53 protein-coding genes and 2 pseudogenes (1 of these 55 running past the window's edge) are annotated in these 55,631 nt (G+C 64.6%); 33 read left to right on the top strand and 22 right to left on the bottom strand.

Annotated elements, in window-relative coordinates; translation table 11 throughout:
- Nucleotides 1-18: 18 nt before the first annotated feature.
- From DXH78_RS17450 to DXH78_RS17435, 4 genes are read right to left on the bottom strand one after another with little or no spacing between them, the layout of a single operon-like run.
- The gene (locus tag DXH78_RS17450; RefSeq protein ID WP_115518480.1) at nucleotides 19-2,088 is read right to left on the bottom strand and encodes a hypothetical protein; all 2,070 of its coding nucleotides are present in this window, start codon (nucleotides 2,086-2,088) and stop codon (nucleotides 19-21) included.
- A 1-nt stretch (nucleotide 2,089) separates the two neighbouring features.
- Nucleotides 2,090-4,957: a DUF4159 domain-containing protein gene (locus DXH78_RS17445; protein WP_115518479.1), complete on the bottom strand. Its 2,868-nt coding sequence runs from the start codon at nucleotides 4,955-4,957 to the stop codon at nucleotides 2,090-2,092.
- Complete coding sequence (locus tag DXH78_RS17440; protein ID WP_115518478.1) at nucleotides 4,954-5,910, bottom strand: DUF58 domain-containing protein; 957 nt, start codon at nucleotides 5,908-5,910, stop codon at nucleotides 4,954-4,956. The genes DXH78_RS17445 and DXH78_RS17440 overlap by 4 nt, the downstream gene beginning before the upstream one ends.
- Before the next feature lie 2 nt (nucleotides 5,911-5,912).
- Nucleotides 5,913-6,923: an AAA family ATPase gene (locus DXH78_RS17435; protein WP_115518477.1), complete on the bottom strand. Its 1,011-nt coding sequence runs from the start codon at nucleotides 6,921-6,923 to the stop codon at nucleotides 5,913-5,915.
- Nucleotides 6,924-7,141: 218 nt separating this feature from the next.
- Between DXH78_RS17435 and DXH78_RS17430 the strand changes: the two genes are divergently transcribed.
- From DXH78_RS17430 to DXH78_RS17400, 7 genes are all read left to right on the top strand, one after another.
- Nucleotides 7,142-7,780, top strand: coding sequence for a DUF1285 domain-containing protein (locus DXH78_RS17430; protein WP_115518476.1), 639 nt, complete (start codon nucleotides 7,142-7,144; stop codon nucleotides 7,778-7,780).
- Nucleotides 7,780-8,442 carry a CoA pyrophosphatase gene (locus DXH78_RS17425; protein WP_115518475.1) on the top strand — a complete coding sequence of 221 codons (663 nt, stop codon included), beginning with the start codon at nucleotides 7,780-7,782 and terminating at the stop codon, nucleotides 8,440-8,442. The genes DXH78_RS17430 and DXH78_RS17425 overlap by 1 nt, the downstream gene beginning before the upstream one ends.
- Nucleotides 8,439-8,705, top strand: coding sequence for a DUF6111 family protein (locus DXH78_RS17420; protein ID WP_115518474.1), 267 nt, complete (start codon nucleotides 8,439-8,441; stop codon nucleotides 8,703-8,705). Before DXH78_RS17425 ends, DXH78_RS17420 begins: the two co-directional genes overlap by 4 nt.
- Nucleotides 8,702-9,946, top strand: a complete 1,245-nt coding sequence (locus tag DXH78_RS17415) for a CCA tRNA nucleotidyltransferase (protein WP_115518473.1) — start codon at nucleotides 8,702-8,704, stop codon at nucleotides 9,944-9,946. Before DXH78_RS17420 ends, DXH78_RS17415 begins: the two co-directional genes overlap by 4 nt.
- 44 nt (nucleotides 9,947-9,990) lie before the next feature.
- Nucleotides 9,991-10,239, top strand: coding sequence for a hypothetical protein (locus DXH78_RS17410; RefSeq protein WP_115518472.1), 249 nt, complete (start codon nucleotides 9,991-9,993; stop codon nucleotides 10,237-10,239).
- A 75-nt stretch (nucleotides 10,240-10,314) separates the two neighbouring features.
- Entirely contained in the window at nucleotides 10,315-10,809 is a 495-nt protein-coding gene (locus tag DXH78_RS17405; RefSeq protein WP_115518471.1) for a DM13 domain-containing protein, read from the top strand.
- Nucleotides 10,810-10,869: 60 nt separating this feature from the next.
- Entirely contained in the window at nucleotides 10,870-11,640 is a 771-nt protein-coding gene (locus tag DXH78_RS17400; RefSeq protein ID WP_245416919.1) for a sulfite exporter TauE/SafE family protein, read from the top strand.
- Between the two features lie 8 nt (nucleotides 11,641-11,648).
- On the opposite strand, the gene DXH78_RS17395 is transcribed toward DXH78_RS17400, so the two are convergent.
- The 3 genes from DXH78_RS17395 to DXH78_RS17385 form a co-directional block, all read right to left on the bottom strand.
- Nucleotides 11,649-11,849 carry a DUF2158 domain-containing protein gene (locus DXH78_RS17395; RefSeq protein WP_115518470.1) on the bottom strand — a complete coding sequence of 67 codons (201 nt, stop codon included), beginning with the start codon at nucleotides 11,847-11,849 and terminating at the stop codon, nucleotides 11,649-11,651.
- Between the two features lie 65 nt (nucleotides 11,850-11,914).
- The gene (hemF, locus tag DXH78_RS17390; RefSeq protein WP_115518469.1) at nucleotides 11,915-12,802 is read right to left on the bottom strand and encodes an oxygen-dependent coproporphyrinogen oxidase; all 888 of its coding nucleotides are present in this window, start codon (nucleotides 12,800-12,802) and stop codon (nucleotides 11,915-11,917) included.
- Entirely contained in the window at nucleotides 12,799-13,254 is a 456-nt protein-coding gene (locus DXH78_RS17385; protein WP_115518468.1) for a tRNA (cytidine(34)-2'-O)-methyltransferase, read from the bottom strand. The genes hemF and DXH78_RS17385 overlap by 4 nt, the downstream gene beginning before the upstream one ends.
- A gap of 248 nt (nucleotides 13,255-13,502) precedes the next feature.
- Here DXH78_RS17385 and petA point away from each other — a divergent pair, with 248 nt between their 5' ends.
- The 4 genes and pseudogenes from petA (at nucleotide 13,503) to DXH78_RS17360 (ending at nucleotide 17,684) form a co-directional block, all read left to right on the top strand.
- Entirely contained in the window at nucleotides 13,503-14,030 is a 528-nt protein-coding gene (gene petA / locus DXH78_RS17380; protein ID WP_115518467.1) for a ubiquinol-cytochrome c reductase iron-sulfur subunit, read from the top strand.
- Between the two features lie 35 nt (nucleotides 14,031-14,065).
- Nucleotides 14,066-16,137: pseudogene (locus DXH78_RS20295) on the top strand (cytochrome c1).
- A gap of 101 nt (nucleotides 16,138-16,238) precedes the next feature.
- A complete protein-coding gene (locus DXH78_RS17365; RefSeq protein ID WP_115518464.1) occupies nucleotides 16,239-17,117 on the top strand; it encodes an S-methyl-5'-thioadenosine phosphorylase in 879 nt (292 codons plus the stop codon).
- An 18-nt stretch (nucleotides 17,118-17,135) separates the two neighbouring features.
- Nucleotides 17,136-17,684 carry an adenine phosphoribosyltransferase gene (locus DXH78_RS17360; RefSeq protein ID WP_115518463.1) on the top strand — a complete coding sequence of 183 codons (549 nt, stop codon included), beginning with the start codon at nucleotides 17,136-17,138 and terminating at the stop codon, nucleotides 17,682-17,684.
- A 25-nt stretch (nucleotides 17,685-17,709) separates the two neighbouring features.
- Here DXH78_RS17360 and DXH78_RS17355 read toward each other — a convergent pair whose 3' ends face one another.
- From DXH78_RS17355 to DXH78_RS17325, 7 genes are all read right to left on the bottom strand, one after another.
- Entirely contained in the window at nucleotides 17,710-18,303 is a 594-nt protein-coding gene (locus tag DXH78_RS17355; RefSeq protein ID WP_115518553.1) for a GNAT family N-acetyltransferase, read from the bottom strand.
- Between the two features lie 38 nt (nucleotides 18,304-18,341).
- Nucleotides 18,342-19,523 carry a M48 family metallopeptidase gene (locus DXH78_RS17350; RefSeq protein WP_115518462.1) on the bottom strand — a complete coding sequence of 394 codons (1,182 nt, stop codon included), beginning with the start codon at nucleotides 19,521-19,523 and terminating at the stop codon, nucleotides 18,342-18,344.
- 137 nt (nucleotides 19,524-19,660) lie between these two features.
- Entirely contained in the window at nucleotides 19,661-20,224 is a 564-nt protein-coding gene (locus DXH78_RS17345) for a LemA family protein (protein ID WP_115518461.1), read from the bottom strand.
- Between the two features lie 315 nt (nucleotides 20,225-20,539).
- A complete protein-coding gene (locus DXH78_RS17340; RefSeq protein WP_115518460.1) occupies nucleotides 20,540-20,740 on the bottom strand; it encodes a hypothetical protein in 201 nt (66 codons plus the stop codon).
- A gap of 212 nt (nucleotides 20,741-20,952) precedes the next feature.
- Nucleotides 20,953-24,405: a chromosome segregation protein SMC gene (smc, locus tag DXH78_RS17335; protein WP_115518459.1), complete on the bottom strand. Its 3,453-nt coding sequence runs from the start codon at nucleotides 24,403-24,405 to the stop codon at nucleotides 20,953-20,955.
- A 261-nt stretch (nucleotides 24,406-24,666) separates the two neighbouring features.
- The gene (locus DXH78_RS17330) at nucleotides 24,667-25,335 is read right to left on the bottom strand and encodes a DsbA family protein (RefSeq protein ID WP_115518458.1); all 669 of its coding nucleotides are present in this window, start codon (nucleotides 25,333-25,335) and stop codon (nucleotides 24,667-24,669) included.
- Between the two features lie 112 nt (nucleotides 25,336-25,447).
- Nucleotides 25,448-25,939, bottom strand: a complete 492-nt coding sequence (locus DXH78_RS17325; protein WP_115518457.1) for a DUF721 domain-containing protein — start codon at nucleotides 25,937-25,939, stop codon at nucleotides 25,448-25,450.
- A gap of 67 nt (nucleotides 25,940-26,006) precedes the next feature.
- Between DXH78_RS17325 and mutY the strand changes: the two genes are divergently transcribed.
- Nucleotides 26,007-27,053 carry an A/G-specific adenine glycosylase gene (mutY, locus tag DXH78_RS17320; protein WP_245416918.1) on the top strand — a complete coding sequence of 349 codons (1,047 nt, stop codon included), beginning with the start codon at nucleotides 26,007-26,009 and terminating at the stop codon, nucleotides 27,051-27,053.
- Between the two features lie 35 nt (nucleotides 27,054-27,088).
- Nucleotides 27,089-28,060, top strand: coding sequence for an SMP-30/gluconolactonase/LRE family protein (locus DXH78_RS17315; RefSeq protein ID WP_115518455.1), 972 nt, complete (start codon nucleotides 27,089-27,091; stop codon nucleotides 28,058-28,060).
- 131 nt (nucleotides 28,061-28,191) lie between these two features.
- Here the strand turns inward: DXH78_RS17315 and DXH78_RS17310 are convergent.
- A pseudogene (locus DXH78_RS17310) lies at nucleotides 28,192-28,692 on the bottom strand (YciE/YciF ferroxidase family protein); the annotation flags it as partial.
- Between the two features lie 142 nt (nucleotides 28,693-28,834).
- Between DXH78_RS17310 and DXH78_RS17305 the strand changes: the two are divergent.
- The 3 genes from DXH78_RS17305 (at nucleotide 28,835) to DXH78_RS17295 (ending at nucleotide 30,959) form a co-directional block, all read left to right on the top strand.
- Nucleotides 28,835-29,185: a RidA family protein gene (locus tag DXH78_RS17305; protein WP_115518453.1), complete on the top strand. Its 351-nt coding sequence runs from the start codon at nucleotides 28,835-28,837 to the stop codon at nucleotides 29,183-29,185.
- 66 nt (nucleotides 29,186-29,251) lie between these two features.
- Entirely contained in the window at nucleotides 29,252-30,475 is a 1,224-nt protein-coding gene (locus DXH78_RS17300) for an aminotransferase-like domain-containing protein (protein WP_115518452.1), read from the top strand.
- Nucleotides 30,476-30,479: 4 nt separating this feature from the next.
- Nucleotides 30,480-30,959 carry a CinA family protein gene (locus tag DXH78_RS17295; RefSeq protein ID WP_115518552.1) on the top strand — a complete coding sequence of 160 codons (480 nt, stop codon included), beginning with the start codon at nucleotides 30,480-30,482 and terminating at the stop codon, nucleotides 30,957-30,959.
- Nucleotides 30,960-31,021: 62 nt separating this feature from the next.
- On the opposite strand, the gene DXH78_RS17290 is transcribed toward DXH78_RS17295, so the two are convergent.
- Complete coding sequence (locus DXH78_RS17290; RefSeq protein ID WP_115518451.1) at nucleotides 31,022-32,164, bottom strand: site-specific DNA-methyltransferase; 1,143 nt, start codon at nucleotides 32,162-32,164, stop codon at nucleotides 31,022-31,024.
- Nucleotides 32,165-32,393: 229 nt separating this feature from the next.
- On the opposite strand from DXH78_RS17290, the gene ypfJ reads away from it, so the two are divergent.
- A complete protein-coding gene (gene ypfJ / locus DXH78_RS17285) occupies nucleotides 32,394-33,323 on the top strand; it encodes a KPN_02809 family neutral zinc metallopeptidase (protein WP_115518450.1) in 930 nt (309 codons plus the stop codon).
- A 159-nt stretch (nucleotides 33,324-33,482) separates the two neighbouring features.
- Nucleotides 33,483-34,046 (top strand): molybdenum cofactor biosynthesis protein B, encoded by a 564-nt coding sequence (moaB, locus tag DXH78_RS17280; protein ID WP_115518551.1) that lies wholly within the window; start codon nucleotides 33,483-33,485, stop codon nucleotides 34,044-34,046.
- 118 nt (nucleotides 34,047-34,164) lie between these two features.
- On the opposite strand, the gene DXH78_RS17275 is transcribed toward moaB, so the two are convergent.
- Both DXH78_RS17275 and DXH78_RS17270 read right to left on the bottom strand, forming a co-directional pair.
- A complete protein-coding gene (locus DXH78_RS17275) occupies nucleotides 34,165-35,145 on the bottom strand; it encodes a bifunctional helix-turn-helix transcriptional regulator/GNAT family N-acetyltransferase (RefSeq protein WP_115518550.1) in 981 nt (326 codons plus the stop codon).
- A 38-nt stretch (nucleotides 35,146-35,183) separates the two neighbouring features.
- Complete coding sequence (locus DXH78_RS17270; RefSeq protein ID WP_115518449.1) at nucleotides 35,184-35,759, bottom strand: glycosyltransferase family protein; 576 nt, start codon at nucleotides 35,757-35,759, stop codon at nucleotides 35,184-35,186.
- Between the two features lie 154 nt (nucleotides 35,760-35,913).
- Between DXH78_RS17270 and DXH78_RS17265 the strand changes: the two genes are divergently transcribed.
- The 3 genes from DXH78_RS17265 to DXH78_RS17255 all read left to right on the top strand — a co-directional run bounded on the left by DXH78_RS17265 (nucleotide 35,914) and on the right by DXH78_RS17255 (nucleotide 39,584).
- Nucleotides 35,914-37,125 carry a PA0069 family radical SAM protein gene (locus DXH78_RS17265; RefSeq protein ID WP_115518448.1) on the top strand — a complete coding sequence of 404 codons (1,212 nt, stop codon included), beginning with the start codon at nucleotides 35,914-35,916 and terminating at the stop codon, nucleotides 37,123-37,125.
- A gap of 92 nt (nucleotides 37,126-37,217) precedes the next feature.
- Nucleotides 37,218-37,970, top strand: coding sequence for a ribonuclease HII (gene rnhB / locus DXH78_RS17260; RefSeq protein ID WP_115518447.1), 753 nt, complete (start codon nucleotides 37,218-37,220; stop codon nucleotides 37,968-37,970).
- Nucleotides 37,971-38,045: 75 nt separating this feature from the next.
- On the top strand, nucleotides 38,046-39,584 hold the full coding sequence (locus DXH78_RS17255; RefSeq protein WP_115518446.1) for a glycosyltransferase family 39 protein: 1,539 nt from the start codon (nucleotides 38,046-38,048) through the stop codon (nucleotides 39,582-39,584).
- 111 nt (nucleotides 39,585-39,695) lie between these two features.
- Here DXH78_RS17255 and cydB read toward each other — a convergent pair whose 3' ends face one another.
- Nucleotides 39,696-40,706, bottom strand: a complete 1,011-nt coding sequence (gene cydB, locus DXH78_RS17250; protein WP_430727501.1) for a cytochrome d ubiquinol oxidase subunit II — start codon at nucleotides 40,704-40,706, stop codon at nucleotides 39,696-39,698.
- A 15-nt stretch (nucleotides 40,707-40,721) separates the two neighbouring features.
- Nucleotides 40,722-42,104, bottom strand: coding sequence for a cytochrome ubiquinol oxidase subunit I (locus DXH78_RS17245; protein WP_115518445.1), 1,383 nt, complete (start codon nucleotides 42,102-42,104; stop codon nucleotides 40,722-40,724).
- A gap of 202 nt (nucleotides 42,105-42,306) precedes the next feature.
- Between DXH78_RS17245 and DXH78_RS17240 the strand changes: the two genes are divergently transcribed.
- The gene (locus tag DXH78_RS17240) at nucleotides 42,307-42,738 is read left to right on the top strand and encodes an EamA family transporter (RefSeq protein WP_115518444.1); all 432 of its coding nucleotides are present in this window, start codon (nucleotides 42,307-42,309) and stop codon (nucleotides 42,736-42,738) included.
- 3 nt (nucleotides 42,739-42,741) lie between these two features.
- On the opposite strand, the gene DXH78_RS17235 is transcribed toward DXH78_RS17240, so the two are convergent.
- Nucleotides 42,742-43,551: a uracil-DNA glycosylase gene (locus tag DXH78_RS17235; protein WP_115518443.1), complete on the bottom strand. Its 810-nt coding sequence runs from the start codon at nucleotides 43,549-43,551 to the stop codon at nucleotides 42,742-42,744.
- Between the two features lie 141 nt (nucleotides 43,552-43,692).
- On the opposite strand from DXH78_RS17235, the gene DXH78_RS17230 reads away from it, so the two are divergent.
- The 4 genes from DXH78_RS17230 to DXH78_RS17215 all read left to right on the top strand — a co-directional run bounded on the left by DXH78_RS17230 (nucleotide 43,693) and on the right by DXH78_RS17215 (nucleotide 49,112).
- Entirely contained in the window at nucleotides 43,693-45,342 is a 1,650-nt protein-coding gene (locus DXH78_RS17230) for an electron transfer flavoprotein-ubiquinone oxidoreductase (protein ID WP_115518442.1), read from the top strand.
- Nucleotides 45,343-45,654: 312 nt separating this feature from the next.
- Nucleotides 45,655-47,715 carry a tetratricopeptide repeat protein gene (locus DXH78_RS20165; protein ID WP_245416916.1) on the top strand — a complete coding sequence of 687 codons (2,061 nt, stop codon included), beginning with the start codon at nucleotides 45,655-45,657 and terminating at the stop codon, nucleotides 47,713-47,715.
- A gap of 148 nt (nucleotides 47,716-47,863) precedes the next feature.
- Nucleotides 47,864-48,736 carry a 4-(cytidine 5'-diphospho)-2-C-methyl-D-erythritol kinase gene (locus tag DXH78_RS17220; RefSeq protein ID WP_115518441.1) on the top strand — a complete coding sequence of 291 codons (873 nt, stop codon included), beginning with the start codon at nucleotides 47,864-47,866 and terminating at the stop codon, nucleotides 48,734-48,736.
- A gap of 79 nt (nucleotides 48,737-48,815) precedes the next feature.
- Nucleotides 48,816-49,112 (top strand): hypothetical protein, encoded by a 297-nt coding sequence (locus DXH78_RS17215; protein ID WP_115518440.1) that lies wholly within the window; start codon nucleotides 48,816-48,818, stop codon nucleotides 49,110-49,112.
- A gap of 112 nt (nucleotides 49,113-49,224) precedes the next feature.
- On the opposite strand, the gene DXH78_RS17210 is transcribed toward DXH78_RS17215, so the two are convergent.
- The gene (locus tag DXH78_RS17210) at nucleotides 49,225-50,232 is read right to left on the bottom strand and encodes a polyprenyl synthetase family protein (protein WP_115518439.1); all 1,008 of its coding nucleotides are present in this window, start codon (nucleotides 50,230-50,232) and stop codon (nucleotides 49,225-49,227) included.
- A gap of 127 nt (nucleotides 50,233-50,359) precedes the next feature.
- Between DXH78_RS17210 and DXH78_RS17205 the strand changes: the two genes are divergently transcribed.
- The 7 genes from DXH78_RS17205 to glyS form a co-directional block, all read left to right on the top strand.
- Nucleotides 50,360-51,358, top strand: coding sequence for a glycosyltransferase family 2 protein (locus DXH78_RS17205; RefSeq protein WP_115518438.1), 999 nt, complete (start codon nucleotides 50,360-50,362; stop codon nucleotides 51,356-51,358).
- Nucleotides 51,359-51,360: 2 nt separating this feature from the next.
- The gene (locus DXH78_RS17200) at nucleotides 51,361-51,591 is read left to right on the top strand and encodes a putative signal transducing protein (protein WP_115518437.1); all 231 of its coding nucleotides are present in this window, start codon (nucleotides 51,361-51,363) and stop codon (nucleotides 51,589-51,591) included.
- Nucleotides 51,592-51,596: 5 nt separating this feature from the next.
- Nucleotides 51,597-52,370, top strand: a complete 774-nt coding sequence (locus DXH78_RS17195) for a tRNA1(Val) (adenine(37)-N6)-methyltransferase (protein WP_115518436.1) — start codon at nucleotides 51,597-51,599, stop codon at nucleotides 52,368-52,370.
- A 327-nt stretch (nucleotides 52,371-52,697) separates the two neighbouring features.
- Nucleotides 52,698-53,579 carry a S49 family peptidase gene (locus tag DXH78_RS17190; RefSeq protein WP_115518435.1) on the top strand — a complete coding sequence of 294 codons (882 nt, stop codon included), beginning with the start codon at nucleotides 52,698-52,700 and terminating at the stop codon, nucleotides 53,577-53,579.
- Nucleotides 53,580-53,656: 77 nt separating this feature from the next.
- Entirely contained in the window at nucleotides 53,657-53,860 is a 204-nt protein-coding gene (locus DXH78_RS17185) for a hypothetical protein (RefSeq protein WP_115518434.1), read from the top strand.
- A 350-nt stretch (nucleotides 53,861-54,210) separates the two neighbouring features.
- Complete coding sequence (locus tag DXH78_RS17180) at nucleotides 54,211-55,143, top strand: glycine--tRNA ligase subunit alpha (RefSeq protein ID WP_115518433.1); 933 nt, start codon at nucleotides 54,211-54,213, stop codon at nucleotides 55,141-55,143.
- A gap of 13 nt (nucleotides 55,144-55,156) precedes the next feature.
- Nucleotides 55,157-55,631: the 5' portion of a glycine--tRNA ligase subunit beta gene (glyS, locus tag DXH78_RS17175; protein WP_115518432.1), read on the top strand. Its footprint extends 1,772 nt past the window's final position; only the first 475 of its 2,247 coding nucleotides appear in the window; it begins with the start codon at nucleotides 55,157-55,159; the stop codon falls past the right edge of the window.

Genomic DNA, 55,631 nt, shown 5'->3' with positions numbered 1-55,631 from the left:
CCGGAATGACAGAGGTTATTATCGGCCTTCTCTGGCCCAGGTCAGCGCTAGCGAGCCGACCAGCAGCAACAGGCCAATCAGGCCGGTGAAGATCGGCAGCACGCCGATGCCGCGGACCACCGACACGTCGCGCATTTTCATGCCGATCCAGTCATCGCCCTTGTAGGTCGAGGCGGTGCGCACCGGCACGACGCGCGGGACCTCGACGCTGCTGTTGCCGGCAACGAGACGGCGGACACTGCCGCCGGTGCTGTCGGTCAGCGACGCGAGCGTCTGCGTCGTCGACGTCACTTCCTGGAATTCGCGTGGGTTAGCCGGACCGACATTGACCAGTGCGGTCAGCTTGCCGTCGGTTGCACGCCAGAGGCCGAGTTCGTTGGCCGGCACCTGCGAGCGCCACAGGCCGGGCTCGGCCGACGCCAGCTTGAGGATCTGGCTCTTGCCGGAGGGTGAGGTGATCGTCACATCGGCCACCGCGTCAGCCATGGTCTGGCGCTGCACCGTCATGTCGCGGCCGCGCACAATGAGACGCAGCGCTTCCTCTTCGAGGTCGGGCTGCTTCATCAGCCAGTGCGACAGCCGCCGCAGCAGATCGAGATGCGGGCCGCCGCCCTCATAGCCGCGCGCCCACAGCCAGATGTGATCGGACAGCATCAGCGCGACGCGGCCTTCGCCTTCGCGTGCCAGAACCAGAAGCGGCTTGCCGTCGGGCCCTTGCATGACCGTCGTGCCGGTGGTGCGCTTGGTGTTGACCAGCCGGAACCAGGGGCTCCAGTGCGGCGGATCGGTTTCCGAGCCCTCAAGCGCGCGCGTGACGGGATGGCGCTTGCCGGCGTCCGACAGCCGGGCATGGAAACCCTGTTCGGTAACATCGCCAGACGGTTCGGCCGGCAGGATGACGTCGAGCGGCGTGCGCCAGATCGAGGTTGGCGAGGCGTAGTCGGGGCCGGCGGCGATCATCACGGCGCCGCCATTGCGGACATAGCGCGCGATGTTGTCGAAATAGATTATCGGCAGCACGCCCTGTCGGGCATAGCGGTCGAAGATGATGAGCTGGAATTCGCCAATCTTCTGCTGGAACAGTTCGCGCGTCGGAAAGGCGATCAGCGACAGCTCGTTGATCGGCGTGCCGTCCTGCTTTTCCGGCGGCCGCAGAATGGTGAAGTGAACAAGATCGACCGAGGCATCTGATTTCAGGAGATTGCGCCATGTGCGCTCGCCGGCATGCGGCTCGCCCGAGACCAGCAGCACGCGCAGCTTGTCGCGCACCCCGTCGATGGAAATGACAGCGCGGTTGTTGACCAAGGTCAGTTCGTTGGCGAGCGGCGCCGCCTCGACCTCGACGATGTTCGGACCGGCATGCGGGATTTGCACCTGCATGGTGACTTCGGCGCCACCATTGACGGTACGCTGCTCGAGCAATTCGCCGTCACGCCGCACGGTCACCTGCACCGGACCGGCGGGCATACCCTGATCCTCGACCTTGAAGCCGATGGTCTGCATCTGGCCGACGATGCCGAAGCGCGGCGTCTGCGTGAGGACGACACGCCGGTCGAGTTCGTTGGCGCGGCCGGTGATCAAGGCATGCAATGGGGCGGCAAAGCCGAGGGCCGCAGCATTCGCCGGAATATCGTGAACGCGGCCATCGGTGATCATGACCGCACCGGCGACGCGATCGGGCGGCACATCGGCGAGCGCCGAGGATAAAGCGCTGAACAGTCGCGTACCGTCGGTCTCGCCGTCGGCGGCGCCGGCTTCAGCAACGCGCACTTCAAGGCCCGGCACGCGCTTCAGGCGGTCGATTAGTGTCTCGCGGGCTTGCTCGGTTTGCGCTTCGCGGTCGCCGAATTCCTGGCTCGGGCTCTTGTCGATGATGACGGCGGCGACCGACGGGATCGGGTCGCGGTCCTCGCGCGTCATTGACGGATTGGCGAGCGCGAGCACCAGCAGCGCCATGGCGACCGAGCGCACGACGGCGCCGCGGCTGCGCGCGATCAGCAACAGCGCCGACAAGAAAACGGCAACCCCGAATGCCGTCCAGACGACGTATTGCGGAACCAGCGGTGCGAAGGCGACGCCGAGATTCATGTCACTGTCCCAACCGTTCGAGCAGGGCGGGGATGTGAACCTGGTCGGCCTTGTAGTTGCCGGTCAGCGCATACATCACGATGTTGACGCCGGCACGGAAGGCGAATTCGCGCTGGCGCGGTTCGCCCGGCACCAGCGGCAGCATGGCCTGGCCGTCGGGCCGCAGCGCCCAGGCGCCGGCCAGATCGTTCGACGTGATCATGATGGAGGAGACGCCGTCGCCGGCGCGTGCCGGGCGACTGGGGTCTTCCTCGACATCGGCCGGCAAGGCCTCGACCCAGAGTCGGCCGGTGGTGAAGCGGCCGGGGAAGTCCTTCATCAGGAAGAACGTCTTGTTGAGGACGTGATCGGCGCGGATCGGCTCCAGCTCCGGCACGTCGAGCGACGACAGGATGGCGCGCAACGCGACCATGCCGGGCGAGCGCGTCTCGCCGTCGGCGCCCGGCGGCGCGTCGATCGCGTCGCGCGTATCGAACAGCACGGTGCCACCCTGCTTCATGTAAGTGTCGATGCGGTCGAGTGTGGCACGTGAAGGCTTGGCGGCGCGTTCGGAGATCGGCCAGTAGATCACCGGAAAGAACGAGAGCTCGTCGCGCGAGGGATCGAGTCCGACCGGCTCGCCCGGCTCGAGCGCTGTGCGTTGCGCCAGGAACAGTGTCAGGCCGTTGAGGCCGGCGCGGCTGATTTCGTCGACCTCGGCATCGCCGGTGATGATGTAGGCGAGATGCGTCTGTTGCGTCGCCTTGATGGCGTAATCCTGCTGTTGCGGCGACAGCGGGGTCCGTTGCGGCAGGCTTTGCGCCGGCACCAGCGTCGACTGCGCGCGAGCGTGCTGCGGCATTGCCAGTGCACCGGCGAGCGAGAGCATGACCAGAGCCGCGGTGGCGGCGCCGCGGCGGCGAGAGAATGCCGCCATGCCACCGGCAAGCACGAACACCACCAGCGCGTCGAGTGCGATCAAGCCAAACGCCGCCATGAACACAGGGCCGCGCAGATCGACGGGCTCGCCGAAGCGATAGACGTCCTGCCGCGCATTCAGGGCCGAGACGTTAAGCGGGGCAGGGCGATCGTCGGGCGCGAGTGTATTGACGGCGACCAGGCCCTCCGGCGGGCCGTAGAATCCGGGCGGATGATCGGCGCTGGCGCGGCCGGCAAAGCCCGTCGGAACGGGCCGCGCATTGGCGGGCGGCGTCGTGAAGGCGCCGAAACCGTCAAGCACGCGCGTCGGCGGCACCGCCTGCGCATTGGTGCGGCCGGCGGTGTCGGCGGCGTCGCCATCGGCGGCCGGAGTCGCGCCGGACAGCGACACGATCTGGCGCAACATGTCGACGAAGGCGCCGGACAGCGGCAGGTCGGACCAGCGCGTATCGGCGGTGACATGAAACAACACAACGAGCCCCTTGCCGCGCTTCTGCGCGGTGACGAGCGGCGTGCCATCGGCCAGCGTTGCCCAGGTGCGATCGGCGAGCGTCGCATCGGGTTCGGCCAGCACTTGACGGGTGACGGTGACGTCCGTCGGCACCGGCATCGCAACGAAGGGGCCTTCGCGTGAGAACGCAGCGAGTTGTTGCGGCTTCTCCCAGCTCAGCGAGCCGCCAAGAATACGGCCGCCGCGGCGCAGCCGGACCGGCACGAGGTCGTCGCTGCCGGCGGCGAGATGCGGACCGGCAAAGCGCACCAGCACACCGCCATTTTCGATCCAGGTGTCGAGCCGTGAGCGCGCTTCGGCAACATTGCCGACATCCGCGAGCACCAGCATCGGCAGGCGCTGGTCGAGGAAGCGGCCAATCGCCTCGGCCGGCGCCACGCTTTCGGCGAGCCGCACATCGGCAAAGGGATTGAGCGCGCGCGACAGATAATAGCTGGCGCCGAGCAGCGGCTGGGAGCGGTCGGCAGCCGAACCGGAGACGATGCCAACGGTCCGGCGGCGCCAGCGCTTGTCGAGCAGTTGCACCGCGCCCGCCGAATGTTCGCCGGCGATCTCGAGGCGCGCGACGTCATTGCGGATTTCGACCGGCAACGTGATCTTCGCTTCCCCTTCGCGGTCGCCTGCACCGAAGGCGAAGGGCGCGTCGCCAAGGGGCAGGCCCTTGAGGTCGATGGCGTGAACAAGACCGTTCTCGCTGATGCCGGTCTGCGCGCGCAGCACCTTCACGGTGAGGGCGCCGGCGGCGTTGTCCGCGGCGGCCAGCGCATGCGGAATGGTGGTGCCGCCCGATACGACCGTCATCGGCCGTGTGCCGGCGATCTGCTTGAGGCCGTCGACGAAGCCGGCGCCCTTGCCCATGTCGACGCCATCGGACAGCCACACGATCTCGGCCTCGGGCGTGACCTTGAGGAAACGGTCGATCAGCGGCAACGCTTCGATGCGGTCGATCGAATGCGGCTTCGGCTTGAGCTGCTTCACTTGCACGCGCAGGGCGCCAGCGACCTGCAGCGAAATATCGCGGGCGGTTTCCGACAGCGGCAGCAGGGCGACGCCGCGATTGTCGGCTTCGGCGCGGGCCATCAATTCGTCGGCGGTGCGCAGCCGCACGTCCCAGGCCGATGCGGCACTCCAGCCGTCGTCGACGAGGATCAATAGCGGCGCGTTCTTCGCACCGGTCGCGACCGGCGGATTCCACAACGGGCCTGCGGCGGCGAGGATCACCAATGCGGCGAGCAGCATGCGCAGCAGGATCAGCCACCATGGCGTGCGCGACGGCGTCTCTTCCTTCGGCGCGATCTCGAACAGCAGCCGGGTCGGCGGAAACGACACAACGCGCGGGCGCGGCGGCACCAGCCGCAAGAGCCACCACAACACCGGCAAACTCAGCAGGCCGAGCAGGATCAGCGGCTGGGCAAAGGCGAGTGGGAGCGAACCGATCATGCCACGCTCCCGGTGTGCCGGCTGTTAAGCGCGGTCTGGAGCGAATGTGCGCCCATGCGGCCATGCAAAGCGAACAGCAGTTCGGTCGGGCCGCGGTCGGTGCGGTGGACGGTGAAGGTCCAGCCGAAGGCTTCGGTTTCGGCGCGCAACGCGGCGCGATGATTGGCGAGCAGCGTCTGATAATCGCTGCGCCAGGTTTCGGCGCGACCGGCGGTCACGCTGCCGAGCCCTTCGGATTCGACGAACTCGACGCGGCCGGAATAGGGGAAGGTTTCTTCCGCCGGATCGCAGACCTGCACGACATGGCCCCGCGCGCCATTGGCGGCAAGCTGGCCGATCATCTTGCGATACTCGGCGATGGGGCTCCAAAGGTCGGAGAAGATCACGACTTCCGAAAAGGGCGCCGGCGCGAAGTTCGGCGGCAGGCTCGGCCGCTCGGTGCGGTCATGGATGATACGCTGTGCCATGGTCTCGATGACATTGCGGCTTGACGACGGGCGCATCAGCATCGGAATGCCGATGCGTTCGCCGCCTTGCACCAGCACCTCCGACAGCGCGAAGGACACGACTAGCGCACGGTCGAGCTTCGACCACTCAGTCAGGTGCGAGGAGAATTCCATCGACGGCGAGCGGTCGGCCCACATCCAGATCGTGTGCGAGGCCTCCCATTCGCGCTCGCGCACATAGAGATGATCGTCGCGCGCCGAGCGCCGCCAGTCGATGCGGCTGGCCGGCTCACCCGACGTAAAATGGCGATACTGCCAGAAGTTCTCGCCGGTGCCGGCGCGGCGACGTCCGTGCAGGCCATGGATCAAGGTCGCGGCGACGCGGCGCGCTTCGAGAATGAGGCGCGGAATGCGGGCGGCCAGCTTGCTGCTCTTGCTGGCGGCGGCATTGACCGGCGTCGCGCTTGTTCCGGTAACGGTCGGCTCGGCCAAATCGTTTCCCGCCATGTTTATCCGATGCGCGCCTTCAGCCGCTTGATGACATTGCCGACGGTTTCGCCTTCGGCGCGCGCGGCGAAGGTCAGAGCCATGCGGTGCTTGAGGACGGGTTCGGCGAGTTCGAGGACGTCGTCGATCGACGGCGCGAAGCGGTTGTCGAGCAGGGCGCGGGCGCGCACCGCCAGCATCAGCGCCTGCGAGGCGCGCGGGCCGGGACCCCAGGAAATGAGACGGCCGAGGTCGCCGGCTTCCTCGCCCGGACGCGCCGAACGCACCAGCTGCAGGATCGCTTCAACGACGGACTCGCCGACCGGCAGGCGGCGTACCAGACGCTGCGCCGAGAGCAGATCTTCCGAGGTCATCGCCGCCTTGGCCTGTGAGTCCTCCGCGCCGGTGGTGTCGAACAGGATTTTACGCTCAGCGACGATGTCGGGATAATCGACGTCGATTTCCATGAGGAAACGGTCGAGCTGGGCTTCGGGCAGGGGATAGGTGCCTTCCTGCTCCAGCGGGTTCTGTGTCGCCAGCACATGGAAGGGCTTGGGCAGATCGTGTCGCGCCCCGGCAACCGTCACATGCTGCTCCTGCATGGCCTGCAGCAGCGCCGACTGCGTGCGCGGCGAGGCGCGGTTGATTTCGTCGGCCATCAGAAGCTGGGCGAAGACCGGCCCCGGAATGAAGCGGAAGCTGCGCTTGCCGGCGCTGTTCTCTTCCAGCACTTCGGAGCCGAGAATGTCGGACGGCATCAGGTCGGGCGTGAATTGCACGCGACGGGCGTCCATGCCGAGCGCGATTCCCATGGTTTCGACCAGCTTGGTCTTGGCGAGACCAGGTACGCCGACCAGCAGCGCGTGGCCGCCGGACAGCACCGTGATCAGCGCTCGCTCCACCACCGTTTCCTGGCCGAAGATGACGGCGCCGATCGCATCCTTGGCGGCGCGCACATGGGCGGCCGTGGTCTCGGCCGCGCGCACGATCATATCTTCCAGCTTCTCAATGCTTTCACCGCCTGCCGACGCCATGCTTCGATCCCTTTTTCAAATCCTGCGCCGCGCGGCTTGCGGACCGGGCGGTTCGGCTTGCCTAGAGGCTATGCAACAAACGCACCAAGCAGTTATGGCGTCTTGCCGAATCTGCCTCATTATTTCGCGTAGCCTACGCTATCTTCTTGTGGCGTCGGGGATTGTCACAAAGTTGCGAACAGCCGGCGTGCGCCATAGGACAGAGTACGAAGGTAACAATGGCGAAGACAGGGCAAGACAAGCGGGCGGAGGCCGGTTCGGACCGCAAAAAGGGCGGGCTGGACGGCATCGCCGCCATGCTGCCCAAAGAGGGCAGTGCGAAGGGCGGTAAGGGCCTGCCGCCCGTGCATCTGTGGAATCCGCCGTTTTGTGGCGATCTCGACATGCGAATCGCCTCGGATGGCACCTGGTTCTATGAAAAGACACCCATTGGCCGCATCGGGCTGGTCAAGCTGTTCTCCTCCGTGCTCAAGCGCGAGGGCGACAATTATTTTCTGGTCACGCCGGTCGAAAAGGTCGGCATCGTGGTCGACGACGCGCCGTTCACGGCGGTGGAACTCAGGCTCGCGGACGGGGCCGAAGGCCACACATTGAATTTTCGGACAAATGTCGATGAATGGATCGCGGCCGGTCCCGGCCACGCGCTGCGTTTCGAGGAGGATGCCGAGAATGGCGGGCTGGCCCCCTATCTTCATGTCCGTCGCGACCTGTGGGCCAAAGTGACACGGGCGCTGTTCTACGATCTGGTCGACCTTGGCGAGGAACGAGACATCGGCGGGACGGCCATGTTCGGCGTTGCCTCGCGCGGCGAATTCTATGCGATGGCTGAAGCCAGCGCCCTGCGGGAGTTTTCCTGATGCTTGACCCGCAATCGCGCGGTGCGTCGCTGTCGGCGGCGGAATTCTTCGCACGCGTGCGCGAGCGGCTGACGCTCGACGCCCCGCACGGCATTACCGATCCCGATTTTATCCCGGCGCGGGGCGATCACGATGCCGAACCGGTCATGCAGAAGATTGCGCAGGTGAGGCCCATCCGTCCTGCCGCGGTGCTGATCGCCGTCGTCGATCATCCGGAACCGACGGTGTTGCTGACGCAACGCGCCCAGCATCTGCCCGATCATCCGGGGCAGATTTCGTTTCCCGGCGGCAAGATTGACAAGACGGATGCCGATCCGGCGGCGACGGCGCTGCGCGAAGCCGAAGAGGAAGTTGGCCTCAAACGCGAGCTCATCGAGCCGCTCGGCTATCTCGATCTCTACATGACGACGCTCGGCTACCGCATCGTGCCGGTGATCGCGCGCGTCGAGCCTGGCTTTACACTCACGCTCAATACCGCGGAGGTCGATGTTGCCTTCGAGGTGCCGCTCTCTTTCCTGATGGCGGACGGCAATATGCAGCGGCATTCGCGCCAGTGGCAGGGCGTGGAGCGACATTATTATGCGCTCACCTTTGGCGAGCGTTACATCTGGGGTGTCACCGCCGGTATCATGCGCAACATGCGCGAGAGGATCTATCGATGATCCGTACGATCGCGACCGAAGTTGCGCTGTTCCTGACGCCGTTCGCGCTCTACGCGGTGTTTCTGTGGTCGACCAAGGCCGGCGTGTTCGATCCGGAGTCCTGGCCGGTGCAGCGCATCGCGTGGCTGGCGATCGCCGCGCTGCTGCTGGTCGTCGCCAGCTTCATCTATTTCGCGCAGTATGGCGGCGCCGATCCGGGATCGCGCTACGTGCCGGCGCATATCGACGAGCAGGGCCGTTTCGTACCGGGGCAGATGCGATGAGCGCGACGCCGCGGAACGTCGATTTTGCCGTCTGGCCGTTCGCCGCGCAGCTGGCGCGGTTGCTCGACGTGCTCGATCGCGACGGTGAGGAGGCGCGTGTGGTCGGCGGCGCGGTGCGTAATGCGTTGATCGGCGTGCCGGTTCATGACGTCGACGTCGCCACCACCGCGGTGCCGGACGAAGTTGTGCGCCGCGCCAAAGCCGCTGGCTTCAAGCCGGTGCCGACCGGCATCGATCACGGCACAGTCACGGTCGTCATCGACAAGCACCCGTTCGAGGTGACGACCTTGCGCACCGATGTCGAGACCTTCGGTCGCCACGCCAAGGTCGAGTTCGGCCGCGATTGGCGCGAGGATGCGCTGCGCCGCGATTTCACCATGAACGCGTTGTCGGCAACGCGCGATGGCACGGTTCACGACTACACCACAGGGCTTGCCGATCTCGAGGCGCGCCGCGTTTGCTTCATTGGCGATGCGCGACGGCGCATCGAGGAAGATTATTTGCGCATCCTGCGCTTCTTCCGCTTCCACGCCGCCTATGGTCTGGGCCATCCCGACGCCGATGGCCTTGCTGCCTGCATTGATGAGCGCGAAGGCCTCGATCAGTTGTCGCGCGAGCGCGTGCGCATGGAGATGCTGAAGCTCGTCGTTGCGCCCCGCGCCGCACCCACGCTTGCGGCGATGGCGCATGCCGGCCTTTTGCTGCGCGTGCTGGGCGGCGTGCCTTATCTCGCGGCCTTCGAGAACATGGTGAAAGTCGAGGCAGCGATCGGCCTGGCGCCCGATGCGGCGCGCCGGCTCGGCGCGCTCGGCGTCGTCATCACCGAAGATGCCGAGCGTCTGTCGCAGAAGCTCCGCCTCGCCAATGCCGAGCACGCACGGCTCAAAGCGATGGCGGAAAACTGGCGACAGTTTTCGCCGCAGGCCGATGAGACCCCGGCGCGCGCGTTGCTTTACCGTCTCAAGGAGGCGGCCTTTACCGACAGCGCGCTCATGGCCTGGGCGCGCTCGCCGGATTCCGATCGTGACCCGTTATGGCGCGCGTTGGTGACATTGCCGCAGCGCTGGACGCCGCCGGTGTTCCCGCTCAAGGCCGATGATTTTATGAAGCGCGGCATTGCCAAGGGACCGGGGCTCGGCATGGCGTTACGCGCAGCAGAAGAAGCGTGGATCGCGGCCGGATTTCCGGCCGATGCGGCGGGGCTTGAGGTTATCGCCGATAAGGCCGCCAAACCGGCTTGAGACGCCATCTGGCCAGTCTCATACGTCAGTATTAAACTACATACATGAGCGACATCCGCCGCCCCGCCGATCTGGCGAAAAGGATGGCCCGACGCCTCAAGGCGCGCGGAAGTTTGAGCGACTCCTTCCGCCGCGAAACATTCGCGCTGCCGCGCGAGGCCGCACGCGCCAAGGCGCGCGAATGGTTCGAGCGCTATCCCAAGGCCGCTTATATGACCGAGATCGAAAGTTGGCGCGTGCTGCCCGGCGACACGATCGAGTTCACCATGCGGCGGTTGCCGACCGCCGATTGATCTGCGGAATAACGAGCATGTGTCTGGCCAGTTGATGGGTGCATTCCTTATGGTCGCTCGACACAGGGGTGACACATGCGCGGATTTTGGCGGGGCCTTGCGATATTTCTGCTCGGCGGCATTCTCGGCACCGGCTTCGGCGTCGCGCTCGGCTTCTTTCTTTTTCCCTTCGTGTTTCCGCCGCCGCCGGCCGTGGAGCAAATCACGGAGGCTGACCGTGCCGCGCTCTACGCGACGGGCACCTTCATTCACGCCAACCCGTCGGACCCGATCCACTACGGCAAGGGCAAGGTCAGCGTCTATCGGCGCGCCGTGTTTCTGGAGCCCGACTTCGAAGTCGGGCCCGGACCGGCTTATCACGTCTATCTGGTGCCGAAAGCGACCGTGCGCGGCGAAGCCGACGTCAAGGATTCGATGTTCGTCGATCTCGGGCGCCTGCGCGCCTTCAAGGGCAGCCAGCGCTATTCCATTCCCGAGGGTGTCGATCTGTCGAAATATCCCAGCGTCGTCATCTGGTGCGAGCGTTTCGGCGTGCTGATTTCGCCGGCCGATCTTGCCGCCGCGAAATGACGATTTGATATGCGGCGCGCGGTCTTGACCTGAAGGCGTTGAGCGGGCACGCGCGGCGTCATGGACATGCTCTCGGGACTTCTCGGCGGCTTCGCCGATATTTCGCTGGCGCAGCTTGTGCTCGTGGCCGCGGTCGCGCTGTTGGCGGGCATCATCGGCGGCGTGTCCGGTTATGGCAGCGGCGCGCTGATGCCGCTGGTTCTGGTGCCGATGGTCGGCGCGGCGCCGGTGGTGCCGATCATTGCCATTGCAGCACTGTTCAATAATTCCGGCCGCGTGTCGGCCTATCTGAAAAATCTCGACCGGCGCCGCGCCGTCATCGCCACGGTGATGGCGCTGCCCGGCTGCGTGCTGGGCGCCTGGGGCTATTCACGGCTGTCAGGGGCCGGCGCGGCCATCGTGATCGGGACCATGCTGATGGCGAGCGTGCCGCTGCGGCGCTTTGCCCGGCGGCGCAACTGGCGCATCGACGACCGCGGCCTGGCATTCGGCTCGGCCGGCTACGGCGTGCTGGTCGGTGGCACGGCGGGATCGGGCGTGATCATGCTGTCGCTTTTGATGGCGGTCGGGCTCGAAGGCGCGGCCGTGATCGCGACCGACGCCATGGTTTCCATTGGCGTCGGAATTGTGAAGGTCTCGGTGTTCGGTCTGTCGGGCGTGCTCACACCGCAGATCATTGCGCTGGCGCTGCTGACCGGGCTGGTGTCGATGCCCGGCGCACATTTGTCACGCTTCATTGTCCAACGCATGCCGATCCACGTCCACACCGCGATCCTTGATGCGGTCGTGCTGGTCGGCGGCGCAACAATGATTGCTTCGGCATTCAGGTAGAAGACGCCTTAGTCCTCGTCGTCGTCTTCTTCGTCCTCGTCGTCGCCGACTTCGACTTGCTCAAGCGCGATGGTCGGAATGACGTCGCGCGACAATTCACCGACATCGCTCATCCACATGCACTCGACGCCTTCTTCAGTGGCCGCGACGACGGTCATGGCCGGGCCACCCGATTTCAGAACGACAATGCTGCCTGCCAGAAAGGTCATAGGTTCCCCAATTCGATGTCTGATTGATATTCGCTCAAGTCTAGCGGGGAAGCGTGACAGCTAAATCACGGCCATTTCACGACGGGCGGCATCGACGACAGGATCGAGTCGACATTGCCGCCGGTCTTGAGGCCAAAGATGGTACCCCGGTCATAAAGCAGGTTGAATTCGACGTAGCGGCCGCGGCGCACGAGTTGCTCGTCGCGGTCGGCCTCGGTCCATGGCGTCCCGAAATTCCGTTCGACGATCTTCGGATAGATGTCGCGGAAGGCGCGGCCGACGGCTTGCGTGAACGCGAAGGTCGCGTCCCAGTCGCTCTCCAGATAGTCGTAGAAGATACCGCCAATGCCGCGCGGCTCGTTGCGGTGCTTGAGGTGGAAATACTCGTCGCACCATGTCTTGAATTTCGCATAGTCGGCGACACCCTTGTGCGCGTCGCAGGGCGCGCGCATCGCGGCGTGGAAAGCGACGGTGTCGGAATCGTCCTGCCTGCGCCGCCGGTCGAGCACCGGCGTCAGGTCGGCGCCGCCGCCGAACCACGCCTTCGATGTGACGACGAAGCGCGTGTTCATGTGTACCGCCGGTACATTCGGGTTCTGCGGATGCGCGATCAGCGAGATGCCCGACGCCCAGAAATTCGGATTGTCAGTGGCGCCGGGAATCTGGGTGCGGAATTCCGGCGCGAATTCGCCGTGGACGGTCGAGCAGTGCACGCCCACCTTCTCGAATACCCGGCCGCGCATCATCGACATCACGCCGCCACCGCCCGGCTGACCGGTGTGGTCGGTGCGCTGCCAGGGGGTGCGCACGAAGCGGCCAGCCGTCGGCGTGCTCGGCGCGGACGCGGCGGGCAGGGCGTCTTCGAGCGCCTCGAAGCTGGCGCAGATCTCGTCGCGCAGAGCCTCGAACCAGGTGCGGGCGCGATTCTTTTGGTCTTCGAGTGTGGCGGTCATGGCGAGGGATTTAGCTGCCGCAGGGCCTCTCCGGCAACCATGGCGGTGGCGACCGCAATATTGAGCGACCGGAAGCCCTCGCGAATCGGGATGCGGAGCCGGACGTCGGCTGCGTTGTGGACGGCTTCGGGTACGCCGGCAGATTCGCGACCGACCATGAGGATCTGGTCCTCGCCATAGCGGTGGTCGAGATAGGAAGTGTCGGCCGCGGTGGTCATCAGCACCAGGGCGAATCCTTCGCGCCGCCGCCAGTCCTGAAAATCGGCAAATGAGGCGTGGCGGACAATCGTAATCCGGTCGAGGTAGTCGAGCCCGGCGCGCCGGAACGCGCGGTCTGTCACTGGAAATCCGGCCGGTTCGATAATGTGGGCCTCGATTCCCAGGCAGGCGCAGGTTCGCAGGATGGTGCCGGTATTCTGGGGAATATCCGGTTCGTAAAGCGCGATCCGCATCGGTATGCCTTGAAGCCGGGGGCCCGGCTAAGCGGTTCTGAACGAAGGATTTGTGCAGGGTGGCCGGGGTAGCCTCTGTGCGCACTTGCGCTCGCACCGCAAGGGTGTCAATAGAACGCTTCGAAATCGCCGTTCTGCCTTGAACAGGGCCGCGCGATGCCGGTCTGCCCCGCAGCCTTTGCAGGAAGAGGTTTCCTCAAAGGCGCCAGCCTGGGGTGGAAAACCAAGCCGGGGGAGAGGGTTCAGACGTGACGACCGTGTCTTCTGCGGAGCACACGCGCCGCGATTTTCTATATGTAGCCACCGGAGCTGTCGCCGCCGTCGGCGGGGCCGCCGTGCTGGTGCCGCTCATCGCCCAGATGAATCCGGACGCCTCGACGATCGCGGCCGGTGCGCCGATCGAAGTCGATCTGGCGCCGGTTGCCGAAGGCCAGGTCATCAAGGTCTTCTGGCGCTCCAAGCCCATCTTCATCTCGCATCGGACGAAGAAGGAAGTCGACGAAGCCAAGAACGTCGACGTCGCCACGCTTCCCGATCCGGAAACCGATGCCCAGCGCACCAAGGCCGGTCATGAGCCGTGGCTGGTGGTGATTGGCATCTGCACCCATCTGGGTTGCATTCCGCTCGCGCACCAGGGCGAATACGGCGGCTTCTTCTGCCCCTGCCACGGTTCGGTCTACGACACCGCGGGCCGCATCCGTAAGGGTCCGGCGCCGAAGAACCTCGTCCTGCCGCCTTACCAATTCGTCTCCGACACCCGAATCCGGATCGGCTGATCCGCAACGCGTGCATTTATTCTGAAGGTTCGATCATGAGCGGACACTCGACCTACCAGCCGCAGAACGCCTTTCTGCAATGGATCGAGAAGCGGCTGCCGATTGGCGGTCTCATTCATTCGTCTTTCGTCGCCTATCCGACCCCGAAGAACCTGAACTACTGGTGGACCTTCGGCGGCATCCTGTCGTTCATGCTCGGCGTGCAGATCATCACCGGCATCGTGCTGGCGATGCACTACACCCCGCATGTCGATCTCGCCTTCAATTCGGTCGAGACGATCATGCGCGACGTCAATTACGGTTGGCTGCTGCGCTACGTGCATTCCAACGGCGCGTCGATGTTCTTCATCGCCGTCTACATCCACATCTTCCGCGGCATGTATTACGGCTCCTACAAGGAGCCCCGCGAAGTGCTGTGGATCCTCGGCGTCATCATCTATCTGCTGATGATGGCCACGGGTTTCCTTGGTTACACGCTGCCGTGGGGCCAGATGAGCTTCTGGGGCGCCACCGTCATCACCAACTTCTTCTCCGCCATTCCGGGCGTCGGCGAGACCGTCGTGACCTGGCTGTGGGGCGGCTACGCCGTCGGCAATCCGACGCTGAACCGCTTCTACTCGCTGCACTATCTGCTGCCGTTCGTGATCGCGGGCGTCGTTATCCTGCACGTCTGGGCGCTGCACGTCGCCGGCCAGAACAACCCGACCGGTATCGAGCCGAAGTCGGACAAGGACACGGTGCCGTTCACGCCCTATGCGACGGTGAAGGACGGCTTCTTCATCGTGGTGTTCTGCATGATGTATGCGTGGTTCGTGTTCTACACGCCGAACTTCCTCGGCCACGCCGACAACTACATCCCGGCCAATCCGGCGGTGACGCCGGCGCACATCGTGCCCGAATGGTACTACCTGCCGTTCTACGCGATCCTGCGCGCCATTCCGGACAAGCTGCTCGGCGTTCTCGCCATGTTCGGCTCGATCGCGATCCTGGCCTTCCTGCCGTGGCTCGACACGTCGCGAGTCAAATCGGCACGCTACCGTCCGCTATACCGCCAGTTCTTCTGGCTGTTCGTGGCGGTGTGCATCGGCCTCGGCTGGCTCGGCTCCAAGCCGGCGGAAGGCATCTACACGCTGATCGCGCGCATTCTGACCTTCTACTACTTCGCGCATTTCATCATCGTGCTGCCGCTGCTCGGCATCTTCGAGAAGACAAAGCCGCTGCCGAATTCGATCTCCGAATCGGTCCTGGCGAAGGCCTGAGCGGGAGAACGGACATGACGATGCATCGTACTTTCATCGCTCTCGCTCTGGCGGTTTCGCTGGGCTCTTCCGCCGCGCAGGCCGCCGAGGATGCGCATGCGCAGCCCAAGCCGCCGGCGCAGAAGTGGTCCTTCTCCGGTCCCTTCGGCAAGTTCGACGAGGGCCAGCTTCAGCGCGGTTTCAAGGTCTTCAAGGAAGTCTGCGCTTCCTGTCACTCGATGAGTCTCGTCTCGTTCCGCAATCTGGCGGAGCCGGGCGGTCCGGGCTTCTCCGAGAAGCAGATCGAGGCACTGGCCGCCGAGTACAAGATCAAGGACCTCGACGACAAAGGCGAGGCGATCGAGCGCAACGGCCGTCCGGCCGACAAGTTCCCGGCGCCGTTCGCCAATGCGCTGGCCGCCGCGGCCGCCAATGGCGGCGTCGCGCCGCCGGACTTCTCGACGCTGGCGAAGGCGCGCACCTACGAGCGCGGCTTCCCGTGGTGGGTCATCGACATCTTCAGCCAGTTCCAGGAGCAGGGCCCGGATTACATCCATGCCATCCTCGTGGGCTACGAAGACGCGCCGAAGGATTTCGTGATGCCGGCGGGCGGCAACTACAACAAGTACTTCCCGGGCCACGTCATCGCCATGCCGAAGCCGCTCACCGAAGGTCAGGTGACCTACGACGACGGCGCGCCGCAGACGCTCGAGCAGTATTCCCATGACGTCGCGGCCTTCATGATGTGGGCGGCGGAGCCGCACCTCGTCGCGCGCAAGCGTCTCGGTTTCCAGGTCATGATCTTCCTGCTCGTGCTTTCGGGCCTGCTGTACTTCACCAAGAAGAAGGTGTGGTCGGCGGTCCACTAGGACGCAGTCAGCGAGTTTGAAATGCGAAGGGCCCCGCAAGGGGCCCTTTGTTTTTGGATTGCCTGCTGTAATCTGGGTATTGCCTCCAGCGAAGGTTTTACATGACCAAAGCCGTTCTCGGCATTATCGGCGGCTCCGGCATTTACGACCTGCCGGGCCTCGAAAACGTCCGCGAGGAGCGGGTTCACAGCCCGTGGGGCGAGCCGTCCGGCGCGCTGCGCATTGGCGACATCGCCGGGCTGCCGGTGGTGTTCCTGGCCCGTCACGACAAGGGCCATCGCCTGTCGCCCTCCGATATCAATTACCGAGCCAATATCGACGCCCTGAAGCGCGCCGGCGTCACCGATCTGGTGTCGCTGTCGGCCTGCGGCTCGTTCCGCGAGGACATGCCGCCCGGCACCTTTGTGCTGGTCGACCAGTTTGTCGACCGCACCCACAGGCGTGAGAGTTCGTTTTTCGGCAAAGGCCTCGTCGCTCATGTCTCGATGGCGCATCCGGTATCGCCGCGGCTGCGCGACCGCATCGCGGCCGCTGCCGTGGCCGAAGGCATCGAGCCCAAGATCGGCGGCACCTATATCTGCATGGAGGGGCCGCAGTTCTCCACTTACGCCGAGAGCATGACCTACAAGCAGCTCGGCTATTCGGTGATCGGCATGACCAACATGCCGGAGGCCAAGCTCGCCCGTGAGGCCGAGATTTGTTACGCGACGGTGGCCATGGTCACCGATTTCGACTGCTGGCATCCCGAGCACGATGCCGTCACGGTGGCCGATATCGTCAAGGTGTTGCTCGGCAATGCCGATCTTGCCAAGCGGCTGGTGGCGCGGCTGGCGCGCGACTTTCCGCGCGAGCACGAGGCTTGCCCAATCGGTTCCGACCGGGCGCTGGACAACGCGCTGATCACGCAGCCCGAGGCACGCGACCCCGAACTGATCAGGAAGCTCGATGCGGTGGCGGGCCGGGTGCTCGGCAAACGTTAGAGCGTGAGACCAATCATCATGAATGAAACGACCGTCCAATCCGAACTCCGCGATGCCGTGCGCTCGATCCCGGACTATCCCAAGCCCGGCATCGTCTTCCGCGACATCACCACGCTGCTCGGCAATGCGCGCGCCTTCCGGCGCGCCGTCGACGAACTGGTGCAGCCCTGGGCCGGCTCCAAGATCGACAAGGTTGCCGGTATCGAAGCGCGCGGCTTCATTCTCGGTGGCGCGGTGGCGCATCAGGTGTCGGCCGGCTTCGTGCCGATCCGCAAGAAGGGCAAGCTGCCGCACAAGACGGTGAGCGTCGCCTATGCGCTGGAATACGGCGAGGACATCATCGAAATGCATGCCGACGCGCTGGTCGAAGGCGAGCGTGTGGTGCTGGTGGATGACCTGATCGCGACCGGCGGTACCGCCGAGGCGGCGGTTAAACTGCTTCGCCAGTTAGGGGCAGAGGTGCTGGCCGCCTGTTTCGTCATCGACCTGCCCGAACTCGGCGGCGCCGAGAGGCTGCGCAAGCTCGGCGTGCCGGTGCGCACGTTGATCGGCTTCGAAGGACACTGACGCGAAGATCAGGGCGGGCGCGTCGCTAGCCCGGCGGCCGCGCCAGCGAAAATGCCAGATGCTGCTTCACCGTCGGCCATTCGCTGGCGATAATGCTGTAGACGACGGTGTCGCGCAGCGCGCCGCCCGCGCCGATCTGATGGCTGCGCAGAATGCCGTCCAGCTTGGCGCCGAGCCGTTCGATGCCGCGCCGGCTGGCCCGATTGAAGAAGTGCGTGCGGAATTCGACGGCGATGCAATCCAGCCGCTCGAAGGCATGCGTCAACAGCATCAATTTGCATTCGGTGTTAAGGGCGGTTCGCTGTACGCGTTTTGCGTACCAGGTCGAGCCGATCTCGACGCGGCGATTGGCGGCGTCGATGTTCATGTACGTGGTCATGCCGGCAATGCGGCCGTCGCCGTCGAACACAGTAAACGGCAACATCGATCCGGCGGCCTGCAGGCCGAGCCGTCGCTCGATCTCTTTCTCCATGCCTTCGGGCGAGGGGATTGCCGTGTACCAGAGCTGCCATAACTCGCCGTCCTTCACCGCGTCGATCAGGCCCTCGCGATGGGCAAGCGTGAGTGGCGCAAGGCGCGCGTGGGTGCCGTTCAGGACAACGGGTTCAGGCCAAGGCAGAGAGGATGGCATGGAGGGGACTTTCGTAAGCGATGGTTCTATCGGGGGGTAGATCCGCTCGGGCCGCTGCTGTCGTCGAGCGGGGATCGATCGGGCAGAAACGGCTTGTCTTGTGTCGGACCTGTTTCCCACGGGCCCTTTGCGCTGCCGTCTTGTTGTGGCTCAGTGCCCCAGGGCCCCTTTGAGGCAGCGTCTTCGATCTGCCCTGCCGGATCGGCTGGCGCTTCCAGCGCCAGAGGTCCTGGGTCGTGGCCACCGGCGAACTTGACCAGCGCTGCCACACGCGCATCGACCGACGGATGGGTGGCGAAGATGTCGCTGAAGCCCTGCCGAGGATTGTCGATGCACATTTCCATCACGGATGAATTGGCGCTCGCCAGTTCGCCGCGATTCTCGATCTTGCGCAATGCCGTGATCATGGCGTCGGGATTCTTGGTGAGTTCGACCGCGCCGGCATCGGCGAGATACTCGCGCTGGCGGGATAGCGCAAAGCGGATCACGATCGACAGAATCCAGGCGACGACGATCAGGACGATGGCGATGACGATCGCAATCGCGGCGCCGCCGCCCTTGCGGTCGTCATTGCTGTCGCGGCGGCGGAAACCGCCGTAATAGGCGTTCTGGAAGAACAGCCGGAACACCATTTCGCCGAAGAAGGAGATGACGCCCGCGATCACCACGGCGATTACCAGCATGCGCACATCGCCATTGCGGATGTGGGTCAGCTCGTGGCCGAGCACCGCTTCCATTTCCTGATCGTTCAGCGCGCCGATAAGTCCGCGCGTCACCGTGATCGAATATTGTTTGTCGTTGAGACCGGTGGCGAAGGCGTTGAGAGCGTCGTCTTCGGCGATGCGCAAGGTCGGCATGGTGATGCCGCGCGAGATGCACAGGTTCTCCAGCAGATTATAAAGCTGCGGCTCTTCGGCGCGGGTGATGGGATGGGCGCCGGTGACGGCGTCGATCATCTTCTGATGAAACTTGTAGGCAATGAATACCCAGATGATGGTGCCTACGGTGGCGAAGGGAGCCGCCACGACGAAGTCGTAGGTTGCTGCCTGGATCAGATAATCCAGCGGGGCGTTGGCGATGCTGAGCGCCTCGGCCAGCAGCGCCCCGGCGAACACCAGTACATAAACGAGGAAGAACAGGCCGATGAGCAGCGCGATCGACCGGCGCCGGTTCGACTGGATGTGTGTGTAAAGACCGTAGGCGGCCATGCTGCTTCCACCTGTCCCGGGCGCGGCGCAGCGCGTGAGCGGTGCGCTGCTGATCCGGGACCGTTACGGACCGGGACCTGGCGATCCCGGGTCAGCAGCGCATCATTCCATGCTGCGCTGCGCCCGGGACAGGCAGGCTAGAACTTCACGCTCGGCGCCTGCTCCAGCTGCGGGCGCGCGTCACCGAGATCAAAGAAGGTGCGGGGGTGGAAGCCGAACATGCCGGCAAACAGGGCAGCCGGGAACTGTTCGATCCCGGTGTTGTATTCCTGCACCGCATTGTTGAAGAAGCGGCGCGCGGCGGCGAGCTTGTTCTCGATGTCGGCGAGTTCGCTCTGGAGCTGCAGGAAGTTGGTGTTGGCCTTCAGGTCCGGATAGCTCTCGGCAAGGGCGAAAAGCTGGCGCAGCGCGCCGCTCAGCATGTTCTCGGCGGCCACCTTTTGTTCGACGCCGGGAGCGGCGATTGCGGCATTGCGAGCCTGGACGACGGCTTCCAGCGTGCCGCGTTCGTGCGCGGCGTAGCCTTTCACGGTCTCGACAAGATTCGGGATGAGGTCGTGTCGCTGCTTGAGCTGGACGTCGACGTCGGCAAAGGCCTGGTTGGCCCGTTGCCGCATAGCGACGAGGCTATTGTATACAGAAATCGCCCACAGAACGATGACGACGACGACGCCAAGGATGACCCAGCCGGTGGTGGACATTGAAGCGCTCCTGATGAACCTGCGCCCACATCTGCCGACGGGGCTTGCGCCGGGGCAGCCGGCTCCGGTCGCGGTCTGGAACTATCTCTAAACCTGTCTGATCACAGAAAAAAGGCCCCGAACTCGCGTTCGGGGCCTTTCGCCAGACGGCTATTCGGGGGGTAAGGGGGGAGCCGCCCGACTTAACAGACGGATCATTAACCCCGACCCCGCCGGTTGGTTCCGCGCAGGGTCAGCGTCGAACGCCAGTTTTCTCATGTGAAGATCTATTCCGGCGAGAATTGCATGGCGGCCATGCAACGACGGTTCGATCGCTTAGCGCTGGTGACCCAGCCCAATGTTGAGCTTGAGCGCCTGCTGGCGCAGTGCGCCCGGGGTCCGCTTGAACTCCTTGGCGATCTTGGCGACCGGCGTACGCGCTTTCGAATGCGCTTTCAGCTTCTTGTATTCTTCATTGGTCCAGGGCCTGCGCCGAATTTTCTTCGTGGCGGCCTTTTTGGAGGACTTTTTAGCCATTCCATTTTCCTTCATCGTATAGGGCATAAGCGTTCGCTAAGCGCGCGCGTGCGTCCTATCTCTCAAATCGACAAATGCCAAATGTTTTTTACTGCAACTGCGGCATCACGCGATTGCAACTAGATGTTTAATATATGGCAATTGTAACAAAAGATCGGCGGATCGTCCGACCTTCCAATTTATCAATGCAGAATAATATCTGCACGCCAGCGTCAGCCGGCCTCGCGGAAGCGCACGGCGGCTTCGAGATCCACTGAAACGAGCTGGGAGACGCCGCGTTCCGCCATCGTGACGCCGAACAACCGGTTCATGCGCGCCATGGTGATCGGATTGTGCGTAATGATGACGAAGCGCGTATCGGTCGACTGCGTCATTTCATCCAGCATGTCACAGAATCGTTCGACGTTGTGATCGTCGAGCGGTGCGTCGACTTCGTCCAGCACGCAGATCGGCGCCGGATTGGTGAGGAACACGGCGAAGATCAGCGCCATCGCGGTCAGCGCCTGTTCACCGCCGGACAGCAGCGACAAAGTCGCCGGCTTCTTGCCGGGGGGCTTCGCCAGGATTTCAAGGCCGGCTTCCAGCGGATCGTCGCTTTCGATGAGCTGCAACTCGGCGGTGCCGCCGTTGAACAGCTTGGTGAAGAGCTGCTGGAAGTGCGTGTTGACCTGCTGGAACGACGCCATCAGGCGTTCGCGCGCTTCGCGGTTGAGGCTCTGGATGCCAAGGCGCAGTTTTTTGATCGCCTCGACGAGATCGTCGCGCTCGGCGGTCAGCGACGTATGCTGGGTCTCGACCTCGACCAGTTCCTCTTCGGCGCGCAGATTGACGGCACCGAGACGCTCGCGCTCGCGGCGCAGCCGCTCCAGCGTGGCCTCGATTTCGGCGAGGTCGGGCAGGGCCTCGCCCTCGGTCAGTTCGGCAAGTTCGGCAACGCCCTGCGGCTCGACCTCGAGCATGTCGTGGATTTCGCGGGCGATATCGGCAAGGCGGCGCTTGGACGCCTCGAAGCGCTCCTCGGCGCGGGCGGCTTCTTCACGCGCGGTCGAGGCGGCTTCCAGCGCCGCGCGGGCGTCGCGATCGGCCTCGCCCAGCGCGTTCTCGGCTTCCTGCAGCCTGTCGGCGCATTCGCGGCGATCGGCCTCGGCCAACTGCACTTCGCTGATCAGCGCTTCACGCTTCTCGGCAAAGACCTGCGGTGCATTTTCGAGTTCGGTACGATCGCGCTGCGCCTCGGCGATGCGCTGTGAGAGTGTCTCGGTCTGGCCGCGCGCGCTTTCCTGCCGCGTGAACCAGCCGTCCTTCTCCTCGCCAACCTGACGCAGGCGGCGGTCGGCGATTTCCGCTTCACGGACGATGGCCTGCTGTTCGGCGCGAACTTCGGCGAGGTGAGCGCGCTTGGCGGCGATATCGTCGCGCACGGTGGCAAGTTCGGCCTCGAGGTCGGCCGCCGGGGCAAGCGCGGCCAGCGCCGTCTCTGCCTGCGCCGTGCCGGTGGTGGCTTCGTCGTGGTTGGCGGTGAGGCGGGCATGGGCTTCGGTCAGCGCCGACAGCCGCGCGGCGTTGCGGTTGACTTCGCGCTCGGCCACTTCGTGGCGGTCGCGCGCCGCATTGACCTCGCGCTGCCGTTCGCGGCCGGCATTACGGTGTTCCTGCTCGGCGGCGGCGGCGGCGGTCAGGGCGGCTTGCGCGGCTTCGCTGTGCCGGCGGGCAGATTCGGCGTCGGCGCGGGCGACTTCGAGTTCGGACTCGATCTCGGCAAGGCGGGCGCGCTCGGCGAGGCGGCGCGCGGCGCCGGTCGGCGCGTGCGCGGCGGCGGCAAAACCGTCCCAGCGCCACAGGTCACCTTCAGGCGAGACGAGACGCTGGCCCGGCCGAAGTTGCGCGGCGAGGCGCGGGCCGGCTTCCTTGTCGACGACGCCGATCTGATTGAGGCGGCGCGTCAGTTCTTCGGGCGCGCGGACATGGGCGGAGAGCGGAGACGCGCCATCCGGCAGTGCCGGATCGTTCGCGTCGACCGTCGAACCGACCCAGCGCATCGGCGCCGTCGCATCGATCGGCGCATCGAGATCGTCGCCGAGGGCGGCGCCGAGAGCCTTCTCGAAGCCCTTGTCGACGGTGATGTTGTCCATCACCGGCGGCCACAAATTCTTGCTTTCGACGGCCAGCACCTTCGACAGCGTTTTGGCTTCGGTCTCCAGCCGCTGTACGCGGCGTTCGGCCTCGGTGAGCGGATTGCGCGAAGCTTCCAGCGCCGCGCGCGCAGCAGCATGGGCAGCCTCGGCGTCGATCGCCGCATTCTCGGCAATGGCCAGCGCCTGCTGCAGATCCTCGACCTGAGCCGTCAGCGCCGCCAGATCGGGGCCGCTATGGCCACTCAGCGTCTCGATCTCGCGCGTGATCTCGGCCATTTCGGCCTCGATCTTGCCGGCGCGGTCGCGGTGCTGTCGCATGGCGCTTTCGAGCTGGTTGCGCTGCGCGGTGAGGTCGGCCAGCCGCGCCGTGAGCTCGGAGAATACCTTTTCGGCGGCGGCGAGCGCGTTGCTCGCCTCATCGACACGGGCATCGACGCCACTGCGGCGACCGGCGCTTTCGGCCGCCTCGGCCTTGATCATCTCTTCTTCCGCGGCGAGGCGGGCGATCGCGGCGTCAGCATCGGCGACCAGCTTCTGCTCGCGCTCGGCGTCGGCGGCGAATTGCACGAGGCGTTTGTCGAGTTCGCTGATGCGATCCTTGGCGCGCTGCTCCTCGCGATCAAGCTCCTGCATGGCGATGTTGAGGCGATGCAGCGCGGCGCCGGCGCGGGCTTCGGCCTCGCGCAGCGGCGGCAAAGTGGCGGCGAGATTGGTCTGGCGGACCGAGGCTTCGGCCTGCGCTTCGGTGCGCGCGGCGACTTCGCGCACGCACAGATCCTTGGCGTGCTCTGCGGCGGCCTGTTCGACATTCGCTGCGGTCCAGCGCAGGTGATAGAGCGTCGCTTCAGTCTTGCGCACCTGCGCCGAGACCGTGCGGTAGCGGATCGCCTGCTTGGCCTGCTTGCGCAGCGCTTCCATCTGGCCGGCGAGCTGGCCGATCACATCTTCGATGCGCAGCAGATTGGCTTCGGCAGCCTTCAGGCGCAGTTCGGCTTCATGACGGCGGGCGTGCAGTCCGGAAACGCCGGCGGCTTCTTCAAGTACGCGGCGCCGCTGTTCGGGCTTGGCCTGGATGATTTCGCCGATGCGGCCTTGATGCACAAGGGCAGGCGAGCGCGCGCCGGTCGAGGCATCGGCGAACACGATCTGCACGTCGCGGGCGCGCACTTCCTTGCCGTTGATGCGATAGGCCGAACCGGACTCGCGCTCAATGCGGCGCGCGATCTCGAGCTGGTCGGTATCGTTGAACTGCGCCGGCGCCGAGCGTTCCTTGTTGTCGATCAGGATCGCGACTTCGGCATTGTTACGGGCCGGACGCGTGTTCGAACCCGAGAAGATGACGTCGTCCATCGAGGACGCGCGCATCGACTTGTACGAGTTCTCACCCATGACCCAGCGCAGCGCTTCGACCAGGTTCGATTTGCCGCAGCCGTTGGGACCGACCACGCCGGTCAGGCCCGGCTCGATAACGAAATCGGTCGGTTCAACGAAGGACTTGAAACCGAGGAGACGCAACCGGGTAAGAATCATACTGGAGAACCTCGACCCGCGACGGCGCATAGGCCGTCTTTCGGGATTGTCGATGACTAACGAGAACGGGGTGCCGGGGCCACCGCCCGGGCGCTATACGTCGTATGCCGCTTCTAGCGGCACAATGAAATCTCAGGCCGGCCCAAGCAACTGAGGCGACCCGGAAAAGCCCGGTTTTCCAGACTTTTCGGCTGTGGATTGGGATAAAAATACCCTTGTACCACCGGACTATATATTGGGTCCGGCGGAACCCGGGTGGCCTCAGCTCTTGATCAGCGGGTCGATGATCTTGGACATGTCCTCGACCGACAGCGAACCCGTATAGAGCTTGCCGTTGATGAAAAAGGACGGGGTCGACTGAACCTTGAACTTGTCTACCGCGCGCTGGCGCATCGCCTCGATGCCATCCAGCACCTTCTGGTTCGACAGGCAGGCATTGAAGGTTTCCTGGGTGAAACCGGCCTGCTTGGAGATTGTCAGCAGCGGTTCCAGCGGCTTTTCGACCGCCCAGGTGCGCTGCTGGCGGAACATGGTGTCGATGAAGGCGAAATACTTGTCCGAATTGGTCTCGGCATTGCAGCGCGCCAGCATGAAGACCGCGGCGGCGAGGTTGTCGAGAGGGAACTCGCGGAAGATGAAACGCACCTTTCCGGTGTCGACGTACTTCTTCTTGATCTCCGGGAAGGTCGTTTCTGAGAAGTGGGCGCAGTGCGGGCAGGTCATCGAGGCATATTCGATGACGGTGACCGACGCCTTCGGGTCGCCGATCGCCATGTCCGGCAGCGCCGTCGGCGCCATCAGCTCGGTTTCGGACACTGCGGCCTGAGCCTGCGCCGGTTCGGTCAGGGCCGGCAGGGTGGACAATCCCAGTGCCGTGGCGAGCGCCACGAAAGCCGTGCTCTGGCAGAATTCACGTCGGGTCAGGCGCAAGGGATGTCTCCGTTACAATATTCGCGGAAAAAGCGTCCGCAGATGGCATTCTGCTAGCTGGACAGGATGATTGTGGCAATGGCGCGAACCCGAGCCCGTGCGCCAGCAAACCTCACTTTGTCTTGATTGCCGACCCCAGGCGGGCCAAGGCGTCGCGCAGGGCGTCGTCCTCGATTTCGGTCATGTCGGCGGCGAGGCGGGCCGTCAGGGCCGGATCGGGCGGGGCCGGCCGGGCCTTCGGCACCTTTCGCCGCAGCGGTGCCTGCCGCAGCGCCAGCCGGCCGATGGCCTGCCAGCCGAAAAACCGGTTCACCCGCTCCAGAATGACCGACGACTGATGCTGGATTTCGAGCGCCATCGGCCCCTCGACGCGCAGCACCAGCGTCGCCGGTTCGGCCTGCTCGACCTCTCCAACATCGGACTTGGGGCGCGGCCAGTTGATCTTCATCGGCTCGCTATGGGCCGCGATCTCCGCGCCGACAATGGCCGGCCAGCGGGTGAGGATTTCGCTCGAGGCAAAGCCTTGCGCTTTCAGCGCGCCGCCGAGGCTCGCCGCGGTGAACTCGGAAAGCGGACGTGGAAAACTGCTCGCGGGCTTGCTCATCAGCCTCTGTCCTAGGCATCGTGCCACCATGAACGTAGCAGTCCGCCCCTCGCGGCGAAAGAAAGCAATGCCCGACCCGGCCGGTCTGCTCGCCTGGTACGACCGGCACCGCCGCGTTCTGCCGTGGCGCGCGCGGGCCGGCCACAAGACCGCCCCTTACGCCGTGTGGCTGTCGGAAATCATGCTGCAGCAAACCACCGTCAAAACGGTGGGGGCCTATTACGTCAAGTTCTTGAGTCAATGGCCGACGGTCGAGGCCTTGGCGCGATCGCCGCTCGACGATGTGCTGCGCGCCTGGGCCGGCCTTGGCTATTACGCCCGCGCGCGCAATCTCCATGCCTGCGCGATTGCGGTGGTCGAGCGCCATGGTGGCGAGTTTCCGGCCGATCTCGAGGCGCTGCGGGCGCTGCCGGGCATTGGCGACTACACCGCGGCCGCGGTCGGCGCCATCGCCTTCGATCTGCCGGCGGTGCCGGTCGACGGCAATGTCGAGCGCGTGGTGAGCCGGCTGTTCGCCGTCGAGGACCAACTGCCGGCGGCCAAGCCCGAGATCAAGCGGCTGGCGGCGTCCCTGATGCCGCCGGCGCGCACCGGCGATTTCGCGCAGGCAATGATGGATCTCGGCGCCACCATCTGCACGCCACGGAAACCGGCCTGTGCGCTATGTCCGTTCGACAGCGTTTGCATCGCCCGGGCGCGCGGCGACCAGGAGAGCTTCCCGCGCAAGGCGCCCAAGCGCGAAGGCAAACTCCGGCGTGGCGCGGCCTTTGTTGTGCTGCGCGAGGATGGCCGTGTGCTGCTACGCCAGCGCCCGGAAAAAGGCCTGTTGGGGGCCATGACCGAAGTGCCGGGCAGCGACTGGTCGCATGATTTCGATGCCGCGACCGCACTCGAGGCCGCGCCGAAGCTCGGCGGCAAGGTGAAGTGGCGCAAGCTGGCCGGCGAGGTGACGCATGTCTTCACGCATTTTCCGCTGGCTCTGACGGTGTTCGTCGCGCAGGTGCCGAAGGCGGCCGCCGCGCCGAAGGGCGCGCGCTGGGTCGAGGTTGCCGATCTGCCGGGCGAGGCGCTGCCGAACGTCATGCGCAAAGTTTTGGCGCATGCGCTAGATTGAGTTCACAGAATAAATCCGCGGGGGAAATTGAAACGATGTCGCTCGATAGCAAAGCCGCCGTGCTCGCTGGCCAGTGGTCGCCCAGCCAGCGTTATCCCGATCCGCTGATCACGGCGCTCGATCCACGCTTCAAGAAATATCATCTGCCGCTGTCGAGCGTGGAGCGGCTCTACACCGGGACGCGCTGGGGCGAAGGGCCGGTCTATTTCGGCGACGCGCGCTGCCTGATCTGGAGCGATGTGCCGGGCAACGTCATGTTGAAATGGGACGAGGAGAGCGGGCAGGTCGCTCCGTTCCGCAAGCCGTCCAACAACGGCAATGGTAATACCCGTGACAGACAAGGCCGGCTCCTCACCTGCGAGCATCTGACGCGCCGCGTCACCCGCACGGAATATGACGGCACCATTACGGTGATCTGCGACAATTTCGGCGGCAAGCGGCTCAACTCACCGAACGACGTCGTGGTGAAATCGGACGGCTCGATCTGGTTTACCGATCCCCAGTTCGGCATCCTCGGGAATTACGAGGGCGACAAGGCGGAATCCGAACTGCCGACCAATGTCTATCGCGTCGATGGCGCGACCGGCCAGGCGAGCGTGGTGGCCGAAGGCATCAATCAGCCGAACGGGCTGGCGTTCTCGCCCGACGAGACAAAGATCTACATCGTCGAGTCGCGCAGCGAGCCGCGCAAGATATTGAGCTTCGATGTCGGCGCCGGCGACAAACTCGCCAACCGCAAGGTGCTCATCGATGCCGGCCCGGACGGCACGCCCGACGGCTTCCGCGTCGATATCGACGGCAATCTGTGGTGCGGCTGGGGCATGACGCCGCAACTCGACGGCGTGCGCGTGTTTACGCCCGAGGGCGAGCCGATCGGCCATATTTCACTGCCGGAACGCTGCGCCAATGTCTGTTTCGGCGGCGTCAAGCGCAACCGCCTGTTCATGGCCGCCGCGCATTCCTTGTACGCGCTCTACGTCAATACGCAGGGCGTGAAGGGGGGATGATTGTCAGTCCGGGTCCGGCGCGAAGCGCCGTCCCGGAATGACAGAGACTATATTGCCGGAATGCCCGCGGCGGCGACGAGCATGGCGTTCTCGGCCTGCTCGGCCTTGGTCGGCTTCTTCAGCTTGGTCGCTGCCGCCTTCTTGTTGATCTTGCGTTTGGCGATGCCGCCCAGCTTCTTGTCGGTCGCCTTCTCTTCCTTGAGGGTCATGTTGAGAATTTTGGCGACGTCCGCTCGGCCGATCAGCCGCGCCCATGCGACCAAAGTTCCGTAGCGCGTGATCTCGTAGTGCTCGACCGCCTGTGCGGCGGCGATCAGCGCGGCGTTGAGGATGGTCTTGTTCTCGATCTCGCCGGCGATTTCGTTGGCTTCCTCGATAATGCCGTCGATGGCCGGGCACTTGGTGCCCTGCGGCACCGACTTCATCAACTTGAACACGCGGTCGAGCCGCTTGATCTGGCCGTCGGTCTGCTTGAGGTGCATCCGGAAGCCCTTCTTGAGCTCGGCATCGGATGCCTTCTCGATCATGTCGGGCATCGCCTTCTTGATCTGGTGCTCGGCGTAATAGATGTCCTGCAGGGTGTGGATGAACAGTTCTTCGAAAGTGTCGATATCGGAGGAAAACCAGCCCATGGTGAACTCTCCCTGTTGGGGCGCGGCGGCGGGTGAAACGCGCGCTTGTCCACTATAAGTAAAACCGCTGTTCCGAGTTCCCTTTGGCGCCGAAGCCCGCTAAGAATTCGGCCGGATTTTCAACCGAGCGGAGGAAGGCCCCATGGCCATCGAGCGTTACGATTCCAACCAGCGCATGAGCAAGTGCGTGGTTCATGGCAACACCGTCTATCTGGCGGGCATTGTCGCCAACGACGCCAAGAGCAAGGACATGACGGCCCAGACCAAGGACATTCTGGCGCAGATCGACGGCTACCTGGCCAAGGCCGGCACCGACAAGTCGAAGCTGCTGTCGGCCAATATCTGGATCACCTCGATGTCGGAATTCGCGGCGATGAACGCGGCGTGGGACGCCTGGGTGTCGCCCGGCAACACGCCGGCCCGCGCCACCGTCGAAGCCCAACTCGCCGGGCCGGAATACAAGGTCGAGATCATGGTGCAGGCGGCCAAGTAAGGCCGCCCTTGCGTCACGAATGTCATGCCCGGCACATAGAAGGCCGGGCATGTTGGGAGAGGAAATATGCCCTTCGACTTCACGCCGCTGTTTCCGGCGAGCCTGCCGCCGCCGGCGGTGCGCTGGGCCGGCGCGCCGAAATACAATTTCGTCGGCGGCAATAACGATCCGGGCGAAGTGCCGCTCGACGGCCTGATGGCGGCTGCGCAATCGGTGCTCCAGCGCGAAGGCCGTACGCTGGCGACTTACGGGCTCAACAGCGGCCCGCAAGGCTACCGGCCTTTGCGCGACTTCCTCAGCACCAAACTCAAGCGCGATGCCGGCATGACCTGCAGCGCCGACGATATCCTCATCGTGTCCGGGTCACTGCAGGCGCTGGATCTGGTCAACAGCGCGCTGCTCGCGCGCGGCGATACGGTGATCGTCGAGAAGGACAACTATCAGGGGTCGCTCAACCGCTTCACCCGGCTCGGCGTAACCGCGGTGGGCATTCCGCTCGACAAAGGCGGCATGCGCATGGATGCGCTCGAGGCCGCGCTGCAGGATCTCAAGGCCCGCGGCGTCACGCCGAAGTTCATCTACACCATTCCGACGGTGCAGAACCCGACTGCCACCATTCTCGACGAGAGCCGGCGCGCGCGTCTGCTCGAACTTGCCGACGCGTATGACGTGCCGATCGTCGAGGACGACTGCTATGCCGACCTCGTCTGGAGCGGCGAGCGCCCGCGCGCCATCCACGCGATGAGCCAATCGGACAATGTCATTCACATCGGGTCGTTCTCGAAATCCATCGCGCCGGCTCTGCGCGTCGGTTTCGTCGTCGCGCCCTGGGCGGTGATGTCGCGCATGCTGGCGCTGAAAACCGACGCCGGCTCCGGCGCGCTGGAGCAGATGGTGCTTGCCGAATATTGCGCGGCGCATTTCGGGACCCATGTGCCGGCGCTGCGCAAGGGGCTGCGCAAGAAGGTCGAGACCTTGATGGAAGCGCTCAACGAGCAGTTCGGCACGGCGGCGGAATTCGACGATCCCAAGGGCGGCATCTTCCTGTGGGTCAAGCTGCCGGACAATGTCGATAGCCTGAAGCTATACCAGGCAGCGCTGAAGGAAGGCGTAGCGATCAATCCTGGGCCGGAATGGTCGGTCGACAAGGACCATAGCAAAAGCCGGATCCGCATCTGTTTCGCCAGCCCGTCGCATCAGGACATCCGCGAGGGCATCGCCGTACTGGCCGATGTCTGCCGCCGCGAATTCGGCGTGCCCACGCGCAGCAGCAATGTCGCCAAGGCTTGAAATCATGAAATCGCTCGCGCCTCTCGCCGAACAGGTCGCCGGACGTCTGATCGCGCGTCAGGAGACGATCGCCATCGCTGAATCCTCGACCGGCGGCCTGATCGCCGCGGCGCTGCTCGCGGTGCCCGGCGCCTCGGCCTATTTCCTCGGCGGCGCGGTGGTCTACACCAAGACATCGCGCGCGGCGCTGCTCGGGATCGGCGATGCCGAGATGAAGGGCCTGCGGCCCTCCACCGAAGCCTATGCGCTCCTTGGCGCGCGGACGATCCGCGACAAGATGAATGCCACCTGGGGCCTCGGCGAAACCGGGGCGACGGGTCCGACCGGCAATCGCTATGGCGATGCCGCCGGCCATACCTGCATCGCGGTTGTCGGACCTATCGAGCGCGCGATCACGCTCGAAACGGGCAGCCCGGATCGTGCCGGTAATATGGAAGCCTTCGCCAAACGGGCGCTGGAGCTGTTGGTGGAGGCGCTCACCTAGCGATTGTCATCACCGGGCCGGTCCCGGTGATCCCGCCCAGGTGACCGCTATCGCGAGTTGGCTTACTCCGCCGCTTCCAGGAGCGCCATTTCCGAGCGCACCTGGGCGCGCAGGTCGTCGATGGACATCAGGCCCTTTGGCGTCTCGACATGCCAGAACGACCAGCCGTTGCAGGCGTCCAGTCCCTGGACCAGCGCGCCGACGCGGTGGATCGAGCCGACCGTTTCTCCCACCGAGATGGCGCCGTCGGCGCGGACGATGGCCTTGTGGCGCTTCTTCGAGTCGGTGAGCTTGGCGCCCGGCGACACCAGCCCGCGCTCGATGAGCGAGGCGAAAGCCACCCGCGGGGCCTCGCGCGCCGTCATGAACGGTGCGATCGACGGCGAGGGAACCACCTCGACATCGGCGATGCGCTTTTCGGCGGCCGAAGCGTACTTTTTCTCGCGCTCCAGCCCGATGTAGCGGCGCCCTAACTTCTTGGCGACGGCACCGGTGGTGCCGGTGCCGTTGAACGGGTCGAGCACGAGGTCGCCCGGCTTGGAACTCGACAGGATGACGCGGGCGAGCAGGGCTTCCGGCTTCTGGGTCGGATGCAGCTTCTTGCCGTCGGCGCCCTTCAGGCGCTCGGAACCGGTGCAGAGCGGGAAGGTCCAGTCGGACCGCACCTGGATGTCGTCATTGCCGGCCTTCAGGGCCTCATAGTTGAAGGTATAGCCCTTGGCGTTCGGATCGCGCGAAGCCCAGATCATGGTCTCATGCGCGTTGGTGAAGCGCCGGCCGCGGAAATTCGGCATCGGATTGGTCTTGCGCCAGATCACGTCGTTGAGGATCCAGAACCCCATGTCCTGCATGATGGCGCCGACGCGGAAGATGTTGTGGTACGAGCCGATCACCCAGATGGTGCCGGCGGGCTTGAGCACGCGGCGGCAGGCGGTGAGCCACTCTTTGGTAAACGCATCGTAAGCGGCGAAGCTGGCGAACTTGTCCCAGTCGTCGGTCACGGCGTCGACATGGGAGTCGTCCGGCCGCTTCAGATCGCTGGCAAGCTGCAGATTATAGGGCGGATCGGCGAAAATGAGATCGACGGAACCGGCCGGAAGCTTCGACATCTCGTTGACGCAGTCGCCAACAAGGATTCGATGATCGGGGGTCTTGGAAAGACCACGGGGCGCCCGACTGGGCGCCCCGCGACGCGACACAACCATGACTCAACTCTACACAAGGACGACAGTGCCGGCTGACGCGGGACCTACAAACCGACAGGCCGCATCATGCGCAGCGCAAGGTGAAAAAAGCCTTTATGGAAAAAGGCGTCGAAGCGGATTCTGCTAATTTAACCGGGAGTTAGCAGAGGTTAACAGGATGCCAAGTATTGCCGCAATCAGGCGTGCTAAAGGATGGCTTCTGGGCAACGCGGGGCGGGAGACGACTTGAATGCGTTGGGATGATTTTCGCCGCAGCGATAACGTCGAAGACGATCGCGGCGGTGGTGGTTTTGGCGGTGGCGGCGGCGGTTTCAATTTGCCGGTGGGCGGTGGCGGACTGGGCATCGGCACCGTCGTTGTGCTCGGTCTCATCGGCTGGGCGCTCGGCATCGATCCTGCGCTGCTGATTTCCGGCGCGGAAATGGTGAACGGCGGCCGTCAGTCGCAACAATATGAGCGGCGTGTCGATCGGCCCGCGCAACGCACCGGTGCGCCGAGCGATCAGATGGGCAACTTTGTCGCCGCGGTGCTCGGCAATACCGAAGACACCTGGGGCAAAGTGTTCGAAACGGCCGGCCAGCAATATCGCGCGCCGCGCCTGCGCCTGTTCACCGGTCAGGTAAGCAGCGCGTGCGGCATGGCGAGTTCGGCCAGCGGTCCGTTTTATTGCCCGCCGGACCGTCGCATTTTTCTCGATACGTCGTTCTTCGATGAAATGCGCTCGCGGTTCCGCGCCTGCACCGGCAAGGGTTGCGAGTTCGCCCAGGCCTACGTGATTGCGCATGAGGTCGGTCATCATGTGCAGAACCTGCTCGGCATTCTGCCGAAAGCGCGCGAGGCGCAGCAGGCCGCCGGCGATCGTGCGGCGGCAAACCGTATTCAGGTCCGCGTCGAACTGCAGGCCGATTGTTTTGCCGGTATCTGGGCCAACCAGTCGAACCAGCGCTGGAATTCGATCGAGCCCGGCGACATCGAGGCGGCGCTGCAGACCGCGGCGGCGATCGGCGACGATCGCCTGCAGAAGCAGGCGCGCGGCTATGTCGTGCCGGACTCGTTCACACATGGCACCTCGGCCCAGCGCCAGCGCTGGTTCACGACCGGCTTCAAGGCCGGCAAGGTGTCGGCGTGCAACACGTTCGCGGCGAATACGCAGCTTTGATGATCGGTCATTCCGGGACGCGCCGCCGGCGCGGACCCGGAATCCAGATAAGGTTTCAAGAGCAAGAGGCTGGATGCCGGGTTCATGCGCCGTAGCGCGTCAATGATGCGCTTAAAACATGCGCTTATGGCGCATGCCCCGGAATGACGGAGAATGAATATGCCCGGTATCGATGAATCCAAGCAGTTCGTGCCGCTGAAGATCGCGGTGCTGACCGTGTCCGACACGCGCGAACTGGCCGACGACAAATCCGGCAACACGCTGGTCGAGCGCATCCGCGCCGCCGGGCATGTGCTCGCCGAACGCTCGATCGTGAAGGACGAGGTCGATGCGATCCGCGGCAAGGTGAAGGCCTGGATCGAGGACAAGTTCATCGACGTGGTGATCTCGACCGGCGGCACCGGCTTTACCGGCCGCGATGTGACGCCGGAAGCGGTCGAGCCGCTGTTCGAGAAGCGCATGGACGGCTTCTCGACCTTGTTCACGATGGTGAGCTACCCGAAGATCGGCACCTCGGCGATCCAGACCCGCGCTACCGCCGGTGTCGCCAATTCAACCTATGTCTTCTGCCTGCCTGGCTCGCCCGGTGCCTGCAAGGACGCCTGGGATGACATCCTCGTTCACCAGCTCGACTACCGCTACCGGCCGTGCAACTTCGTGGAAATCCTGCCGCGGCTCGATGAGCATATGCGAAGGCCGAAGGCAAAAGGCGCGACGGCATAGCGCCCGAGCGCGGCCACCCACCGCAACAGCAACTGGCGGCGCGCCAGATCGCGCAGTCGTTTGGCGTTCGATGTATGAATGACGATCGCCAGCGACCGATGCTCTGGCGATCCCGGCTTCATAACGTCTTGTCCCAGAACTCCGCGACAACGTTCTGCCCGAAGCTCATCTTGTTTTCGCTCGAGGTCAGCGTGAAGCCGCGCTTCTGATAACAGCGCCGCGCGGCGGTCAGGCATTCGTGCGTCCACAAGGTGATGGCGCGATAGCCCTTGGCGCGGGCAAAAGCGATGCACTCGTCGGTGAGGCGCTGGCCCAGACCGAGGCCGCGCGCCTTCGGCGACACGATGAGCAGGCGGATGCGCGCGGTGCCGGGCTTTTCGTCTTTCACCAGCATCACCGAGCCGATCGGCTCCCCATCCATCTCGGCGATCCAGCAGCGCTCCATGGCCGGATCGAAGTTTTCGGCAAAGTTGGCGACGATCTGCGCGACCAGGGCCTCGAACGAATGGTCCCAATTGTATTCGCGCGTATAGACGCGGGCATGTTCGGCGACGATCCAGCCGAGATCGCCGGGCTTCAAGTCGCGAAGCGTGTAGGTGCGGGGGGCGGCCGAGCCGTTGTCCTTCTCGAGCAGCCTTTCAATGCGGTGCATGGCGGCCACCAACTCGCTCTGCTCGCTTTCCGAAAGCGTCGTCAGCATGGCGGCGACGTCGTCGTCCGAGCGCTTTTCGGCGGGCGCGAAGAATTTCCGGCCCTGGGCGGTCAACGACAGATGGCTTTGTCGTGCGTCGTCTTTCGACGTCGTCCGCTTGATCAGGCCGCGCTTTTCGAAATTGCGCAGCACACGCGACAAATAGCCGGCGTCGAGATCGAGGGCGCGGCCGATGTCTTTCGCTGTCGGCTGCGCGACGCTTGGATGCGCCAGTTCATGCAGCACGCGCATTTCGCCGAGTGAGTAGGGCGTGTCGAGATAGGTTTTGCGCAAGAGGCCGATCTGGCGCGTGTAGAAGCGATTGAAGCGGCGCACCGCGGCGACATGGTCGGCCGGCGGCGCGGCTTTCGTCTTGGCGGGCTGTTTCGATTGACCGGGGGCAGGCATGGCCGCACGGTCGGCCAATTAGTTGACAAAGTCAAGTATCAGATCACCCGCCGCGCGCCGGCGCCCAGCAGCGCGACCTTGCGGCCGAGCTGGCCGAGCAGCGCCGCTTCGGCGTCGGCATGTGCGGGATGACCGCCGACGGCGTCGTAGAGATTGCGGGCCACGACAAGGCCCTGATCCGGAGACGGCCTGCGGCCGGCGAATACGGCGCGCACCAGCGCGATGACATCGCCGAACCCCGGCTGGGCCGAGGTCGTGGCCGCGGCGCGGAACACGGCGGCGCGCGGCGCGGCTTCGTTGAAAGACGCTGTCTGCATGAAGGTCTCGCTCGCCGCGGTCCAGTCGGCGTCGAGCACGACGCCGGCCCGCAGGAACATCAGCCAGGGTGTCCGGGTGCTGAGGGCGGCTGTCCTGAGCCGCTCGCCGAGCGGGGCGCCCGAGGCGATGAACCGACAGCCAGCAATATCAGCCACTTCGGCGGTGGCGTCCTTCGATCCGGCATCCGCAACCACCACCTCGCTGACGAGTCCGGACATCGCTCCGGGCACCAGCGCAGACAGCGTCGGCACCAAAGCGCGCTCCGATTCGTGGGTGGCGACGATGACGCTGAGCATTGGCCTGCTTCATAAGACCTTGGGAACACAACCGCTCTTCCTTCGGTTGCTACCACATCATGTGCGGAAAGGCAGGCGGGCCACGACCGGAGGCCTCAGGGAACAAGTTCAAAATGTTCTTGTTATGTTCACATTTCGAGACTAGGTAAGAACCATGGCTCAACGACCTGCAGCCTTGAAACGCCCGCCGGCGGACCTTGATCGGACCGCCATTTCCGATCGCGGAACGGAGCTGCCCTCCGCGCCGGCGGGCGCAAAGGGCTTGCGGGTCGATGATCTCACCGGCCTGCTTGGCGTCGTCGTCGAGCACGAACGCCGCCGAGGACGCGGCGCGCAGTCGAACGCCTCCGGCCGCTACGAGCCGCATGCGCGCGTCGCTTTCGATGACGGCTGGCGCTCGCTCGAAGAGCTGCCGCCGTTCAAGACCTCGGTACAGGTCGATGCCACGCGCAAGATCATCACCCGGAACGAGTCGCCTGACATCGGTTTCGACCGGTCGATCAACCCGTATCGCGGCTGCGAGCATGGCTGCGTCTATTGCTTCGCGCGGCCGACGCATGCCTATCTCGGCCTGTCGCCGGGGCTCGATTTCGAATCCAGACTTTTCGTCAAGCCGGAGGCAGCCGACCTCCTTGAACGTGAGCTCTCTTCGCCGAACTACTCGCCGAAGGTGATCGCGATCGGCACCAATACCGACCCGTATCAGCCGATCGAACGGCGCTACAAGGTGATGCGGCGCATTCTCGAAACGCTCGACCGCGCCGGGCACCCGGTCGGCATCGTCACCAAATCGGCGCTGGTGACGCGCGATCTCGACATTCTCTCGCGCATGGCCGAGCGCAATCTGGTGAAGGTGGCGCTGTCGGTGACGACGCTCGATCCGGAGCTGGCGCGCAAGATGGAGCCGCGCGCGGCAACGCCGATGAAGCGGTTAGAGGCTTTGCGCCAGCTGAGTCAGGCCGGCGTGCCGACCACCGTCATGGTGGCGCCGATCATCCCGGCGCTGAACGATATGGAGATCGAACGTATCCTCGATGCCGCGGCGGCCGCCGGCGTCAAGGAAGCGGGCTATGTCATGTTGCGCCTGCCGCTCGAGGTACGCGACCTGTTCCGCGAATGGCTCGAAGCCAATTACCCGGATCGTGCCGGTCACGTCTTCAGGCTGGTGCGCGAAATGCGCGGCGGCAAGGATTACGACTCCGAGTGGGGCACGCGCATGAAAGGCAAGGGGCCTTATGCCTGGCTCATTGGCCGCCGCTTTGAGCTGGCCTGTGAGAAGCGCGGCCTCAATGTCGCCAAGCGCAAGCTGTCGACCGAGCATTTCCGGCACCCCAAGCCGGATGACGCTCAGATGAGTTTGTTCTGACGGCGGTCCGGATCGGGCCCCAATCCCCGTTTTTCACCGGCGGATGTGAATAGGGTTGAATGGACGCCCGAGTCGGGCGTACCCATCGGCCCATGGCCCGCGCCGCGAAATCCAAACCTGCGCTAAAATCCGCCGCCAAAGCGCGATTGCCGCTGGCCGAGCCGATCCTGCGGCCGACGTTCCGGCGCGAGCGCCGCGCCTTCAAGGCCGGCATCTTTCCGGTGGCGGGCTGTGACGAGGCGGGGCGGGGACCGCTGGCCGGGCCGGTAGTGTCCGCCGCCGTGATCCTCGATCCCGACCGCATTCCGCGCGGGCTCAACGATTCCAAGAAGCTCGACGCCGAGGCGCGTGAGAAGCTCTACGAGAAAATCTGTGCCACCGCGCAGGTCTCTGTCGCCTTCGCCTCGGTCGATCGCATTGATCGCGACAATATCCTGCGCGCCTCGCTCTGGGCTTCGGCTCGCGCCGTGAAGGCGCTGCCGGTCCGGCCAAAACTCGTCTTCATGGACGGCAATATGAAGATCGATTGCGGCTGCGATTGCGAAGCGGTGGTCTCGGGCGACGCGCTGGTCCTGTCGGTGGCGGCGGCCTCGATCGTCGCCAAGGTGACGCGCGACCGCTACATGATGCGGCTTGCCGAGACCTATCCAGGTTACGGCTTCGAGCGGCATATGGGTTACGCGGTACCTGAGCATCGCCGCGCGCTCAAAGAGCTGGGGCCGACGCCGCACCACCGTCGTTTCTTCGCGCCGGTGGCAGCAAGGCTAGCCGCGATGTCCGAGGCGTTGGCTCAGCCGATCGAGGATGTACCGCAGGAAGCGCTGGCGACCGTGTTGCCACTTTAGCCGGCGTTCTCTATTCCTCTGGTTCTCGAGCCGCGATTGGCGGACGGGATTTAAAGGGCACGCCGCCTCAAGGCCATGCACCACGTCTCCCTGATCATCGAATTCCTGCGCGGCCGGCCCAAGGTCGTGTTCTGGTTCGTGGCGCTGTCCCAAGGCGTGCTGTGGACGCTGATTCCCGCGTTGTTCTATTCATCGCCGCCTGGCGACGTCCCTCTGGTACTGGCCGTCGGTCATGAATTCCTTCTCGGCAGCTATCTCGGGCCGCCGCTGGCGTTCTGGCTTGCCGAAATCGTGTTCCGTGCCGGGGGCACGTTCGCGCTCTACGCCTTGTCGCAGGTCTGTATCGTCGTCGCATTATGGGCCGTGTTCACGCTCGGCCGCTCGCTGGTCGGCACCCGCCACGCGGTGCTCGCCATTTTGCTGATGGCCGGCATTGCCGCCTTCACCATCCCGAGCCCGGATTTCGGCCCGGCGGTGCTCGCCATTCCCTTGTGGGCGCTGGCCATGATGCACTACTGGCGCGCGCTCGGCGAAGGCAAACGCGGCAGCTGGTTTCTGCTCGGCGTCGATCTCGGCCTGCTGCTGCTGACGCATTATGCGGGCATCGTTCTGGTTCTTCTGCTCATCCTGTTCACGCCGTTGACGCGGCGCGGCCGCGCGGCGCTGCGTTATCCCGAGCCGTGGCTGGCGCTGCTGTTGCTCCTGGTCGTCATATTTCCGCATGCCGCCTGGCTCGTGAGGTCTTATCCCGTGGTTGCGACGACGCTTCGTGACAGCGCTGTCCGCTCGTCCGCATTGTGGTTTGCCGGCGCGCTCATCGCCGTGCATCTCGGCCTGCTGCTGCTCGCCGTGCTGTCGAGCGGCCTCGGCCGTGGCCGCAACGAGCGCGCGCCGGAGATCGATCGCAGTCCGGTGGAGCCCGCGGCCAGGGGCTTTGTCTATTTCTTCGCGCTGGCGCCGGCGCTCGTTGTCATCGCGCTGGCGGTGATCGGCGAGCGTGTGCCGCAGGCCGCGCTGCTGTCATCGTTCGGCTCGCTGACGACATGGTCGGTGCTCGCGCCGCTCGTATTGTTATCCGGCATGGCGGTGGTGCTGGCTGCCGGCGACCGCGTGCTCATTTATCGCGAGCGGCTGGTGTCATCGTCCTGGCTGGCCTTGCTGGTGGCGCCGCCACTGCTGATCGCGATCAGCCTGTTCGTGGTGCCATGGGTCTTTGCGCGCGACAACCGACTCGCGCAGCCGTCCGGCGCCGAGGCGCAGTTCTTCGCCGAGACCTATCAGCGGCGCACGGGCAAGCCGCTGCAATATGTCAGCGGCGATGCACGGTTGGCGCCCTTGATCGCGATGATGGCGCCGGCAGGTCCGCAGGGGCGGCCGCATGTGTTCTTTGCCTGGGCGCCGCAGCGCAGCCCCTGGGTCAGCGTCGATGATGTCGCAGCCAATGGCGGCGTTCTGGTCTGGCCGGCAGCCGCCAACAACGCGGTACCGGAGGATCTGCGCACGCAGTTTCCCGGACTGGTGCCGGAACTGCCGCGTCAGTTCGATCGCGCCGTGCAGGGCCGTCTGCCGCCGGTTCGCATCGGCTGGGCCGTGCTGCGCCCGCCGGCCCAATAATGTCATTCCGGGGCTGGCCGAAGGCCAGAACCCGGAATCCAGCAACACATTCAAAGTTTGTATCTGGATTCCGGATTGCCGCTATCGCGGCGTCCGGAATGACGAAACGGGCTAGTGATAGCTCTCGCCTTCGCGCACTTTGCCGCGGAACAGCCAGTACACGAAAATGATGTAGCCCAGCACCATCGGCAGCAGGAACAGCGTGCCGATGAGCATGAACACCTGGCTGCTGGCGGAAGCGGCGGTGTCCCAGATCGTCAGTGAGGGCGGCACCAGATACGGATAGTTCGAGATCACCAGACCGATATAGCCGAGCATGAACAGCGCGATCGACGCCAGAAACGGCGGCACTTCGCGGTCGCGCTCGATCCAGTGCCAGCAGGCAAACGCCACCAGCGCCGTGATCGTCGGCACCGGCCACAGGAAATAGAAGTTCGGTAGCGAGAACCAGCGCGCCGCGATGCGCGGCTCGGCGATCGGTGTGTAGACACTGACCGCTGCCATGAAGAACAGCACTGTGATCAGCCAGTACTTGGCCTGGCGTTGTGCGCGGGCGGCCACTTCGCCGTCGGTCTTCATGTGCAGCCAGGTGGTGCCGAGCAGCGCGTAACCGGCGACCAGCGACACGCCGCACAGGAACGAAAACGGCGTCGCCCAGTCGAACGGCCCGCCGGAAAATTCGCGGTTCGACACTTCGATGCCCTGCACCAGGCCACCGAGAATGACGCCCTGCGCAAAGGTGGCGATCGTCGAGCCGAGCGCAAAGGAGAAGCTCCAGCCCCTCTTGCTGCGCGATACGGTACGGAATTCGAAAGCAACGCCGCGAAACACCAGCGCCACCAGCATCACAATGACAGGGATGTAGAGCGCCGGCATGATCGCCGCATAGGCGCGCGGGAAGGCGACGAACAGGCCGACGCCGCCGAGGATCAGCCAGGTTTCGTTGCCGTCCCAGAATGGCGCGATGGTGCGCATCATCTGGTCGCGTTCGGTTTCGCTTTTGGTGAAAGGAAACAAGACACCGATGCCGAGATCGAAGCCGTCGAGAATGATGTACATCGCCACCGAGACGCCAATCAGCGCGGCCCAGATCAGCGGGAGATACATTTCCATGGAGGCCATGGCGCGTCTCCTTTCTCAGTGCTCACGGTTGGCGGGTTGCGCCGCGGCAAGCGGGTTGCCCGAGAAGTTCGGCGCGTCGTGGTGGCCGCCGGAGTCGGGGCCATGTTTGATCAGCCGGTTCATGTAATAGATGCCGAACGAGAACACGATGCCGTAAGCGACGATGAACAGCGCCAGCGTGCCGAGCACAGTAGCGCCGGGCACCGGCGAGATGCCGTCGGCGGTGCGCATCACGTTGTAGATGAGCCAAGGCTGGCGGCCGCTTTCGGTAACAACCCAGCCGGCGATGACGGCGACAAAGCCGGCCCACCAGGTGTTGGCGACGACGCGCAGGAACCAGCGCGCCTCGAACAGGGTGCCGCGCCACCATAGGAAAGCGCCGTACAGCGCCGCGGCGATCATAAAGAAGCCGAGCGCGAGCATGATGCGGAAAGCGAAGAACACGATGGTCACGGGCGGCCGCTGATCGGGCGGCACGCTGAGCAGGCCGGGGATCAGGCCGTCCAGGCTGTGCGTGAGAATGATCGACGAGCCGCGCGGGATTGAAATCTCGAAGCGGTTCTTCCCGGCCTTCTCGTCCGGCCAGGCGAAGATGTGGAAATCGGCGGGCTTGGAGCCGTCCCAGTGCCCCTCCATCGCCGCCACCTTGATCGGCTGATGCTCGAGCGTGTTGAGGCCGTGCTGGTCGCCGATGAAGAGTTGCAGCGGCGCAAGCACGACGGCGAGGCCGATGGCCATGCGCAGCATGGTGCGGCCTTCACTGAGATGGCGGCCCTCAAGCAAAAACCGCGCGCCGACGCCGAGCACGACAAAGGCTGTCGTGAGGTAGGCCGCGTTCAGCATATGCGCGAAACGGTAGGGGAAGCTCGGATTGAAGATGATCTGCAACCAGTCGACCGGCACCGCGACGCCATTCTGCACGGCATAGCCGACGGGCGTGTGCATCCAGCTATTGGCGGCAAGAATCCAGAACGCCGAGCTCATGGTGCCGAAGGCCACCACGGCGGCCGACAACGTGTAGAGCCACGGCGGCACGCGGCTGAAGCCGAACAGCAGAATGCCGAGGAAGGTCGCCTCGAGGAAGAAGGCCGCCAGCACTTCGTAGCCAAGCAGCGGGCCGATGACGTCGCCCGAGAAAGCCGAGAAGCGGCTCCAGTTGGTGCCAAATTGATAGGACAGCACAATGCCGGAGACGACACCCATGCCGAACGACACGGCGAAGATCTTCACCCAGAAGCGCATCAGCAGCTGATAGCGCTCCTCGCCGGTGTAAACCCACAGCCCGCCGAGCGTGGCGAGCCACGCCGAGAGACCGATGGTGAAGCTTGGAAAGATGATATGAAAGACGACGGTGAAGGCGAATTGCAGGCGAGCGAGCAGGACTGGATCGGCATCCATTTTGCGATCTCCCGGCGGCCGCCCCCACGCGCGACCACACCTTGAATTTACGTCAGCTCTATATCTGAATCCAGCGCGCTCAGTTATGCATCTAACGGTGTTCCGGCCTGCGCGGTCCGATGTGTCCTGTGTTCGGCGCGGAATAGCGGACGGTTAGATGTTACATGCGCCGTCATGACGCATGTAACAATAGAGAAATGCGATGAGCATCTGGTCATCCTGGCAGGTCTGGGCGGCGCTGGCGGCCGTATTCGCAGCACTGACGGCGATCTTCGCCAAGATTGGCGTCGAAAACGTCAATTCCGACTTCGCGACATTCATCCGCACCATCGTCATTTTAATGACCTTGGCGCTGATCCTTGTCGCCACCGGTCAATTCCAGTCGCCGGGCAGTGTGTCGCCGCGCACATACGTTTTTCTGGTTCTGTCAGGGCTTGCCACCGGCGCGTCATGGATCTGTTATTTCCGCGCCCTCAAGATCGGCGAGGCGGCCAAGGTGGCGCCTATCGACAAACTGAGCGTGGTGCTGGTGGCGATCTTTGGCGTCATCTTCCTTGGCGAACGCTTGAGCGGCATCAACTGGCTCGGCGTCGCGCTGATTGCCGCGGGGGCGATCCTCGTCGCGTATCGTTGACGGCTAGCTTTCCAGCGCCTTCTTGATTGCGAGCATGTCGCGCCAGGCGAACCGCTTCTGCAGCGGCGAGCGCAACAGGAATGCCGGATGGAAGGTGGCAATGGCGCGGATGTCGCGCTTGCCGGTGTTGAAGGTGAACCAGCGGCCGCGCGTCTTGGTGATGCCGTCCTTGATATCGAGCAAGGTCTGCGCCGACGGTCCGCCGAGGCAGACAAGAATGTCGGGATCGGCAAGCTCGATCTGGCGCAGGACGAAGGGCAGGCAGATCGCGGATTCCTGCGGTGTCGGTGTGCGGTTGCCGGGCGGCCGCCACGGCACGATGTTGGCGATGTAGACCGAGGTGCGGTCGAGCCCGATCGCCTTCAGCATCTGGTCCAGCAGTTTGCCGGAGCGGCCGACGAAGGGCAGGCCCTCGATATCCTCGTCGCGGCCCGGCGCTTCGCCGACCAGCATGACGCGCGCCTGCGGATTGCCGTCGGCGAACACCATGCGGGTCGCTGTCGCCTTCAGCGCGCAGCCGTCGAAGCTTTCGAGGATGGCGCGCAATTCGTCGAGGGTGGCCGCGCTCTTGGCCGCAGCGCGTGCCGCCATTGCGGCCTCGTCGGGCGCCGGTGGCGCGGCGGTCCGCGCCGGAGCGGCTGCGACGGGAGCGGCCTCCCGCACGGTTGGCGCCCGCTCGGCGGCTTTCGGCACCGGCGGCGCTTCGACGGCGGCAAACCGGTCGACGGGCTCCTCGCCGACAAAGGCGTCGGCGCCGGCCTCGAGATAGAACTCGATCAGGTCCCGGGGGTTTATGTCGGATGCAGGGATCATGACGACATCCTAGCACAGGGAAATAAGGTGCTCTTCCGATTGCCCACGCTGTGCAAAAATGTTCAATAGAAGCGTTATGAACTGCGTTCCGGGGTAAATGCCGCGGGATTTGGTGCGATTTGCCCCTTCAGGAGGCCCTTGATGAGCGATCTTCCGGCCCGCGAGGCCATGGAATTTGATGTTGTCGTTGTCGGCGCCGGCCCCGCCGGCCTCGCCGCCGCCATCCGCCTCAAGCAGATCAACGCCGACCTGTCGGTCGTGGTCGTCGAGAAGGGCTCGGAGGTCGGCGCACACATCCTGTCGGGGGCGGTCATCGATCCGGCCGGGCTGGACACCTTGCTGCCGGACTGGCGCTCGGAAGAGACGCCGATCAAGACCGAGGTCAAGGACGACCGCTTCTATTTCATGGGCCATAGCGGCTCGTTGCGCCTGCCTAATTTCATGATGCCGCCGCTGATGGGTAATCACGGCAACTACATTGTCTCGCTGGGCGATGTCTGCCGTTGGCTCGGCACCAAGGCCGAAGGCCTCGGCGTCGAAATCTATCCCGGCTTTGCCGCGGCTGAAGTGCTCTATGACGACAATGGTGCGGTGGCCGGAGTCGCCACCGGCGACATGGGCATCGGCAAAAACGGTGAGCCGAACGCCAATTTCACGCGTGGCATGGAGCTGCGCGCCAAGTACACGTTGTTCGCCGAAGGCGCGCGCGGCAATCTCGGCAAGCAGCTCATTGCCAAGTTCAATCTTGGCGATGGCCGCGAGCCGCAGAAATTCGGTATCGGCCTCAAGGAGCTTTGGCAGGTCGCGCCGGACAAGCACAAGCCCGGCCTGGTACAGCATTCCTTCGGCTGGCCGCTCGACAATTCGACCGGTGGCGGTTCGTTTCTTTATCACTTCGGCGACAATCTGGTGTCGGTCGGCTTTGTCGTTCACCTGAACTACAAGAATCCGTATCTGTCCCCGTTCGAAGAATTCCAGCGCTTCAAGTCGCATGCGCTGGTGCGCGACACGTTCGAAGGCAGCAAGCGGCTGTCTTATGGCGCGCGCGCCATCACCGAAGGCGGCTATCAGTCGGTGCCGAAGCTTGTGTTCCCGGGTGGTGCGCTGATTGGCTGCGACGCCGGCTTCGTCAACGTGCCGCGCATCAAGGGCAGCCACAATGCCATGCTGTCCGGTATCATGGCGGCGGAAGCCGCGAGCGCGGCGCTTGCCGCCGGCCGTGCGCATGATGCGCTCGACGATTACGAGAATAACTGGCGCACGTCGAAAATCGGCCAGGATCTGTGGCGCGTGCGCAATGCCAAGCCGCTGTGGTCGAAGTTCGGCACCTATATCGGCATCGCGCTCGGCGGTCTCGACATGTGGACCAACACACTCGGCTTCTCGCTGTTCGGCACGCAGAAGCACGGCAAGCCGGATTACGCGACGCTCAAGCCGGCGTCGGAATGCACGCCGATCCAGTATCCCAAGCCCGATGGCAAGATCACCTTCGATCGGTTGTCCTCGGTGTTCCTGTCGAACACCAATCACGAGGAAGACCAGCCGCCGCATCTCAAGGTCAAGGATATGGCCTTGCAGAAATCGTCGGAGCACGACGTGTTCGCAGGACCGTCTGCGCGTTATTGCCCGGCCGGCGTCTATGAGTGGGTGGAGGAAGCAGGCAATCCGAAGTTCGTCATCAACGCGCAGAACTGCGTCCACTGCAAAACCTGCGACATCAAGGACCCGAACCAGAACATCACCTGGGTGCCGCCGGAAGGCGCGGGCGGGCCGAATTACTCGGGGATGTGAGGCGGCCTCGCCAGGGCTGGCAGCAGCCGTCGACGGCGCCTATAAGTAGTATTTAAGTAGTTTGCGCGCAAAAAGGGCCGGGCCTGCAAAGGGCGCGCGCCCGGTCTGGCCCGCGTAGGCCGACCCGCCGGCGCGGCCCCCGAACGGCAAGCGGCGGCCTTGCTGCTGCCACACGGAGGCATTCAAGCTTCGACGCCGAAGCCTTGATCGGCGTCCGGCCATTCTTGCGGTTGCGGCGCAAAAGGGTCATTCTGAGTTTAACTCTGCGATTCAGCGCGGGAATTCGCGCGTCCGCTCATTGGAGCATTGCCTGTGAAATCATCGAGCCGGTTCCGGGGGGTCGCGGCGGGCGCCGCCGTTGCAGTTTTTGCGGCTGCTTCTGTCGTTGCCGCGCCTGCTTCAGCCACCGCGCAGGGTTCGCAGCCGCCGACATCCGGTCAGATCGATTTGTCGGGCCTGACGGCCTCCGGCAGCTACCTCGCCGCGCGCCATGCGGGGCGTCAGCAGGATGCGTTGGCCGCCGCCACTTATTATCGCGCCGCGTTGCGCCGAGATCCGAAGAACGCCGAACTGCTCGACCGCGCTTTTGTGTCGCTTCTGGTCGGCGGCGATGTCGGCGAAGCGGTGAAGTTCGCCGAACGCGTCGCCCAGTTGAGCAAAACGGACCGGGCCGCGCGTCTTGTCCTCGGCGTCCACGATCTTAAAGTCGGGCACTTCGTCACGGCGCGGCGCAATCTCGGTCAGTCCGTGCGCGGCCCGATCACCGATCTCACCGCGACGCTGCTGTCGGCCTGGAGCTATGCCGGCGCCGGCGACGCCAAAGGCGCGGTGGCGGCGATCGATCGCCTCAGCGGCCCCGAATGGTACGGCATCTTCAAGGATCTGCATGCCGGCCTGATCCTCGACGCCACGGGTGACGCCAAAGAGGCCGGCAAGCGTTTCGAGCGCGCCTACAAGCAGGATTCCTCGGCGCTGCGCGTGGTCGAAGCCTATGGCGGCTGGCTGTCGCGCAATCGTTCGCCGGAAGAAGCGCTGGCGGTCTATGACGCTTTCGACAAGGTGCTGCCGCGCCATCCGCTGATCGTCGAGGCGATGGGCAAGCTCAAGAGCCGTGAAACCGGCAGCGCCAAAGCGGCTGAGTCGAAGGCCGTGCCGAAGCTCGCTTTCGAGCGCGTTCTGTCGCGCGGCAAGAGCGGGGCGGATGTCACGGCCTTGCAGACACGGCTGGGCATGGAACCGGACGGCCGCTTCGGCGGGCAGACGGTGACGGCGCTGCGCGAATTCCAGTCGCGCAACGGGCTGAAGGCCGATGGCGTCGCGGACGCCAAGACGATTGCCAAGCTGAACGAAGGCGATGCGCCGACGCGCGCCGCGGCCGCGAAGGCCGGTGTCATTCCGATGATGGTCACCAATGCGCAGATCGGTGCCGCCGAGGCGCTTTACGGTCTCGGCGCTTCGCTCGGCCGCCGCGGCGGCGAAGACCTCGGCCTCGTCTATCTGCAGCTGTCGTTGTATCTGGCGCCGCATCACGAACTGGCGCTGCTGTCTCTCGCCGATCTCTACGAGGCGATGAAGAAGCCGGACATGGCGATCAAGATCTACGAGCGCATTCCGCACAGTTCGGCGCTGCACAGGAACGCCTCCATCCAGATGGCCGCCGATCTCGACGCGCTCGACCGCAGCGACGAGGCGCAGAAGCGGCTTGAGGAACTGCTCAAGGACGATCCCAAGGATCTCGAAGCCACGCTCGCGCTCGGCAATCTGCTGCGCGGCCACAAGAAGTTCGCCGAATGCGGCGATGCTTACACCAAGGCGATTGACCTCATCGGCAAGCCGGAAAAGGCGAACTGGACCGTCTTCTACTTCCGCGGCATTTGCTACGAGCGCTCCAAGCAGTGGCCGAAGGCCGAAGCCGATCTGAAGAAGGCGCTGGAGCTGTTTCCGGATCAGCCGCACGTGCTCAACTATCTCGGCTATTCCTGGATCGATCAGGGCGTGAACCTCGACGAAGGCATGGCGATGATCAGGAAAGCCGTCGCGCAACGTCCCGACGACGGTTACATCGTCGACTCGCTCGGCTGGGCCCATTACCGCCTCGGCAATTACGAAGAGGCGATGAAGGAGCTCGAGCGCGCCATTGGCTTGAAGCCGGAAGATCCGACCATCAACGATCATCTCGGCGATGCCTACTGGCGCGTCGGCCGCAAGCTGGAAGCGACCTTCCAGTGGAATCATGCGCGCGATCTCAAGCCCGATCCGGAAGAACTGCCGAAGATCCTGGAAAAGCTGCGCACCGGTCTGCCCGAGGAAGCGACGTCGCAGGCGAACTCGTCCGAAAAGCCGGCCGTCACCAAGCCGGGCAATGGCGGTTGAGGATTTTGCCTGTCGTCATTCCGGAGCGTGAGCCATAAGCGCGATAGCGCTATGGCGAGCGAACCCGGAATCCAGCTACAAACCGAGATCGCATCTGGATTCCGGGTTCGCCGTTTCACGGCGCTCCGGAATGACGAAATGAATTGTCGTGTCGCATCTCACCGAAACCGCCCGTGCCAAGATCAACCTGACGCTGCGCATTACCGGGCGGCGCGCCGACGGCTATCACGAGCTGGAAAGTCTGGTCGCCTTCGCCGGCATTGCGGACACGCTCACGCTTGAGCCGGCCGGGCACACGAGTCTCGACATCGCGGGGCCCTTTGCCGATGTCATTGGCGCGGCCGGCGACAATCTCATCCTCAAAGCTTTCCGCGCGCTCGCGGCTCTGGTGCCGGGCCTCAAAGGCGGGCGTTTTCATCTCGATAAACATATTCCGGTGGCCGGTGGCGTCGGCGGTGGTTCGGCCGACGCGGCGGCGGCCTTGCGACTGTTGGCGCGCCACAACGGCATGTCGTTCGATGACGCGCGGCTGATGACGGCGGCGCTGCAAACCGGCGCCGATGTGCCGGTGTGTTTCGTGTCGCGCGCCTGCGTGATGACCGGGGTTGGCGAACGGCTGTCGCCGCCGCTTCGTTTGCCGCAATTACCGGCGCTGCTGGTCAATCCGCGTGTCGGCGTTGCGACCCGCGACGTTTTCGCCGCGCTGGCCCGCGCCGGCCTGCCGAAGGACCGGCGGACGCTCGGCGACATCCCGCACGAAGCCGGCGCGCTGATCGACTATCTGCGCGGGCACGGCAACGACCTTACTGCGTCGGCAATCGCCTGCGCGCCGGTGATTGGCGAGGTGCTCGACGCGCTCGCGGCGCTGCCGGGCGTCACGCTGGCGCGCATGTCGGGCTCGGGCGGCACCTGCTTTGCTCTATTCGCCACGGAGAGCGAGGCCACGACCGCCGAATCGAGTCTTGCCGTCCGGCGGCCGGACTGGTGGGCGGCTGCGACGGTTCTGAACCGGACGCCTTGAATTTCCCGCACTTGCCGGGAACTGTTGCCGCCTCGGTGATTTGCCGGTACAGCGGCAGCGTTCCTAACGGAGAATTTCCATGAACTGGCGATGGCTGGCGGTTGTTGCGGCTGGAGTGGCGCTGACCGGCGCATTTGCCGCCGAACCCGCGTTCGCGGCCAAGGCCAAGAAGAAGATGAAGGTCGCCAGGTCCGTCTGTCACGATCAGATCGGCGGTCCGACCTTCCGCGGCATCTGGTTCAACACGGAACCGCAGCCGAATGGCTGTTCGCCGGCGGTTCACGTCAATGGCCGCTACATCGGGCAGGACCCGGACCCGAACATCCGCTTCCAGCTGATGCGCGACCCCGAGACCGGCTACACCGTTACCAAGTAGCCACAATCCGCCTCATCCTGAGGAGCATCGCGAAAGCGATGCGTCTCGAAGGATGGGCGGCTCATGGTTCGAGACGGCGCTTCGCGCCTCCTTACCATGAGGCCGGTTAAGGTCAGTACGCCCGCGCGATACAGAACGCGACCGTCTCTTCCAGCGCCGTCTTGATCTCGCAGTCCGGCACCAGCGCCAGCGCTTCGGTGGCGATGGCGCCATAATGCCGGGCGCGGCCGAGCGTATCCTCGATGGCGTGATGCTTGGTCATCAGACCGATGGCGTGATCGAGATCGCCGTCTTCGATCTTGCCCTCGCCGAGGGTGCGATTCCAGAAGGCGCGTTCGGCGTCTGAGCCGCGGCGGAACGACAGCACCACCGGCAGCGTGATCTTGCCTTCGCGGAAGTCGTCGCCGACATTCTTGCCGAGCTTGGCCGACTTGCCGCCGTAGTCGAGCGCGTCATCGACGAGCTGGAAGGCAACACCGAGATTCATGCCATAGGAGCGGCAGGCGGCGATGGCCGCCTTGTCGCGGCCGGCCAGCACCGGGCCGACCTCGCAGGCCGCCGCGAACAGTTCGGCGGTCTTGCCGCGGATCACGGCCATGTATTCGTCTTCGTTGGTCGCTGTGTTCTTGGCGGCGCCGAGCTGCATCACCTCGCCCTCGGCGATGACCGCCGCAGCGGAAGAGAGAATATCGAGCGCCTGCAAGTTGCCGACCTCGACCATCATCTTGAAGGCCTGGCCAAGCAGGAAGTCGCCGACTAGCACGCTGGCCTCATTGCCCCAGAGCATGCGCGCCGCCTGCTTGCCGCGGCGCATGTCGCTCTGATCAACGACGTCGTCGTGCAGCAGCGTTGCGGTGTGCATGAATTCCACGGCGGCGGCGAGCTTGATATGGCCGTCGCCCGCGTATCCGGTGAGCTGCGCCATGGCCAGCGTCAGCATGGGCCGCAGCCGCTTGCCGCCCGACGAAATCAGGTGGTTGGCCACTTCCGGGATCATGGTGACGTCCGAGCCGGTACGGTCGAGAATCGTCGCGTTGACGCGTTCCATCGCCGGTGCGAGCTGCCTGACCAGCCGCTCGATCGAGCCCTGCGGATTTTCAAAAGGGACCACAACGGCCAAGACGCATTCTCCTTGAGGCACTTGAGGCCGGGTCTTCCGGCCCTCGACGGCGGGGTAGGGCGAGCATAGAAACGCTATGCTAAAGCAGCAAGACCTCGTCAGGGACGGGGGCGGAACAGGGGCGGCGATGGACGAGCGCATAAGCGGTATCGCGACGACTGCCGGGGATGCCGCGGCGCGGCAGACCTGTCGGATCGCCGTTCTGGTGCCCTGTTACAACGAAGCGGCGGCCGTCGCCAAGGTGGTGGCCGATTTCAAGGCGGCGCTGCCTGACGCCACCATCTATGTCTTCGACAACAATTCGAGCGACGATACCGCGGCGGTTGCGCAGGCGGCCGGGGCGGTCGTGCGCAAGGAGATGCGCCAGGGCAAGGGCTTCGTGGTGCGCCGCATGTTCAGCGATATCGAGGCCGACATCTACGTTCTGGTCGACGGCGATGCAACCTATGACGCGCCGAGCGTGCCGAAGATGATCGACCTTCTGTTGCGCGATCACCTCGATATGGTGGTCGGCCACCGCGTCGATCAGGAGGTGGCGGCCTATCGCGCCGGCCACCGCACCGGCAACTGGCTGCTCACGACGTTCGTCGCCACGGTGTTCGGGCGAACCTTTAACGACATGCTGTCGGGCTATCGGGTGTTCTCGCGACGCTTCGTCAAATCGTTCCCGATGCTGTCGGGCGGCTTCGAGATCGAAACCGAACTCACGGTCCACGCCCTCGAACTGGGCCTCGCCGCCGCCGAAGTCAAAACGCCGTACTACGCGCGGCTGGAGGGTTCGACGTCAAAGCTCAACACCTGGCGCGATGGTTTCCGTATCCTGTGGACTATCGTGCAGCTTTACCGCAGCGAGCGGCCGTTTCCATTCTTCGGCGCGATCGGCGCCGTGCTGGCGCTGATTTCGCTCGGTTTGGCGATCCCGATTGTCATCACGTTCCTCGAAACCCATCTGGTGCCCCGGCTGCCGACCGCGATCCTGGCGATGGGCCTGATGCTGCTCGCCTTCCTCTCGGTCGCCGTTGGCCTCGTGCTCGACACGGTGACGCGCGGCCGCCGCGAGATGAAGCTCCTGGCCTATCTCAACCACCGTGCGCCCGGCGACGAACGCCGCCGCGCGGATCGCTGACAATGAAAGAAATTCTCCGCACCAATGACGCGGTTCTTGTATCGGCCGTCACCGCGCTGCTCGATGGCGCCGATATCGCCCATATGGTGCTCGACCAGAACATGAGCGTGCTCGAAGGCTCGCTCGGCGTGCTGCCGCGCCGGGTGCTGGTGGCGGATGACGAACTGGCCGCCGCGCGCCAGTTGCTGACGGACGCGGGGCTCGCTCATGAACTGCGTCCGCATAACCCTTGAGAAGCATGATCGCCGGGATCGACACCACCGACGATGCCGTGCTCGGCGGCCGGCTGCGGCTGTTGCAGCCCAAGCGCGGCCATCGCGTCGGTCATGACGCCATGCTGCTTGCCGCGGCGACCGGCGGCCGCGCCGGTGAGCGGGCGGTTGATTTCGGCGCCGGTATTGGCGGGGCAGGGCTGGCGCTGGCGTGGCGTGTGCCGGGCCTGCGGGTGACTTTGCTCGAGATTGACCCGGCGCTTGCCGCGCTGGCCGGCGAGAACGCCCGGCGCAACGGCATGGGCGACCGCGTTGACGCGATCGCCTGCGATGTCGAGAGCATCGCGGCACTGGCCGCCGCCGGCCTGCAGGAGGCGAGTGCTGATCAGCTCCTGATGAACCCGCCTTTCAACGATCCTGCTACGCAGCAGAGTTCGCCCGACGCGCGGCGGCGTCTGGCGCATGTGGCGGATGCGGATTTGCTTCGGCGATGGCTGGCCAGCGCGGCCTGGACCCTGAAGCCGGGCGGCACGCTGACGCTGATCTGGCGTGCGGCGGCGCTCGATGAAGTCATCGCGGCCGTTTCGCCCGCCTTCGGCGAGATCAAGGTGTTGCGGGTCGCGCCGCGGCCGGGCGCCGAGGCCATCCGGATTCTGATGCGGGCCGTGAAAGGCGGCACAGGGCGGCTGCCGGACCTGCCGCCACTCATCCTCAATGACGATGCGGGCAAGCCGTCGGGCGCCGCCGAGGCCGTTCTGCGTGAGGCCAAGCCGCTGGCGCTAGCCGATCGATCCGGTTAGCGGCGAAGGGTGCTGCGGATCTGCTGGCGCACGCGGTCAAAAATGCCGTCGCCGGACCACGACAAGGTCAGGATGGTGCCAATCAGCAGGAACAGGATGGTGAGCTTCGGATCCATGTGTCGCTCCCTTCTCTTCTCCCCAGCCTCTAAAAGCTAGGCGTTGATACTGCGCTGCACAAATCATCTTAGGGTAAATAAAGTGCAACTTTTGGTGATTTCAACCTCGCGCATGGCTGCGTTGCTGCGTCGCACCATACCCCGCTACCAAGGGACTTCGATCGGCTCCTTGTCTTTGACTAAGGCCGCCCAGGCTGACTAACTGCCGACCATGGCTTCGTTCCTGGAAAACCTGCTCGCCCCCTTAAACGTCCTGATCCCGGCGCGGTTCCGTGCGGACATCCCGGTCGTGCCGGTGGTGCGGTTGTCGGGCGTGATCGGCGTGACCACGCCGCTGCGGCCGGGAATCACGCTGGCGGGCGTGACGCGGACGCTCGACCGCGCCTTCGCCGTGCCGCGGGCGCGCGCTGTCGCGCTGCTGATCAATTCGCCGGGCGGCTCGCCGACGCAGTCGCATTTGATCTTCCGCCGCATCCGTCAGCTGGCCGAGGAAAAGAAAATCCCGGTGATCGCCTTCATCGAGGATGCCGGCGCGTCCGGCGGCTACATGCTGGCCTGCGCCGCCGACGAGATCGTCTGCGACGACTATTCGATCGTCGGCTCGATCGGCGTCATTGGCGGCTCGTTCGGCTTTCCCGAATTGATGAAGAAGCTCGGCATCGAGCGCCGCATTTATACGTCGGGCGAGCGCAAGGCGATGCTCGATCCATTCCGCGAGGAAAATCCGGACGACGTTGCGCGCATCAAGTTGATCCAGGCCGACATCCACGCTCACTTCATCGAATTGGTGAAGAAGCGCCGCGGCACCAAGCTCAATGGCGACGACAAGACCTTGTTCTCGGGCGAGTTCTGGACGGCCGGCAAGGCGATCGAACTGGGGCTGGCCGACTGCCGCGGCGAATTGCGCGCGACCTTGCGTGAGCGCTACGGCGACAAGGTGCGCACGCCGGTTATCGCCGTCGAGCGCGGTTTCCTCGGCCGCCGTCTGATGGGTGCGCAATTGTCAGACCTTACGCGCGGGCACGGTGGTTTCGCCGACGACGTTCTCGCGGCGCTGGAAGAGCGCGCGCACTGGTCACGTTACGGATTGTAAATGTCGCAGGGCGGTTTCCGTCGCGAAATAGCCCAGATTCACCGAAACCATTGTCGCACCGGATGTAAGGAGCTGACATGCCTGCGTTTCTGTTTACGCCCGTGGTAAAGTGGACGCTGGCCGCCATGGGCGGCGCGATGATCGTGCAATGGGCGGTGAAAGAAGCGCGCCGCATCAACGACGAGCTGGAGGCGCAACGCCGCGTGCGGGTGCGCATCAAGGATCGCGAGAATCGCCCGACGCTGCGGCGCGACCCGGCGACCGGGGAATATCGGCTCTAGACGTCAGCCGGACTTAACGGATGTGGTGAGACAGCCGGCGCGTCAGCGCGCCGTGCCCGGTTGGCCCGTGACGAGCGCGCCGAAAAACAGCACGAGAAACACCATTCCGATCACTTGAAAAGCCAGCATCTGACGCCTCTTTGACCTTCCTCGGCCCGCCTCAACTGCGTATCTATCGGATCGTTTTCAAGATCCACTAAAGGCGAATGTTCGAATTGTCTCGATCTGACCCTTTTTGGGCCCCAACCTTGACCGGGTTTGGGGCCGCCGATAGGGTCCCGGCCGCCGTTACCCTTTGAAAATGAGGGGCAAACGGCCGCCGGAAAACCCCTGACAGGCCCGAACGTTCCATGCCCGCCGCGCAAGCCAATCTCGATCCGTCGCGCTCGTTTCAGGGCCTGATTTTGGCGTTGCAGCAGTTCTGGGCCGGGCAGGGCTGCGTCATTCTCCAGCCCTACGACATGGAAGTCGGCGCCGGCACCTTCCATCCGGCCACCACCTTGCGCGCGCTCGGGCCCAAGCCCTGGAACGCCGCCTATGTGCAGCCCTCGCGCCGGCCGAAGGATGGCCGCTACGGCGAGAACCCGAACCGGCTGCAGCACTACTACCAGTTCCAGGTGATCCTGAAGCCGTCGCCGCCGAACATCCAGCAGCTCTATCTCGACTCGCTCAAGGTGATCGGCATCGCCTCCGATCTGCATGACATCCGTTTCGTCGAGGACGACTGGGAAAGCCCGACGCTCGGTGCCTGGGGGCTCGGCTGGGAATGCTGGTGCGACGGCATGGAAGTGTCGCAGTTCACTTACTTCCAGCAGGTCGCCGGCGTCGAATGCGCGCCGGTTGCGGGCGAACTCACTTACGGTCTCGAGCGCCTCGCCATGTATGTGCAGGGTGTGGATCGCGTCTACGATCTCAACTTCAACGGTCTCGATGGCGACAAACGCGTGACCTACGGCGAAGTCTTCCTGCAGGCCGAGCGCGAATATTCGAAGCATAACTTCGAAGTCGCCGACACCGGCATGCTGTTTGAGCAGTTCAAGATGGCCGAGCAGGCGTGCAAGAAATATCTCGACGCCGGCTACAATGCCGAACGCACACATCATGGCATGGCGCTGCCGGCCTATGATCAGTGCATCAAGGCGTCCCACGTTTTCAATTTGCTCGACGCCCGCGGCGTGATCTCGGTCACCGAGCGGCAGAGCTACATTCTGCGCGTGCGCGAATTGGCGAAAGCCTGCGGCGAAGCCTGGCTGGCGACCGAAGCCGGCGGCGTTTCCGTTTAAGTCAGGATCGACGATGCCCGATCTTCTGCTCGAATTGTTCTCCGAAGAAATTCCCGCGCGCATGCAGGCGCGCGCCGCCGATGACCTCAGGAAGATGGTCACCGACCGGCTGGTTGCGGCCGGGCTCGTCTATGAAGGCGCCAAGGCTTTCGCCACGCCGCGGCGGCTGGCGCTGACGGTACAGGGCGTGCCGGCGCGGCAGCCCGACCTCAAGGAAGAGCGCAAGGGCCCGAAAGTGGGCGCGCCCGAGCAGGCCATCGCCGGTTTCATGAAAGCGGCCGGTTTGACCTCGATCGATCAGGCGAAGGTGCAGGCCGACAAGAAGGGCGACTTCTATGTCGCCATCACCGAGAAAAAGGGCCGTGACGCCGTTGAGGTGATCGCGGAGCTGATCCCGGAGATCGTGCGCGCTTTCCCGTGGCCGAAATCGATGCGCTGGGGCGCGGACTCGGCAAAGCCAGGCGCGCTCACCTGGGTGCGTCCGCTGC

Source organism: Undibacter mobilis (genome assembly GCF_003367195.1).
GTDB classification, from domain to species: domain Bacteria; phylum Pseudomonadota; class Alphaproteobacteria; order Rhizobiales; family Xanthobacteraceae; genus Pseudolabrys; species Pseudolabrys mobilis.
The sequence above is the reverse complement of the archived record's forward strand: the minus strand, read 5'-3'. Positions and strand labels throughout refer to the sequence as shown.

Coding starts and splice junctions, on each gene's coding strand:
- DXH78_RS17450 (WP_115518480.1), bottom strand. CDS start 2,088: ATGAATCTCGGCGTCGCCTTCGCACCGCTGGTTCCGCAATACGTCGTC.
- DXH78_RS17445 (WP_115518479.1), bottom strand. CDS start 4,957: ATGATCGGTTCGCTCCCACTCGCCTTTGCCCAGCCGCTGATCCTGCTC.
- DXH78_RS17440 (WP_115518478.1), bottom strand. CDS start 5,910: ATGGCGGGAAACGATTTGGCCGAGCCGACCGTTACCGGAACAAGCGCG.
- DXH78_RS17435 (WP_115518477.1), bottom strand. CDS start 6,923: ATGGCGTCGGCAGGCGGTGAAAGCATTGAGAAGCTGGAAGATATGATC.
- DXH78_RS17430 (WP_115518476.1), top strand. CDS start 7,142: ATGGCGAAGACAGGGCAAGACAAGCGGGCGGAGGCCGGTTCGGACCGC.
- DXH78_RS17425 (WP_115518475.1), top strand. CDS start 7,780: ATGCTTGACCCGCAATCGCGCGGTGCGTCGCTGTCGGCGGCGGAATTC.
- DXH78_RS17420 (WP_115518474.1), top strand. CDS start 8,439: ATGATCCGTACGATCGCGACCGAAGTTGCGCTGTTCCTGACGCCGTTC.
- DXH78_RS17415 (WP_115518473.1), top strand. CDS start 8,702: ATGAGCGCGACGCCGCGGAACGTCGATTTTGCCGTCTGGCCGTTCGCC.
- DXH78_RS17410 (WP_115518472.1), top strand. CDS start 9,991: ATGAGCGACATCCGCCGCCCCGCCGATCTGGCGAAAAGGATGGCCCGA.
- DXH78_RS17405 (WP_115518471.1), top strand. CDS start 10,315: ATGCGCGGATTTTGGCGGGGCCTTGCGATATTTCTGCTCGGCGGCATT.
- DXH78_RS17400 (WP_245416919.1), top strand. CDS start 10,870: ATGGACATGCTCTCGGGACTTCTCGGCGGCTTCGCCGATATTTCGCTG.
- DXH78_RS17395 (WP_115518470.1), bottom strand. CDS start 11,849: ATGACCTTTCTGGCAGGCAGCATTGTCGTTCTGAAATCGGGTGGCCCG.
- hemF (WP_115518469.1), bottom strand. CDS start 12,802: ATGACCGCCACACTCGAAGACCAAAAGAATCGCGCCCGCACCTGGTTC.
- DXH78_RS17385 (WP_115518468.1), bottom strand. CDS start 13,254: ATGCGGATCGCGCTTTACGAACCGGATATTCCCCAGAATACCGGCACC.
- DXH78_RS17365 (WP_115518464.1), top strand. CDS start 16,239: ATGACCAAAGCCGTTCTCGGCATTATCGGCGGCTCCGGCATTTACGAC.
- DXH78_RS17360 (WP_115518463.1), top strand. CDS start 17,136: ATGAATGAAACGACCGTCCAATCCGAACTCCGCGATGCCGTGCGCTCG.
- DXH78_RS17350 (WP_115518462.1), bottom strand. CDS start 19,523: ATGGCCGCCTACGGTCTTTACACACACATCCAGTCGAACCGGCGCCGG.
- DXH78_RS17345 (WP_115518461.1), bottom strand. CDS start 20,224: ATGTCCACCACCGGCTGGGTCATCCTTGGCGTCGTCGTCGTCATCGTT.
- DXH78_RS17340 (WP_115518460.1), bottom strand. CDS start 20,740: ATGGCTAAAAAGTCCTCCAAAAAGGCCGCCACGAAGAAAATTCGGCGC.
- smc (WP_115518459.1), bottom strand. CDS start 24,405: ATGATTCTTACCCGGTTGCGTCTCCTCGGTTTCAAGTCCTTCGTTGAA.
- DXH78_RS17325 (WP_115518457.1), bottom strand. CDS start 25,939: ATGAGCAAGCCCGCGAGCAGTTTTCCACGTCCGCTTTCCGAGTTCACC.
- mutY (WP_245416918.1), top strand. CDS start 26,007: ATGCCCGACCCGGCCGGTCTGCTCGCCTGGTACGACCGGCACCGCCGC.
- DXH78_RS17315 (WP_115518455.1), top strand. CDS start 27,089: ATGTCGCTCGATAGCAAAGCCGCCGTGCTCGCTGGCCAGTGGTCGCCC.
- DXH78_RS17305 (WP_115518453.1), top strand. CDS start 28,835: ATGGCCATCGAGCGTTACGATTCCAACCAGCGCATGAGCAAGTGCGTG.
- DXH78_RS17300 (WP_115518452.1), top strand. CDS start 29,252: ATGCCCTTCGACTTCACGCCGCTGTTTCCGGCGAGCCTGCCGCCGCCG.
- DXH78_RS17295 (WP_115518552.1), top strand. CDS start 30,480: ATGAAATCGCTCGCGCCTCTCGCCGAACAGGTCGCCGGACGTCTGATC.
- DXH78_RS17290 (WP_115518451.1), bottom strand. CDS start 32,164: ATGGTTGTGTCGCGTCGCGGGGCGCCCAGTCGGGCGCCCCGTGGTCTT.
- ypfJ (WP_115518450.1), top strand. CDS start 32,394: ATGCGTTGGGATGATTTTCGCCGCAGCGATAACGTCGAAGACGATCGC.
- moaB (WP_115518551.1), top strand. CDS start 33,483: ATGCCCGGTATCGATGAATCCAAGCAGTTCGTGCCGCTGAAGATCGCG.
- DXH78_RS17275 (WP_115518550.1), bottom strand. CDS start 35,145: ATGCCTGCCCCCGGTCAATCGAAACAGCCCGCCAAGACGAAAGCCGCG.
- DXH78_RS17270 (WP_115518449.1), bottom strand. CDS start 35,759: ATGCTCAGCGTCATCGTCGCCACCCACGAATCGGAGCGCGCTTTGGTG.
- DXH78_RS17265 (WP_115518448.1), top strand. CDS start 35,914: ATGGCTCAACGACCTGCAGCCTTGAAACGCCCGCCGGCGGACCTTGAT.
- rnhB (WP_115518447.1), top strand. CDS start 37,218: ATGGCCCGCGCCGCGAAATCCAAACCTGCGCTAAAATCCGCCGCCAAA.
- DXH78_RS17255 (WP_115518446.1), top strand. CDS start 38,046: ATGCACCACGTCTCCCTGATCATCGAATTCCTGCGCGGCCGGCCCAAG.
- cydB (WP_430727501.1), bottom strand. CDS start 40,706: ATGGCCTCCATGGAAATGTATCTCCCGCTGATCTGGGCCGCGCTGATT.
- DXH78_RS17245 (WP_115518445.1), bottom strand. CDS start 42,104: ATGGATGCCGATCCAGTCCTGCTCGCTCGCCTGCAATTCGCCTTCACC.
- DXH78_RS17240 (WP_115518444.1), top strand. CDS start 42,307: ATGAGCATCTGGTCATCCTGGCAGGTCTGGGCGGCGCTGGCGGCCGTA.
- DXH78_RS17235 (WP_115518443.1), bottom strand. CDS start 43,551: ATGATCCCTGCATCCGACATAAACCCCCGGGACCTGATCGAGTTCTAT.
- DXH78_RS17230 (WP_115518442.1), top strand. CDS start 43,693: ATGAGCGATCTTCCGGCCCGCGAGGCCATGGAATTTGATGTTGTCGTT.
- DXH78_RS17215 (WP_115518440.1), top strand. CDS start 48,816: ATGAACTGGCGATGGCTGGCGGTTGTTGCGGCTGGAGTGGCGCTGACC.
- DXH78_RS17205 (WP_115518438.1), top strand. CDS start 50,360: ATGGACGAGCGCATAAGCGGTATCGCGACGACTGCCGGGGATGCCGCG.
- DXH78_RS17200 (WP_115518437.1), top strand. CDS start 51,361: ATGAAAGAAATTCTCCGCACCAATGACGCGGTTCTTGTATCGGCCGTC.
- DXH78_RS17195 (WP_115518436.1), top strand. CDS start 51,597: ATGATCGCCGGGATCGACACCACCGACGATGCCGTGCTCGGCGGCCGG.
- DXH78_RS17190 (WP_115518435.1), top strand. CDS start 52,698: ATGGCTTCGTTCCTGGAAAACCTGCTCGCCCCCTTAAACGTCCTGATC.
- DXH78_RS17185 (WP_115518434.1), top strand. CDS start 53,657: ATGCCTGCGTTTCTGTTTACGCCCGTGGTAAAGTGGACGCTGGCCGCC.
- DXH78_RS17180 (WP_115518433.1), top strand. CDS start 54,211: ATGCCCGCCGCGCAAGCCAATCTCGATCCGTCGCGCTCGTTTCAGGGC.